54 protein-coding genes, 2 tRNA genes and 2 pseudogenes (1 of these 58 running past the window's edge) are annotated in these 57,671 nt (G+C 51.1%); 33 read left to right on the top strand and 25 right to left on the bottom strand.

All coding sequences use genetic code 11. From position 1 onward, the window contains the following. The 15 genes from EDD53_RS06820 to EDD53_RS06750 form a co-directional block, all read left to right on the top strand. On the top strand, window positions 1-366 hold the 3' end of the coding sequence (locus EDD53_RS06820; RefSeq protein WP_246002280.1) for an ABC transporter ATP-binding protein. It extends 657 nt beyond the left edge of the window; only the last 366 of its 1,023 coding nucleotides appear in the window; its start codon lies off the left edge, out of view; its stop codon occupies window positions 364-366. Next, window positions 366-1,286, top strand: a complete 921-nt coding sequence (locus tag EDD53_RS06815) for an ABC transporter permease (protein WP_211331597.1) — start codon at window positions 366-368, stop codon at window positions 1,284-1,286. Before EDD53_RS06820 ends, EDD53_RS06815 begins: the two co-directional genes overlap by 1 nt. Before the next feature lie 3 nt (window positions 1,287-1,289). After that, complete coding sequence (locus EDD53_RS06810; protein WP_123792476.1) at window positions 1,290-2,135, top strand: ABC transporter permease; 846 nt, start codon at window positions 1,290-1,292, stop codon at window positions 2,133-2,135. Further along, window positions 2,132-2,860, top strand: a complete 729-nt coding sequence (locus EDD53_RS06805) for an SDR family NAD(P)-dependent oxidoreductase (protein WP_123792475.1) — start codon at window positions 2,132-2,134, stop codon at window positions 2,858-2,860. Before EDD53_RS06810 ends, EDD53_RS06805 begins: the two co-directional genes overlap by 4 nt. A 27-nt stretch (window positions 2,861-2,887) precedes the next feature. Then, window positions 2,888-3,640 carry an SDR family NAD(P)-dependent oxidoreductase gene (locus EDD53_RS06800; protein WP_123792474.1) on the top strand — a complete coding sequence of 251 codons (753 nt, stop codon included), beginning with the start codon at window positions 2,888-2,890 and terminating at the stop codon, window positions 3,638-3,640. A gap of 68 nt (window positions 3,641-3,708) precedes the next feature. Continuing rightward, window positions 3,709-4,932, top strand: a complete 1,224-nt coding sequence (locus EDD53_RS06795; RefSeq protein WP_123792473.1) for an ABC transporter substrate-binding protein — start codon at window positions 3,709-3,711, stop codon at window positions 4,930-4,932. Window positions 4,933-5,010: 78 nt separating this feature from the next. Next, window positions 5,011-6,081, top strand: a complete 1,071-nt coding sequence (locus tag EDD53_RS06790) for an ABC transporter ATP-binding protein (protein ID WP_123792472.1) — start codon at window positions 5,011-5,013, stop codon at window positions 6,079-6,081. Between the two features lie 24 nt (window positions 6,082-6,105). Beyond that, the gene (locus tag EDD53_RS06785; RefSeq protein ID WP_123792471.1) at window positions 6,106-6,984 is read left to right on the top strand and encodes a polysaccharide deacetylase family protein; all 879 of its coding nucleotides are present in this window, start codon (window positions 6,106-6,108) and stop codon (window positions 6,982-6,984) included. 110 nt (window positions 6,985-7,094) lie between these two features. After that, window positions 7,095-7,427 (top strand): hypothetical protein, encoded by a 333-nt coding sequence (locus tag EDD53_RS06780; protein ID WP_123792470.1) that lies wholly within the window; start codon window positions 7,095-7,097, stop codon window positions 7,425-7,427. Continuing rightward, window positions 7,424-8,476: a CobW family GTP-binding protein gene (locus EDD53_RS06775; RefSeq protein ID WP_123792469.1), complete on the top strand. Its 1,053-nt coding sequence runs from the start codon at window positions 7,424-7,426 to the stop codon at window positions 8,474-8,476. The genes EDD53_RS06780 and EDD53_RS06775 overlap by 4 nt, the downstream gene beginning before the upstream one ends. After that, window positions 8,476-9,669 carry an ABC transporter substrate-binding protein gene (locus EDD53_RS06770; protein ID WP_123792468.1) on the top strand — a complete coding sequence of 398 codons (1,194 nt, stop codon included), beginning with the start codon at window positions 8,476-8,478 and terminating at the stop codon, window positions 9,667-9,669. The genes EDD53_RS06775 and EDD53_RS06770 overlap by 1 nt, the downstream gene beginning before the upstream one ends. 11 nt (window positions 9,670-9,680) lie before the next feature. Next, window positions 9,681-10,661, top strand: a complete 981-nt coding sequence (locus tag EDD53_RS06765) for an asparaginase (RefSeq protein ID WP_123792467.1) — start codon at window positions 9,681-9,683, stop codon at window positions 10,659-10,661. A 553-nt stretch (window positions 10,662-11,214) separates the two neighbouring features. Then, a complete protein-coding gene (locus tag EDD53_RS06760) occupies window positions 11,215-12,591 on the top strand; it encodes an NAD-dependent succinate-semialdehyde dehydrogenase (RefSeq protein ID WP_123792466.1) in 1,377 nt (458 codons plus the stop codon). After that, window positions 12,588-13,202 (top strand): glutathione S-transferase family protein, encoded by a 615-nt coding sequence (locus EDD53_RS06755; RefSeq protein WP_123792465.1) that lies wholly within the window; start codon window positions 12,588-12,590, stop codon window positions 13,200-13,202. The genes EDD53_RS06760 and EDD53_RS06755 overlap by 4 nt, the downstream gene beginning before the upstream one ends. 17 nt (window positions 13,203-13,219) lie before the next feature. Beyond that, entirely contained in the window at window positions 13,220-13,849 is a 630-nt protein-coding gene (locus EDD53_RS06750; protein WP_123792464.1) for an SDR family oxidoreductase, read from the top strand. A gap of 72 nt (window positions 13,850-13,921) precedes the next feature. On the opposite strand, the gene EDD53_RS06745 is transcribed toward EDD53_RS06750, so the two are convergent. Further along, window positions 13,922-14,923 carry a helix-turn-helix domain-containing protein gene (locus EDD53_RS06745; RefSeq protein ID WP_123792463.1) on the bottom strand — a complete coding sequence of 334 codons (1,002 nt, stop codon included), beginning with the start codon at window positions 14,921-14,923 and terminating at the stop codon, window positions 13,922-13,924. 1,461 nt (window positions 14,924-16,384) lie between these two features. Here EDD53_RS06745 and EDD53_RS06740 point away from each other — a divergent pair. The 5 genes from EDD53_RS06740 to EDD53_RS06720 all read left to right on the top strand — a co-directional run bounded on the left by EDD53_RS06740 (window position 16,385) and on the right by EDD53_RS06720 (window position 22,831). Next, window positions 16,385-18,460, top strand: coding sequence for a Hint domain-containing protein (locus EDD53_RS06740; protein ID WP_123792462.1), 2,076 nt, complete (start codon window positions 16,385-16,387; stop codon window positions 18,458-18,460). A 468-nt stretch (window positions 18,461-18,928) separates the two neighbouring features. Then, complete coding sequence (locus EDD53_RS06735; protein WP_123792461.1) at window positions 18,929-19,156, top strand: Arm DNA-binding domain-containing protein; 228 nt, start codon at window positions 18,929-18,931, stop codon at window positions 19,154-19,156. Window positions 19,157-19,180: 24 nt separating this feature from the next. Next, on the top strand, window positions 19,181-20,284 hold the full coding sequence (locus tag EDD53_RS06730) for a tyrosine-type recombinase/integrase (protein WP_170162709.1): 1,104 nt from the start codon (window positions 19,181-19,183) through the stop codon (window positions 20,282-20,284). A gap of 915 nt (window positions 20,285-21,199) precedes the next feature. Further along, complete coding sequence (locus tag EDD53_RS06725; protein ID WP_170162708.1) at window positions 21,200-21,532, top strand: hypothetical protein; 333 nt, start codon at window positions 21,200-21,202, stop codon at window positions 21,530-21,532. Between the two features lie 207 nt (window positions 21,533-21,739). Further along, entirely contained in the window at window positions 21,740-22,831 is a 1,092-nt protein-coding gene (locus EDD53_RS06720) for a LuxR C-terminal-related transcriptional regulator (RefSeq protein WP_123792458.1), read from the top strand. A 178-nt stretch (window positions 22,832-23,009) separates the two neighbouring features. Here EDD53_RS06720 and EDD53_RS06715 read toward each other — a convergent pair whose 3' ends face one another. The 4 genes from EDD53_RS06715 to EDD53_RS14820 form a co-directional block, all read right to left on the bottom strand. Then, on the bottom strand, window positions 23,010-23,537 hold the full coding sequence (locus EDD53_RS06715) for a helix-turn-helix transcriptional regulator (RefSeq protein WP_170162707.1): 528 nt from the start codon (window positions 23,535-23,537) through the stop codon (window positions 23,010-23,012). A 414-nt stretch (window positions 23,538-23,951) separates the two neighbouring features. Then, window positions 23,952-25,136 (bottom strand): surface lipoprotein assembly modifier, encoded by a 1,185-nt coding sequence (locus EDD53_RS06710; RefSeq protein WP_170162706.1) that lies wholly within the window; start codon window positions 25,134-25,136, stop codon window positions 23,952-23,954. Between the two features lie 138 nt (window positions 25,137-25,274). After that, a complete protein-coding gene (locus tag EDD53_RS06705; RefSeq protein ID WP_123792455.1) occupies window positions 25,275-25,823 on the bottom strand; it encodes a hypothetical protein in 549 nt (182 codons plus the stop codon). A 388-nt stretch (window positions 25,824-26,211) separates the two neighbouring features. Next, window positions 26,212-26,379, bottom strand: a complete 168-nt coding sequence (locus tag EDD53_RS14820; protein ID WP_170162705.1) for a hypothetical protein — start codon at window positions 26,377-26,379, stop codon at window positions 26,212-26,214. Between the two features lie 278 nt (window positions 26,380-26,657). Between EDD53_RS14820 and EDD53_RS06700 the strand changes: the two genes are divergently transcribed. Further along, window positions 26,658-27,434, top strand: coding sequence for a hypothetical protein (locus EDD53_RS06700; RefSeq protein ID WP_123792454.1), 777 nt, complete (start codon window positions 26,658-26,660; stop codon window positions 27,432-27,434). Between the two features lie 438 nt (window positions 27,435-27,872). Next, a complete protein-coding gene (locus EDD53_RS06695) occupies window positions 27,873-28,496 on the top strand; it encodes an SOS response-associated peptidase (RefSeq protein WP_123792453.1) in 624 nt (207 codons plus the stop codon). Window positions 28,497-28,688: 192 nt separating this feature from the next. Here the strand turns inward: EDD53_RS06695 and EDD53_RS06690 are convergent, their stop codons facing one another. From EDD53_RS06690 to EDD53_RS06680, 3 genes are all read right to left on the bottom strand, one after another. Then, the gene (locus EDD53_RS06690) at window positions 28,689-28,871 is read right to left on the bottom strand and encodes a hypothetical protein (RefSeq protein ID WP_123792452.1); all 183 of its coding nucleotides are present in this window, start codon (window positions 28,869-28,871) and stop codon (window positions 28,689-28,691) included. A 127-nt stretch (window positions 28,872-28,998) separates the two neighbouring features. Continuing rightward, window positions 28,999-29,730, bottom strand: coding sequence for a universal stress protein (locus EDD53_RS06685; protein ID WP_123792451.1), 732 nt, complete (start codon window positions 29,728-29,730; stop codon window positions 28,999-29,001). Between the two features lie 572 nt (window positions 29,731-30,302). Continuing rightward, window positions 30,303-32,894 (bottom strand): sensor domain-containing phosphodiesterase, encoded by a 2,592-nt coding sequence (locus EDD53_RS06680; protein ID WP_170162704.1) that lies wholly within the window; start codon window positions 32,892-32,894, stop codon window positions 30,303-30,305. 1,215 nt (window positions 32,895-34,109) lie between these two features. Here EDD53_RS06680 and EDD53_RS06675 point away from each other — a divergent pair. Together EDD53_RS06675 and EDD53_RS06670 are read left to right on the top strand one after the other, a co-directional pair. Next, the gene (locus EDD53_RS06675) at window positions 34,110-34,463 is read left to right on the top strand and encodes a helix-turn-helix domain-containing protein (protein WP_123792449.1); all 354 of its coding nucleotides are present in this window, start codon (window positions 34,110-34,112) and stop codon (window positions 34,461-34,463) included. Window positions 34,464-34,633: 170 nt separating this feature from the next. Beyond that, window positions 34,634-35,548: pseudogene (locus tag EDD53_RS06670) on the top strand (type II toxin-antitoxin system HipA family toxin); the annotation flags it as partial. A gap of 473 nt (window positions 35,549-36,021) precedes the next feature. Here EDD53_RS06670 and EDD53_RS15125 read toward each other — a convergent pair. The 12 genes and pseudogenes from EDD53_RS15125 to EDD53_RS14815 form a co-directional block, all read right to left on the bottom strand. Beyond that, window positions 36,022-36,423: a recombinase family protein gene (locus EDD53_RS15125; RefSeq protein ID WP_170162703.1), complete on the bottom strand. Its 402-nt coding sequence runs from the start codon at window positions 36,421-36,423 to the stop codon at window positions 36,022-36,024. 664 nt (window positions 36,424-37,087) lie between these two features. Beyond that, a tRNA-Phe gene (locus EDD53_RS06650) sits at window positions 37,088-37,162 on the bottom strand. 217 nt (window positions 37,163-37,379) lie between these two features. Continuing rightward, window positions 37,380-37,460: pseudogene (yacG, locus tag EDD53_RS15120) on the bottom strand (DNA gyrase inhibitor YacG); the annotation flags it as partial. Continuing rightward, a complete protein-coding gene (locus EDD53_RS06640) occupies window positions 37,457-38,500 on the bottom strand; it encodes a ribonuclease E/G (protein WP_123792445.1) in 1,044 nt (347 codons plus the stop codon). The gene EDD53_RS06640 and the pseudogene yacG, both read right to left, overlap by 4 nt. Further along, window positions 38,497-39,075 (bottom strand): Maf family protein, encoded by a 579-nt coding sequence (locus tag EDD53_RS06635; protein WP_123792444.1) that lies wholly within the window; start codon window positions 39,073-39,075, stop codon window positions 38,497-38,499. Before EDD53_RS06635 ends, EDD53_RS06640 begins: the two co-directional genes overlap by 4 nt. Before the next feature lie 18 nt (window positions 39,076-39,093). Continuing rightward, complete coding sequence (gene infA, locus EDD53_RS06630) at window positions 39,094-39,312, bottom strand: translation initiation factor IF-1 (RefSeq protein ID WP_009573923.1); 219 nt, start codon at window positions 39,310-39,312, stop codon at window positions 39,094-39,096. A gap of 178 nt (window positions 39,313-39,490) precedes the next feature. After that, complete coding sequence (locus tag EDD53_RS06625) at window positions 39,491-39,952, bottom strand: arsenate-mycothiol transferase ArsC (protein ID WP_211331605.1); 462 nt, start codon at window positions 39,950-39,952, stop codon at window positions 39,491-39,493. Then, window positions 39,949-40,428 (bottom strand): UPF0262 family protein, encoded by a 480-nt coding sequence (locus tag EDD53_RS06620; protein WP_123792442.1) that lies wholly within the window; start codon window positions 40,426-40,428, stop codon window positions 39,949-39,951. Before EDD53_RS06620 ends, EDD53_RS06625 begins: the two co-directional genes overlap by 4 nt. Further along, window positions 40,421-41,734 carry a histidinol dehydrogenase gene (hisD, locus tag EDD53_RS06615; RefSeq protein ID WP_123792441.1) on the bottom strand — a complete coding sequence of 438 codons (1,314 nt, stop codon included), beginning with the start codon at window positions 41,732-41,734 and terminating at the stop codon, window positions 40,421-40,423. Before hisD ends, EDD53_RS06620 begins: the two co-directional genes overlap by 8 nt. A gap of 111 nt (window positions 41,735-41,845) precedes the next feature. Then, complete coding sequence (locus EDD53_RS06610; protein ID WP_123792440.1) at window positions 41,846-42,325, bottom strand: DUF2948 family protein; 480 nt, start codon at window positions 42,323-42,325, stop codon at window positions 41,846-41,848. A 3-nt stretch (window positions 42,326-42,328) separates the two neighbouring features. Continuing rightward, the gene (gene murA, locus EDD53_RS06605) at window positions 42,329-43,594 is read right to left on the bottom strand and encodes a UDP-N-acetylglucosamine 1-carboxyvinyltransferase (protein ID WP_123792439.1); all 1,266 of its coding nucleotides are present in this window, start codon (window positions 43,592-43,594) and stop codon (window positions 42,329-42,331) included. A gap of 10 nt (window positions 43,595-43,604) precedes the next feature. Further along, the gene (locus EDD53_RS14815) at window positions 43,605-43,760 is read right to left on the bottom strand and encodes a hypothetical protein (RefSeq protein ID WP_170162702.1); all 156 of its coding nucleotides are present in this window, start codon (window positions 43,758-43,760) and stop codon (window positions 43,605-43,607) included. 206 nt (window positions 43,761-43,966) lie between these two features. On the opposite strand from EDD53_RS14815, the gene EDD53_RS06600 reads away from it, so the two are divergent. Both EDD53_RS06600 and EDD53_RS06595 read left to right on the top strand, forming a co-directional pair. Further along, window positions 43,967-44,041, top strand: a tRNA-Thr gene (locus EDD53_RS06600). Between the two features lie 201 nt (window positions 44,042-44,242). After that, window positions 44,243-44,908: a L,D-transpeptidase gene (locus tag EDD53_RS06595; protein WP_123792438.1), complete on the top strand. Its 666-nt coding sequence runs from the start codon at window positions 44,243-44,245 to the stop codon at window positions 44,906-44,908. 73 nt (window positions 44,909-44,981) lie between these two features. Here EDD53_RS06595 and EDD53_RS06590 read toward each other — a convergent pair whose 3' ends face one another. The 3 genes from EDD53_RS06590 to EDD53_RS06580 all read right to left on the bottom strand — a co-directional run bounded on the left by EDD53_RS06590 (window position 44,982) and on the right by EDD53_RS06580 (window position 47,670). Further along, window positions 44,982-45,263, bottom strand: a complete 282-nt coding sequence (locus EDD53_RS06590) for a hypothetical protein (protein ID WP_123792437.1) — start codon at window positions 45,261-45,263, stop codon at window positions 44,982-44,984. Window positions 45,264-45,387: 124 nt separating this feature from the next. Continuing rightward, window positions 45,388-45,594, bottom strand: coding sequence for a hypothetical protein (locus EDD53_RS06585; RefSeq protein ID WP_123792436.1), 207 nt, complete (start codon window positions 45,592-45,594; stop codon window positions 45,388-45,390). Between the two features lie 141 nt (window positions 45,595-45,735). Next, complete coding sequence (locus tag EDD53_RS06580; RefSeq protein ID WP_123792435.1) at window positions 45,736-47,670, bottom strand: acyl-CoA synthetase; 1,935 nt, start codon at window positions 47,668-47,670, stop codon at window positions 45,736-45,738. Between the two features lie 241 nt (window positions 47,671-47,911). On the opposite strand from EDD53_RS06580, the gene EDD53_RS06575 reads away from it, so the two are divergent. Continuing rightward, window positions 47,912-49,030, top strand: coding sequence for a beta-ketoacyl-ACP synthase III (locus EDD53_RS06575; RefSeq protein WP_123792434.1), 1,119 nt, complete (start codon window positions 47,912-47,914; stop codon window positions 49,028-49,030). 54 nt (window positions 49,031-49,084) lie between these two features. Here EDD53_RS06575 and lysM read toward each other — a convergent pair whose 3' ends face one another. Both lysM and EDD53_RS06565 read right to left on the bottom strand, forming a co-directional pair. Next, a complete protein-coding gene (lysM, locus tag EDD53_RS06570; RefSeq protein ID WP_123792433.1) occupies window positions 49,085-49,513 on the bottom strand; it encodes a peptidoglycan-binding protein LysM in 429 nt (142 codons plus the stop codon). Between the two features lie 90 nt (window positions 49,514-49,603). After that, window positions 49,604-51,388: an ABC transporter transmembrane domain-containing protein gene (locus EDD53_RS06565; protein WP_123792432.1), complete on the bottom strand. Its 1,785-nt coding sequence runs from the start codon at window positions 51,386-51,388 to the stop codon at window positions 49,604-49,606. A gap of 369 nt (window positions 51,389-51,757) precedes the next feature. On the opposite strand from EDD53_RS06565, the gene EDD53_RS06560 reads away from it, so the two are divergent. From EDD53_RS06560 to EDD53_RS06535, 6 genes are all read left to right on the top strand, one after another. Next, window positions 51,758-52,765 (top strand): glycine betaine ABC transporter substrate-binding protein, encoded by a 1,008-nt coding sequence (locus EDD53_RS06560; RefSeq protein WP_123792431.1) that lies wholly within the window; start codon window positions 51,758-51,760, stop codon window positions 52,763-52,765. 83 nt (window positions 52,766-52,848) lie between these two features. Next, complete coding sequence (locus EDD53_RS06555; RefSeq protein WP_123792430.1) at window positions 52,849-53,736, top strand: ABC transporter permease; 888 nt, start codon at window positions 52,849-52,851, stop codon at window positions 53,734-53,736. Then, window positions 53,729-54,814, top strand: coding sequence for a quaternary amine ABC transporter ATP-binding protein (locus EDD53_RS06550; RefSeq protein WP_211331595.1), 1,086 nt, complete (start codon window positions 53,729-53,731; stop codon window positions 54,812-54,814). The genes EDD53_RS06555 and EDD53_RS06550 overlap by 8 nt, the downstream gene beginning before the upstream one ends. Before the next feature lie 244 nt (window positions 54,815-55,058). Next, a complete protein-coding gene (locus tag EDD53_RS06545) occupies window positions 55,059-55,859 on the top strand; it encodes a DUF4394 domain-containing protein (RefSeq protein ID WP_123792429.1) in 801 nt (266 codons plus the stop codon). Window positions 55,860-56,079: 220 nt separating this feature from the next. Then, window positions 56,080-56,643 carry a sigma-70 family RNA polymerase sigma factor gene (locus tag EDD53_RS06540; RefSeq protein ID WP_246002276.1) on the top strand — a complete coding sequence of 188 codons (564 nt, stop codon included), beginning with the start codon at window positions 56,080-56,082 and terminating at the stop codon, window positions 56,641-56,643. Continuing rightward, window positions 56,640-57,362, top strand: coding sequence for an anti-sigma factor (locus EDD53_RS06535; RefSeq protein WP_123792428.1), 723 nt, complete (start codon window positions 56,640-56,642; stop codon window positions 57,360-57,362). The genes EDD53_RS06540 and EDD53_RS06535 overlap by 4 nt, the downstream gene beginning before the upstream one ends. The last annotated feature ends 309 nt before the right edge of the window (window positions 57,363-57,671 follow it).

Below are 57,671 nucleotides of genomic sequence, written 5' to 3'. Positions count from 1 at the left end.
CCTGACACGTTATTTAGCCAACCGCGCACAGCCGAAGCCGCGCGTCACATGAATGCATGGAACACCTTTGATGGCGGACTTTGCGGAGATGCTCTTTCCAATCAAGAAATTGCCGTGCGCTTTGATCAAATGGAAGTCTGTGCTCCGGGCACTGCGCCGCAAGATCACCTAAGCTTGAAGGCGCAATACCTGACAGGCGAATTCAACGGCCCCACGGCTTTGTCATTCTTTAGGGCGTCTGACGGATCGCTTTTGCAAATCATTGATCACCTAAGTCAACCACGTCTGCCCGACCTCATCGAAGGGCAGGACTACGATCTGCACTTTTCCTCCAATGCCTTACGTCAATTTCACGGAGCTGCCTGATGTCCGCCATTTCGACAGACCCCCGCGCCACCTCAGCACAGACCGCTGAATCGCCCGCGTTGATACGCGAACGCAAAGATCGCCGCCGTGCCCTTGGATTGCTGACACCTGGTTTGATCTGGATGGCCTTGTTCATGGTCTTGCCCATGGTCATGGTCATTTATGTGTCATTCTGGACGCAAACGACTTTTGCGGTGAATTCTGATCTGACGACTGCAAGCTGGGAACGTTTCTTGAGTTCCTCGACCTATCTCACCGCGATTTGGACAACGCTGCGAATTTGGTTGATCGTTCTCGTTTCGACCATCGTCGTGGGCTATCCCGTTGCTTTGTTTATCGGACTTTTCGTGCGCAACAAAACGCTGCAAACCGCGCTTTTGGTCGCCTGCGTCATTCCATTTTGGACCTCGTTTTTGATCCGCGTTATCGCATGGCGTCCGATGCTGGGCACAGAAGGCGCGATCAATACGATCTTGCTGAAGCTTGGCGTAATTTCTGAACCGCTGACCTTTTTGCTGTTCTCTGAATTCTCGGTGCTTGTGGGGATGACCCAGATTTACTGTGTATTCATGGTGGGGCCGATCACCTTTATGTTGGGTCGGATCGACATCTCAGTCATCGAAGCTGCACGGGATCTGGGTGCCTCATTCGGCACAGTCTTCCGCCGCATCATCCTGCCACTTTCATTGCCAGGCGTCATGGTTGGGTCGATCTTTGTTTCTGTCATGGTGCTGGGCGAATTTGCCACTGCCGCGTCTTTGTCAGGGCGAAAAGTCAACCTGTTGGGCAATATCATCGTGAGCCAAGTGGGTTCGCTGAAATGGGCCTTTGCCGCTGTCGCAGGGGTCGTCTTGACCATCATCATCACCGCTGTGATCGCCTTGGCTTTGCGCCTTGTTGATTTGCGAAAGGAAATGTGAGCCATGCAATCTGGTATCTTACGCCCCGCTCTAGCAACATATACTGCCCTGTTCCTATTGTTTCTTTACGGCCCGATGATCGTTCTTGCGATCTTGTCATTCCAAAGCATCGACGGTGGGCCGCAATTCCCTATTCGTGACTGGTCTACTTATTGGTATCAACACCTGTTGGGCTTGGCTGAAAGTTCCCGCGTGTCACAACTGCCAGTGGGTGAAAGCCTCGTGCGGTCGATCCTGTTGGCCTTTATGACAACGGTTGTTTCAACAATCTTGGGTGTGATGAGCGCTGAGGCGTTTCGCACAAAATTCAAAGGATCAGGTCCCGCCTTTTACCTGATCATCCTTGGCATGATGGTGCCGGGCGTTCTGGTGGGCCTCGGAATGGCGCTTTTGTCGAATACGCTTGGCATTGGCCGCGCATGGTGGAGCACATCGTTTGTATTGCACGTGGTCTACACCTACCCATTTGCCTTTCTCATCATGCTTGCGATTTTCAACCGTTTTGATCGCACAGTCGAAGAAGCATCCTTTTCCCTCGGCGTTCCACCCGCGCAGACCTTTCGCCGTGTGACCTTTCCGATCATCTTTCCAGGCGTTCTATCTGCCATGCTGTTTAGCTTTACGCTGAGCTACGATGAATTCGCCCGTACGCTATTTACGGCTGGGCGTGATCTGACTTTGCCCTTGTCGATCTACGGAACGTTTTCGGTTGAAATCTATCCGAACATCTTTGCCTTTGGCGTTTTGACAACCCTGTTCAGCTTTACGCTTTTGGTCATCTACGGTCTTTTGATGAAGCGTTTTACAGCCAAAGCATCGCGCTTTAGCGGGCAGGAGGACGCAGCATGATTGCTCTTGTCACAGGCGCAGGATCTGGCATCGGTGCCGCAATCGCGATGCGCCTTGCCAAAGATGGCCACAGTGTTGCGGTCAATGATTTAACGCTGGCAAGCGCGCAAGCAACCGTTGAACAAATCAAAGCAGCAGGCGGCGATGCACGCGCCTATGCAGCAGATGTAAGTGATGCTGATGCCGTCGCCCAGATGGCTGCAAGCGTCACGCAAGATTTGGGTGCGCCCGACATTCTCGTGAACAACGCGGGCTTTGGTCATCAGGCTTTGTTTGGTGATATCTCACTTGAGATGTTTGATAAAATATTTGCGGTGCATGTGCGCGGTAACTTCTTGTGTACGCAGGCATTTTTGCCCGCGATGCTTGAAAAAAAGCGCGGCCATATCATCAATATTGCCTCGCAGCTTGGCCAAGTCGGTGGCATCGAGCTGACCCATTATGCGGGCGCAAAAGCTGCTGTGATCGGCATGACAAAATCCTTGGCCCGCGAAGTGTCAACAAAAGGGGTGCGCGTCAATGCCGTAGCCCCGGGACCGATCAACACGCCACTGGTCGAAGCACTGTCTGAGGACTGGAAAAAAGCCAAACAAGCCGAGCTGCCCTTGGGGCGCTTTGGGATGCCATCCGATGTGGGCGGGGCGGTTTCTTTTCTTATTTCTGATGATGCCGCGCTGTTTGTTGGTCAAACGCTTGGGCCCAATTCTGGCGATGTGATGTTGTGATGCATGCGCCAAACAAAGGACAAAAAGATGGATAAAAGAGTTGTACTGATCACAGGCGCAGGGATCGGCATTGGCCGCGCAAGTGCTTTGTGTTTTGCCAGCCTTGGCGACCACATTATCGTGACTGATGTTTTGGAAGTTGAGGGCAAAGCTGTCGTTGCTGAAATCGAAGCCCAAGGCGGCAGTGCTGAATTTCATCCCCTAGATGTACGTTCAACCGAGCAAGCTGATGCGCTTGTTGCTGATCTAAATGCACGCTTTGGCGGGCTTGATGTGATCATTGCAAACGCGGGCGTTGCCTTGCGGGTGCCGATGTCTGAGATGACCGATGAGAAATGGCACAGCACCATTGATATTGATCTTTACGGTATGATGCGCGTTATTCGCCCTGCCTTGCCCGCCATGAAGGACGGGGCGTCGATTGTGTGCCTCAGTTCAATTATGGGATCGCATTACGGCTGGGACGAACATGTGCACTATTCGACAGCCAAAGCTGGTGCCATTGGTTTTGTGCGGGCTCTTGCGGTTGAATATGCGCAAAAAGGTATTCGCGTAAACGGTGTCGCACCGGGTTATATCCGCACCGCGCAGTTACTGAATCCTGGTCATAGCCTTGGGCCAGAGGCGGCAGATATTGCCTCGCCTTACATCCCGATGCAGCGCCTTGGCGATCCATCTGAAATTGCCAATGTCATCAAATTCCTCGCCTCTACGGATGCGTCTTACCTGACAGGACAAGTTGTCACTGTCGATGGCGGACTGACGCCCGGACGCTACTAGGTCTCTTATAAAAAGAGGCGGTCAACGCCCTTTCACTTTCATCACGTTCCAAAACAGGGAAAACAACCATGACACATACTGCTAATCGTCGAAGCTTTTTGAAATATGGGGCCGCTGCTGCGGGTGCGACTGCACTTGGATCAGGGCTACACCCATGGGCACGTATGGCCTATGCCGCCAATTTGTCAGACCAAGAATTGCGTACCACAGGTCTGTCGACAACTGTTCAAGATCGCATTCTTGAGATGTTTAAATCCGCCACAGGCGTTGGCGCGACATCTGGCACACCGTCCACTTACCCTGATGCGCAAACCAAAATCCTGTCTGGGTCTTCTGATTACGACGTTTGGGAAATCATTGCCGAACGCCTGCCTGCTTTGATCGCGACCGACAATGTTGAAACCATTCCTGCCAGCGAAATTTCCAATTGGGCGAGCATTCGCGATACTTTCACAAAGATTGATCCTAAATGGGCGCCAAGCGCACAGATCTCTGGTCAAATCTGGGCAGATGATGCGCAAACCGAACTTTACATGGTGCCTGCCGTCTATAACTTTGACTCTATCGGCTACAATCCTGAAGTTTTGAGCGAAGAAGAAGCCAACACTTGGACCGCGCTTTTCGATGACAAATGGAAAGGCAAATCTGGCCTCAACGTTGATCCATTGATCGCGATTGGCCAAGCTGTTTTGGCGATGAATTCCTTGGGTTTGTTGGAAGCTGAAAACCCTGGCAATCCGACAATGGCGGAAATTGATGAAGCTGCGAAATTCTTGATCTCTAAGAAAAAAGCGGGTCAGTTCCGCGCGCTTTGGGGTGACTTTGGCGAGCTTGTGAACCTGATGGCATCTGGCGAAATGGTTGTCTGTGATGCATGGCAGCCTGCGGTTATGGCGGTCAAAGCACAGGGCAAACCTGCGAAATACGCCAACCCGAAAGAGGGCTACCGTGGCTGGGCGATTGGTCCGTCAATGCTGAAAGGCACACCAAACCGCGAAGCAGTGATCGCATATGCTGATTTCTGGCTGTCAGGTGAACCTGGCATCGCAGTGACCGAGCAGGGCTATTACTCACCATCCAAAAACATCAAAGACGTTATGGATCCTGAAAAATACGCCTTCTGGTACGAAGGTGCGCCTTGGACGGGCCCAGCAGAGCGCGGCATCAATCCTGGTGATCTGCGTGATGGTGGCTCATTGGCTGAACGGTCTTCCAACGTCGCTTATTGGCACCAGTGGCCTGATGAATACGATCACCTGATCCAGCGTTGGGATGAATTCTTAAACGCATAAAACAAACAGGAGGCGCGCGGATGATCCTCCCCGCCGCGCGCCTCTTACATGTCACTTTTTAAATGAAAGCTGATCGTTATGGTCTATGATCTCGAGCTGAATTCTGTCGGTAAAACATATCCTGATGGCACTGTTGCCGTCTCTGATTTCGATCTACAGGTCGAAAAGGGGGAATTCGTTGCCTTTTTGGGCCCAAGTGGCTGTGGCAAATCCACAACCCTGCGCATGATCGCGGGTTTCGAGGATATCACCAACGGTGAGGTCATGATGATGGGGCAAAACGTAACCCATCTGCCGCCTGAAAAACGCCCGACGTCAATGATTTTTCAGAACTACGCTCTGTTTCCGCATATGTCAGTGCGCGACAACGTCGCCTTCGGGCTTGATGTTAAAGGCACACCAAAAGCTGAAAAGAACCAAAAGGTAGACCGTATCCTTGATATGTTCGACCTTGAAAAATTCGCAGATCGCAAGGCCGATATGCTTTCAGGCGGGCAACGTCAGCGCATCGCTTTGGCGCGCGGACTTGTTGTTGAACCAGAAATCCTCTTGTTGGATGAACCGCTTGGGGCACTCGACGCCAACCTGCGCCGTATCATTCAAAACGAACTAAAGCTGCTGCAACGCGAACTTGGGATCACCTTTATTTTTGTGACCCATGCGCAATCAGAAGCGCTTGGCCTGTCGGACCGTGTGGTTGTGATGTCCAATGGTGTTGTGGAGCAAGTGTCCTCACCAAAAGATCTATACCGTCGTCCGAACACGCCGTTTGTAGCCGATTTCATTGGCTCAAACACACTTATTCAAGGCACACCCAAAGGCGCATCCAGCGCAGGCTTTGGCCTGATCGATACGCCTTACGGTGTTCTAAAAGGGGTTGGCAAAGGCGATGAGAGCATGGCTGTTGTGCCAGCAGAAGCTTTTCGGATTGCGCCCCAAGGCACGCCTGATGAAATTTGTCTCAGCGGTACACTTAGCAGCCGTCAATTGATCGGCTCAGTCGGCCATCTCAAAGTGCGCCTAGATCAAGGTGGCGATGATGTGTCCATCGAAATCAGCGCGGACCGTGATGATGTGCGCGCATTGGTGCCTGGGGCGCCTGTGACCCTTGGGGTCGATCCGACCTCTATCACTCTTATTCACACATAATGACTTAAAAAGGAGGCTGTTAAAATGGCTAAAGAAATTCTCGTTGGTTTCGGGGTTGATGTTGATGCTGTCGCTGGCTGGCTCGGCTCATACGGCGGCGAAGATAGCCCCGATGATATTTCACGTGGCATGTTCGCAGGTGAAGTCGGTTCAATGCGTTTGCTCGATCTGTTTGACAAAATGGGTATCAAAACCACTTGGTTCATTCCAGGTCACTCGGCAGAAACATTTCCTGAGCAAATGAGCGAAGTCGCCAAGCGCGGCCATGAAATTGGTATTCACGGCTATAGCCACGAAAACCCAATCGCCATGACCCCAGAGCAAGAAGAAGCAGTTCTTGATAAATGTATCGACTTGATCACCAACCTATCTGGCAAACGCCCAACAGGTTATGTGGCACCTTGGTGGGAATTTTCAAACGTTACCAATGAGTTGCTTTTGAAAAAGGGTATCAAATACGACCACTCTTTGATGCATAAAGACTTTGAACCTTACCGCGTGCGTGTGGGCGATAAATGGACCAAAATCGATTATGCAGGCAAGCCAGAAGACTGGATGCAACCGCTAGAGCGCGGCGAGGAAACTGATTTGATCGAAATCCCAGCCAACTGGTATCTCGATGACCTGCCGCCCATGATGTTCATCAAAAAATCGCCAAACTCACATGGTTTTGTGAACCCACGCGACATCGAACAAATGTGGAAAGATCAATTTGATTGGGTCTACGAAAACATGGATTACGCTGTGTTCCCGATCACCATTCACCCCGATGTGTCTGGTCGCCCACAGGTATTGTTGATGCTGGAACGCTTGTTCAAACACATCGCATCACATGAAGGCGTTAAATTCGTCACCATGGATGAGATGGCGGATAACTACGATAAAAAGTTTCCCCGTGGCTAACTGCCACTAAAGCCCGAGGTGGGCAGTGCGCTGCCCACTTCACCTTTATTTTACAGGGCCCATTCTTAACGTGGTCCGATCTTTGTGCAGTTCGGGTGAAAGGACAAATCATGTGTTCTCTGTGTGGTATTTTAGGCTGTGATGATCATTGGACAAACGCTGTCGCACGGCCAGGTGTTTACACCCGCAACCATGACACTTTGGCGCGGCGCACCGAAACCGCGCGCCGTTTGAAATCTGCCAATGCTGTTTTGTCGTTTCGCCGCCTCAAGCTTGATGTCTGGCAAGGGCGATCCTATGTGGTCAGCTCGCCAACTGGGGCCTCCAGTGTATTCGAAGCGCTCTCGCATCTTTGGCCCGAAGCCGAAACGCTCGCAGGGCGCGAATTTGACCCGTTAGACGATAATTTCATCGAATGGATGGAAGGGCAGGCGCTGTCATGATCCCCGTTATTTTGCTTACTGGCTTTCTAGGGTCTGGAAAAACAACCCTGCTTCAACGCCTTTTGCGCCACCCTTCGATGGAGGGCACTGCGGTGCTGGTGAATGAATTTGGCGAAGTCGGGCTGGACCATCACTTGCTGGATCAGATTGATGAAAATGTAGTGCTGCTCAAGTCGGGGTGCATTTGTTGTACGGTGCGCGGCGAAGTCGCCGATGCGCTTGCCAATTTGCATTCGATGCGCGCGCGTGGCGAGATCAGTTTTGATCGTGTGGTGATTGAAACCACGGGCTTGGCCGATCCATATCCTGTGTTGCAAACGCTGACCGCGCATCCTGTGCTGCGCTCGCATTTTTGCAATGGCGGTGTTTTGACCACAGTTGATACCGTCAACGCTGACATTCAAGTCACCCATCGCGCCGAAGCTGTGCGTCAGATTTCTGCGGCGGACCGTATCGTTCTCACGAAAACCGATCTGGCGACACCAGAACAAGAAACAGCTCTGCGTAAGCGTCTGTTGCACGTAAACCCAGCAGCGAATTTCATCACAAGCTTTGCCTCGGCCGAGACAATTCTGGATGGCTTTGGACCCTTGTCTTTTTTCACCACAGCCAAAGCGGAGTCCCATGATCACATCTGCGGGCCAGCCTGCAATCATGACGCGCCATCACAGGTCACTCAGCTGACCGACCAACACCGCCACCACGATGAAACCCTTGGTGTCACAAGTTTTTCCCTTGAGGTGGAGGGGGATATAGATTGGACAATGTTCGGCACATGGCTTACGCTCTTGCTCCATAAATATGGGGATAGGATTTTTCGAGTGAAGGGCATTTTAGCCATCGAAGGCGAAGCATTACCGATCGCTATTCATGGGGTTCAACATTTAGTACACGCGCCAACGCATATGGATCACTGGCCAAAAGGAATGGATCAAAGCGGGTCGAAAAGCTCGCGCCTAATTTTTATTTTGGAAGATATTGATCCTGAAAAAATTCGTCGGTCTTTCCGCGCATTTATGAATGTTGATGCTGTTCGGGCTGCGGCTTGATGACTGAACCCCTTCGTATTTTAACCACCGAAATTCAGCCTTGGCGGTATCTCAAAGATCGCGCTGAGGCGGATTTGGGCTTTCCTTTGGAATTCATTGAAAAAGATTTCAACAGCGCTCAGCGGACTGCGGCGTTTGAGCCAGCCAGCTTTGACGTCTATGACCAGTGTTTTCACAATCTAGATATCGTTTGGTATTGGCGTGCGGTGCAGGCCATTGATACCGCGCGCATCGAACATTGGGATCGTATGGATGACTTGGCGGGGGTCTTTCCTGCACAGGGCACCAATGCGCTTGGCGATGTGCCCGCGTCGCGATTGTTTGTGCAACATGATATGACGCTGTCAGACAAACAAACCGAGCGCATTTCCATGCTGCCCACGTTTTATAATTTCGACAGTTTTGGCGTTGAAACCACAGGTTTGTCTTCCGTCGACGATATCCAAAGCTGGTCGGCCCTTGTTGATCCGCAATGGGCGGGGCAGGTTGCCTTGGTTGATGAGCCCGCGATCGGCCTTTTCGATCTGGCGATGGCGTTTTCGTCAGCAGGTATCATGACATTTCAAGATATGGGCAATATGACTGTTCCGGAAATCGATCTATTGATTGACGAGGCCAAAAAACTGGTCGCCTCTGGTCATTTTCGCCCCTTTTGGTTGCGCGCAGATGAGCCCGTTGAACGGTTCAAAAATGGCGAACTCAAAGTTGCCTCCATGTGGTCCCCCACGATTGTCGAAATGCGCCGCCAAGGCATACAAGCGCGCCAAGTGCGTCCAAAAGAAGGGTATCGCGCATGGCATGGCGGCATGTGTTTATCGCGCCAATTGCACGGGGCTGCCCTTGATCGCGCCTATGCTTGGTTGAACTGGTATCTTGATGGCTATGCGGGGGCTGTTGTGGCCAAACAGGGCTATTACATGTCCGTGCCCGAGCGTGTGAAAGACCATATGTCAACCGCAGCATGGGACTATTGGTACAAAGGTCTGCCCGCAGCGCAGGATCTTGAAGATGTCGCAGGCAAATTGGCTGTCAAAACAGGACAGGTGCGATCTGGCGGGTCTTGGCGCGAGCGCGGTCAGCATATCGCGATCTGGAATTCGACAATGGATGAGCACAATTACGTTGTGCGCCGTTGGAATGAATTGGTGGCGTTTGCCTCACAAAAATATCGCTCAACACGACGCGCCAGCTAAAAGGTTACATCATGAAACAGATCACGCTTCTCGCAACAGGCGGGACGATTGCCTCTGCAGAAAATAAAACTTCGGCGGGTGTCACCGCAGGGATCAAGGCCGAAACCTTGCTGCAAAGTTTGCACTCTATGCCCGATGGGATCGAAGTGCAGGTTGAAAACTTTGAAGCAGCGGGAAGTTACGCACTTGATCTTGCGACCATATTTCGACTGACCGCACGTATTGATGCGGTGCTGGCTGACCCCAAGATCGATGGCGTTGTTGTCACGCATGGCACGGACACAATGGAAGAAAGTGCGTTTTTGGCGTGGTTGATGCTGCGCACAGATAAGCCTGTGGTCTTCACTGGCGCGCAACGTCACGCGGGGCAGCCCGACACCGATGGTCCTCGCAATATCGCCGATGCGTTAAGTGCGGCTGCAAGCGATGCTTTGATCGGCATTGGCCCCGTCGTTATGTTCGAAGGCGATATTCATGGCGCGCGCTATGTGTGCAAAGCGCATACGTCACGGGTCGATGCTTTTCGGTCTGTTGGACATGGCAAACTGGGCGAGGTCGATTACGGCGACGTGCATATTTATCAACGTCCAGCACATATGCGTCCCCAAATCAAAGCCAGCGCAGTTGATCCAAATGTGGAACTGATTGCAATCGGTATGGGCACGCGGCCGCATTTAATGGCGCTTGCGGGTGAACATGGGGCAAGCGGGATCGTTTTGTCCGCCTTTGGTCGTGGCAACGCCCCTGACGGATTCGCAGCCGAAACGCAGCGCTTAACGCAAAAAGGCATTCCCGTTGTGGTGGCATCGCGCTGTCACGAGGGACGCACACGTGCGGTTTACGGCAATGACAGTGGCGGGGTTTCACTTGTGGCCAAAGGGGGGATTTTGGCGGGTGATCTTTCTGCCGTGAAAGCGCGCCTTATGCTTGCGACCTGCCTTGGCGCTGGGTGTGATCTTGCTGAGATAAAACGGCTTTTTGCCAACGCGTAAAAGCGCCCCTGCGGCATACACGTGTGAATAGACCTGCCGATACCACAGGTGTCGAGCAGGGCGCAGTTTGTACGCTGTTTTTGTTCTTTTCTGGCAATCGCGTGCCACTGTCGTGACTTTATGCCTGCTAAGGTATCTTTTCATCGGCGCTACGGGGACAGCAGTCAGTTTTAGGCCGTAACATGTCGCGGCACTGTCAGTTGTTTTGGCAGGCATTTGTGCAACGCATTTGCCTTTGGAATAGATCACGTTTTTAACATCGACCTCGCCAAGCCGTTTGGCGATGTCTTTGGGGTGATCGACGCTGCCTCGATCCTAATCAAAACCAGATGGACTGTGGGGCTGCGATCTGCACGTCTTCCTTTCGTTTGCGATAGTCTTTTGCTCCGACGGCTGGAGCTATGATGCGTTTGAGTTCCATCCAAGCCTGCCGTTCTGTTTGCGCGAAACGGTCACGTTTCAGTGAGACGCGCGGCCTATCTGGGTCACGGATGGAACCAAAAGCTGATTTCGACGTTGGTCCTACAACAATCGAACGCTTGAAGGAGACATCATGTCGACGATCACGACAACGAACCCTGCGACCAACGAAGTGATAGAAACCTATCCGATGATGACGCAAGAAGACGCAGTTCAAAAGCTCGAGGCCGCCCATAACGCCTTTTTGGACTGGCGTGAGAAAACGCATGCGGAACGTGGTGAATATCTCACGAAAATCGCAAAGGTGCTGCGCGAGAAGGCAGACGAACTGGCCCAGCTTATGACCCGTGAAACGGGTAAGTTGCTCAAAGACGGCCATACCGAAGTCGAAATCTGTGCCGCTATTCTTGATTACACGGCACAAAACGGCCCCGATGTATTGGCGGACGAAGAGCGTACACATGGCCCCGATGGGGCACGCGGGATCGTCAGTCATCAGCCGATCGGTGTAATCTATTCGATCCAGCCGTGGAATTTTCCACTGTATCAGCCCGTTCGTGTTTTGGCCGCCAACCTGATGGCAGGCAACGCCTGTGTGCTGAAACATGCCAGCATTTGCACAGGTTCTGGCTTGCGGCTGCGCGAACTTTGCATAGAGGCTGGTCTGCCAAAAGATCTGTTTCAGGTGCTTTTGATCGACCATGACACCAGCGATACGCTTATCGAACATCCTTTGGTGCGCGGCGTGACCATGACTGGCAGCGATGGCGCTGGGCGTCACATCGGCAGTGTTGCGGCCAAGGCCCTGAAAAAGACGGTTCTAGAACTAGGCTCAAACGATGCCTATCTGGTTTTGGAAGACGCGGATATCGAAACTGCGGTCAAATTTTCCGTCATGGGGCGCCTATACAACAACGGCGAAACCTGTGTTTCGGCGAAACGTTTCGTCGTGACGGACAGGGTGTATGATGCTTTTGTTTCGGCCTTTGTTGCGCAAATGAAAGCCATCACCTTGGGCGACCCTACGGATGACGACACGCAACTTGGGCCGCTCTCCTCGACCGATCAGTTTGATACGGTGAAAGGTCAAGTCGATGACAGTGTGGCCAAAGGGGCCAAACTGCTTTGCGGTGGCCATGCGCCTGATCGCACGGGGGCCTATTACCCCGCTACGGTTCTGTCCGAAGTTCAGCCTGGCATGCCCGCTTACGATGATGAAATCTTTGGACCTGTTGCAGCCGTGATCCGTGCCAAGGATGATGAAGACGCGATGCGCATCGCCAATGACAGCCGATATGGTTTGGGCGGCGGTATCTTCAGCGAGGATGAAGATCGTGCGGTGAAACTCGCCCGTGATCATTTCGACACAGGCATGGTGCACATCAATTCATTCGGTGCAGCCGATCCAAACATGCCCTTTGGTGGCGTGAAAGACTCGGGCTATGGGCGCGAACATGGCGGCTTTGGCATGAAAGAATTCACAAACGCAAAGGCGATTTTCTTACCATGATTACAGTGCACGCATTACAATATTCCCGCGCGACCCGTGTGTTGTGGCTCTTGGCCGACCTTGGCCAACCCTGCAATCGCATCGATTATGATCGCACCGAAAGCTTTGGTGCGCCTGATGCCTTGAAGCAGGTCCACCCTTTGGGAAAATCCCCAGTCATCGAGGACGAAGGCGAAATGGTCGCGGAATCCGCGACAATCCTACGCTATCTCGCAGCAAAATACGGTGATGACAGCCACACACCGCCCAAAGATACGCTTGCCTATTGGCAGCATGAGGCAATGTTTGATTATGTCGAAGCCTCATTCGCTGAAGTGGCGACACAGGCCATCTTGCCAGCCTTTTCTGGCGATCCTGTCCCCGATGCTGCGCGCACGGCTTTGAATCGGCATCTGGATTACATCGCAGACTTTATTGGCAAAGGGCCGCTCTTGTTCGGCCAAGACGCAATGCTGGCGGATATTCAGTTGTCATACATCGTCGCTCTTTTGGCGCGATTGAATTTACTGGGGGATCATCCCGCAATCTCAAACTACTGGGACGCGCTGCAACAGCAGTCTGGCTATATCGCCGCAACCCAAGCCGCAGGCCCAATGGCGCCGCCTGCTTAAGTTAGAAAGGAAACACCATGACTAAGAACATTCTGATCGCTGGAGCCACAGGCAAAACTGGCCGCATCTTAACCCAACAGCTGATTGATCAAGGGCAGACTGTGACCGCACTGGTGCGCGAAAGCTCTGACACCAGCCAACTTCCAGAAGCGACAAGCCTGCGCCAAGCAGATTTGACCAACTTGCAATCAGACGACTGCGATGGCGCAGATGTCGTGGTCTTTGCTGCGGGATCTGGCGGCACCACAGGCCCAGATATGACCGATAAAGTCGACCGCGACGGCGCAATGCGTTTGATTGATCTTGCCAAAGAGGCAGGCGTCGAACGTTTCGTGATGCTCAGCTCAATCGGGGCAGATCAAAGCAACCCTTCGGGCGAAATGGCGCATTACTTGCAAGCAAAGCACGATGCGGATGAGCATTTGAAGGCCTCTGGCCTGACCTACGCGATCATCCGACCTGTTGCTTTGAATGATGACGGGCGTTCCGAAAAGATGGTTTTGGGCAGCGAAGTGGATATCGCTGCGCAAGCCAGTCGTGCGGATGTGGCACAGGTTCTTGCCAGCGCAGCCATAACGGGTCAATTCGATGGCAAAGCACTCAATATGCAATCCTCAGGCGAGGCGCTGAGTGCGGTCCTCAGCTGATTGAGGACACCAGTATAGCTTAGGCTAAACGATATGGTGAGGGCGCACCAGTTTTTGTGCACCCTCGCCATATCAGTGAGACCGTTTCAACGTATCCGATGGCCTTTCGCCAAAACGTTCGCGATAGGCCTTGGCGAATTCTCCCATATGGATATAGCTCAAACTCGCGGCAATCTGGCCTACAGTTCGGCCTTGGCCGCCTGCGCGCAATTCGCGTCGTGCGGCTTGCAACCTTTGCTCCTTGAGGAACTGACCCAATGTGCAGCCGCGGAACTTTTTGAAGTTCATGGACAGATTGCGTACGCTGATGCCGAGTGTATTTGCCACTTCGGCGAGTGTGGGCGCATCTGCTGCGTGTTCAATGATGTATTCTTCGGCCTGTCTGACCATATGCGGGACAACAAGGTGATGGTCTGCATTTAGGTCTACGCCAGCCTGTGCCGCCCAGCTTCCCAGCAGGTTCGCGGCGAGAGTTTCTTCGATATGCCGTATATTGCGGCTCGACATCGGTTGCGGCGATTCAGCGATAAGCCGCGTGACGTAATCCAAGCAAGAATGCCAGCTTGACCCTGAACCGCCAAAGCTCGTTTTAAATTGCCATGTTTTGCGGTGAGGCGCATTGCCAAACCAGCTTTGGCTGACCTCATCAAGCAATCTTGGACAAAACGAAAGCTGCAATTGCACATTATCCTTGCTCAATTGGCTTCGGTGGTCTCGATCAGACAGGTCAAATACAAAACTGTTGCCTGTTGGATTTAGGCGGGCTTCCTTCCCATCTAATTCGGGAATTGTATGTCCGCATAGGTTGGTGGTTGCCACCACAGGCGCAGCAGAATTTCCCTCGACATGTATCAGTAGTGGTTGACCATACTTGGTGCATGTGAAGCCGATGCGACCGACTTTCATAGAGTTAAGGACCCCATGGGGTTCATGTGATCTGCTCAGCGGGATGAGATCAATAGGGGCCACGTGTTCTTTCGCCCATTCTTTGACCTCGTCCCATTCGTTGAAACGGATTTCCTGCCCTGAACGTTTTTTGGTATCCACGGCATTGAAAAAAGATGAGCTTGTCATGCCGTTTTGCCTTGAATGGCAAGCAACGCAAGAGAGGTGATATTGAAATTAATCATGCTTTTTACCGCAGCATACAGGTGCCGCGCTCCCTTAAACAGTTACGGAATCTCTCAAAGTTGAAAATGTGTCGTGTTACTATGATGATCAATTCAAAGGTGTTCATCATAACGAATTCAACCCTGAGGTGTTGATAAGTTTACGTTTTTTCTCCTTTTTGATGCGCGTTTTCAGAATCATGTGGCGCATATATCTGATTTTGTTAGATAAGTTTGTCTTTTTTGTGACCGCCCGCAGGTGGTGCTTTACAACCTAGCGTAGATCGTGCGTGTGCTGGTACCCTGTGCAGGAATAAAATTTGAAGCGACCCTCACTTAGGTGCGCCACGCCTGCGAATGACAAAGGAAGACAATAAACGATCTGAGGGCGAGAACATTCAGCATCACAGTGTGGATCAATTCTGTGAGTGCTGCCTAAACGCGGATTAGGGCAGGTCAGTCTTTTGTGATGGCATCATATAGTGTCGCTGGGATGTCATTTTGATCGGGCGGTGGCGTTAAGTCGTCAGGTTCTTCTCCACACTACTCTATGTACGCGAGCTGCGGGTGATTGTTAAAGCCAAGCTTGGCGAGACCTCTGATCGTACCGCGACCTGTCTGGCTTCCTCTTTTTTTGGGGGGCTAAAGACCCCATGGGCCCGATGGGTATGGCGCTTCACTTGGCCCTTTTTATGTGGGCCAAGTCGATTGCCTGACTGTATTTACACCTTCCTTGTATCGCGTGTCGAAACGCGATCTGCTGAGAGAGGTCTGTGCAGTGCCAATCCCTTCGGGCGTTAATCATGTTTTTATGCTCGGGAAGGGTAACACACTTTATAAGTGTATTTCTACACATGATATTATCAGCGTTTTTCAGTGGTTTTCGGGCGTTATCTGGGCTGTTTTATCGGTCTCGACAGCATGGATCATCATCATGATTCTCTCTGAAAATGGCGATTTACCTAAATTTGTGCTTAGATATTAATAATTTGGACGCTCTGAATATCGGAAAACTGCCACGGGTATCGGATTCAGGAAACTAAAAATGTCATCTCGCTCAAATTGCCTTTTTTGACAAGACAGATCACTTTGATTGCGCCAAAGTTTCTATGCGGACACAACTATAAGGATATGTGGCACCCCACCCCATTTTCCCAAAATGTGCCGTGGCGTGCGTGAGTGAAGTTACAGAATCGACAATGACAGTCAGTTTTTTAGCTTTTCTTCGGCCGCCTAAGTTTCAAAAGACACCTTTGGCTCGGCTGCTCCAGTCCCCGCCAAACCCAGGTCTTTTGAACACTCTCCGCTCTGTCTGAAACGTACGGACAGAGCGGGGCCATCCCGAGGCACCACACCCGTGGCGCGCGTCGAAATTCGGACCGTAGCACCTGTTTTAGGGGCTTAGTGTTAACAAAGGATTGATTCTATGCCTGTAACCGCAAATTTTACTGACCAATTGTACTCTTACTCGGGCGACCTTGTGTCTTTGCTGAATGTTTCGGTTTTACCAAATTTTTCAGGGGTCGCAGGGGGAAACATCTCTCTGACAGATAACGACGGCGTATTGACCCCGAATGAGGCCAGCACGATTGTTATCGACGGATCGCCCGAGAACGTCACCTATGTGGGTGTCGCAACGTTTAACGGCTCTGATGGCGGGCTCATCGGCGGCGTGCTGGGCGGGTTACTTGGCTCAACCGAGGCCGCAATTTTCGAAACCGCGTCAGGTGAGCTATACCTCTATGCCCCAGATGGCTTCCCTGCGCTGGCTGGCGTTGCTGTTGGGATCACTGTTGATCAGGGCGCATCCTACAGCCTTTCAGCCACCACGCCTGGTATAGTCGATGGCACGGACGATGGCGAAGTCATGAATGTCGGATACACCGATGCCGATGGTGACGAAATTACCAACTACAATGCAGGTGGTCTTTTTGGTGGATATCAATCCGGAGACGATGTGATCTATGGCAATGGCGGCGATGACACCATCAATGCGGGAAGCGGGAACGATGTTATTTCTGGTGGTGAAGGCAACGATACGATTGATGGCCAAGCTGGTAATGACACGATTTCTGGCGATGCTGGTGATGACACAATCTATGGCGGTGCAGGCAATGACGTAATCGGCGGCGGTGAAGGCAACGACATCATTTTTGGGGGGGCTGGGAATGACACCATCTATGGTGGTGCTGGCAACGATATAATCACCGGTGGCGATGGGGCTGACATAGTATATGGCGGCGACGGCAATGACGTTTGGCTTAGCGATGGGGAAACCTCCACGTCAAGCTCAGCCTCTGATGAAGTCTATCTTGAGGGCGGTGATGACTACGCCCAAATCGGGTACTTCACTGTCGGTACACCGGATATTTTGGACGGCGGTGAGGGGAACGACACCGTCGCCCTCGATAATGCGCTCGTCAACACTCTCGACACAGGTATCACGCTGAATGACGACGGCACCAGCACGACAATTAATTTCGGCACGATTGTAAACAACTTTGAAAACGTGCGTGGTAGCGCTGGTGAAAACGCAATCACAGGCAACAATCTCGACAACATCATCTGGGGTCTGGGGGGAAATGACACGCTTGATGGTGGTGGCGGTAATGACACGATCGAAGGTGGTGCGGGCGCTGATAACATGTCGGGAGGCGACGGCAACGATAGGTTCATCATTGGCTCTGCGGCAGATGCGAATGGCGATGTTATCGTCGGTGGATCTGGCGTGGACGATACCACGGATATTGATGTCATTGATCTCAGCGCGATCGATAGAAGCACCTATACCATTACGGCAAGCGTTGACCCGAACGACAGTGGTGCAAAGACAGGGACAGTCAACTTCGACACAGGCGAGACCCTTAGCTTTAGTGGGATCGAACTCATTTGCTTTGCGCGTGGATCTGAAATCATCACGTCGAACGGACCCGTGAATGTTGAGGATCTAGAGGTCGGCTGCATGGTTTTGACCATGGACAACGGCATGCAGCCCTTGCGTTGGATAGGAAGCACGAAACTTGACAGTCACGCTTTGGCTGCGCGTCCAAAATTCAAGCCGATCAAAATTTCGGCTGGTGCGCTTGGCAATGGCACTCCGATGACAGATCTCATGGTATCGCGTCAGCACAGAATTCTGGTGCGTTCCGCGATTGCTGAACGTATGTTTGGGGTTCCTGAAATATTGGTCGCTGCGATCAAACTGGTCGAGTTGCCTGGAATCGAGATCGTCGAAGACGCGGAGAATGTCGAATACTTCCACATACTGTTTGACGAACATGAAATTGTTTTTTCCAACGGAGCTGCGACAGAAAGCCTGTTTACTGGGCCTGAAGCACTCAAAGCGGTCACAGAAGATGCACGTGCGGAAATTATTGAACTTTTCCCTGATATTGAAACGCAAACAGCCCTGATTTCTGCGCGCTATATTCCACCCAAAGGGAGCGTGGTAAAACGCTTCGTCGAGCGTCATGCGAAAAACAATAAGGCGTTGATGTGCTAAATTTTTTACCCATGTAAACCCAAGCACATTAAAAGTGGGGTTGAAATCAGACTTAAGATCAAGGGCTTACAGGCCCTTGATTTCTTTAGCGACAGTGATTGAAAACGCTACACACTCAATCCAGACCTCATTTTCACTGCGATGTCGCAGTACAGGGCCGCATCCAAACGCAAACTGGCCTAAACGAACACTTGGGTGGCACAAAAACGTGGCAGGTCCACGTCAAAATCACCCGCTTGGTTCGCCTATGCGGAGATACTCATCGATAATTTGCGCCAGCATTACAGGTTTGAGCCATATGTCAGTGACGATGAAACTACCCCATCAGACTTGGATGTTCTCTTATTATTATTACTTTTTTTCAGTAGCTTGATGCTTTTTCGATAGTCGCATAGAGGCGCGGCTGATGTCATCTAATATGACTGAAAGTCGCTGATTGTGTAGCCCCAGTGTAGCCCCAGAGTGGGAATGACAAAGACTGCATTAACAGACGTTCAACTTCGTAAGTTGAAGCCTACTGGCAAGAGAGAAGAATATTCCGATGCGACGACCACAGGCCTGCCTGCGCGCATGTCAGTCTCTGGAGAGATTTCATTCGCTCTAAAAGCGCGTGGCGTAGATGGTAAGTTGCATACAATTACTCTGGGTCGTTATCCAGATATGTCGTTGAAGCAAGCGCGCGCCGAAGCAACGTGAAAACGCATTGCTCTTAAGTCTGGTGTGGACATCAACGGTGAGAAACGCAGTAAGCGTACTGCTGTGGCCGAGGCAAGCGATGCGCCAACATTATTTGAGCTGCTAGGGGAGTATGCAGCGGTATTCGGTGCAACGAAAAAGATCTGGGCACCAGCAGGTCCAAGGACGAAGCGCACCCAAGCTGGTCGTGTCATCGAAAGGGTCTTTAAAGCTCTTCTGGACCGACCTGTGAGTTCTATTTCAGTCGAAGAGTTCGCAAAGTGTGTGAATGGATATGAAGCTGTCAAAAGACTGGGGGCAAAGAATACCGCAAATGGTCAAGCGTCCAAAGCGCGGCTATATCTTTCCCCTGTACTCGATTGGGCGGCAGGTCGAAATACATATTCAAAACTAGGTTCATCACGTCTACCTTTATTAAAGGTTGTCGGCTTGGAGAATATCCATGATCCCGCGAGCAATGACCCACAGATTTCTGGCAAGCGCGACCGAGTTCTCAAGCAAGAGGAACTTCAAGCGATATTGCCGTTTCTAAAGTACCCAGCCCCTCAAATTGGCAAGTTGAGAGTGGATGCAAAAGCTGACTTTCGACCTATCGCGATGCGGTTCATGCTGTTCACAGCTGCGCGCCGCGAAGAGGTCGTTGAAATGCGGTGGCGAGACCTTGATCGGACAAACAATGTCTGGCGAAAGCCTCATGTGAAATCTACAAAAGGGGGTGCTAGATCGCAGGACCTACCGTTGTCTCAGTCTGCCGTCGACATTCTTAAGGTATTGCCGGGTTGGACCTCGATGCAGCCCAATGAGCTCGTTTTCCCTAACAGTAACGGCACTGGAAAGCTGGGAAATTGGCAACGTTTTCAAAACGCATTGTATGAGGCGACTGGAACTGAAGGTTGGCACAGGCATGATCTTAGACGAACAGCGGCGACATTGATGCGCAGTATCAAAGTGCCGGCATCTGTTATCGAACAGGTGCTCGCTCACACAGACCCATTCAAAAGTGAAGGTCTAGGTGGGGCGGCAACGAATTACATCAAGTTGACACGCATCATGAATAACACCCGAGATCCTCAAGAAGAGGCCTTATCACGGTTGGCGGAGGCTTTAATTTACATTGAGACGCTGTAGCCGCTAGATACATCTTGTTGCACGTGTGTGGGTTCCCAACCCCTTTTTCAAAAAGCCATCCCTCAAGAGTGGCTCTCGGCCCATTGCGGTAATTGGCTGGCCGATTTAAAGCTGCAATGCAGCTTCCCGAATGCTGACATTGTTGGTTTTCCCAGAACTTTCTGGAAATTAGGTCTAGCGTAGTGGCGGTGCGGCGTTACAAATTTTCGAAAACGGCGGCTTATTCCCATTTCAGGGAATGTTACATGTCATAAGAGCTTTTTGACAGGTGATTGACTGACTACAAGGGCGTGCGAACCTATCAGAAATCATAGGTTCCGGACCCGCACCCGCCTCATCAGGATATTGAGGCAAAACTTTCAGGAGATGCACCGCAATGCGCTTTTGAATTATGATTTCTCTTTCGGCATGCTTGATGGCAACTGAGGCCTCGGCGTTCACTTTGGACCACAGCAAGGGTGTGGTTGTGCTTTATAAGGCACGCAGCGGCAACTGGCTGGGCTGTGGCCCAGTTCAATGCCTACAGGTCGCGGAGGAGACCGATGAACGAGTGGCAGATCTTGTGACGCCCGACGCACTCGGAGATCCTTATTACGTCGGGCGCATAGGACGCTGCGAATTTTTCCAGACGCCTAACTCCTTTCGGTCTTATGACCACAGCGTCAAATGGGTCATCGATCGTGTCTCGAGCAAATGTTGAGTCCTACTACGCCACCTAGAGACGCAAACTTCAGACAAGCCCTGTAGGCGGTCGAAATCACTTCTAACATCGTGTTTGCGCCGTTCTTGCGGCGCAGATTACCGCTTTGTAAATAAACCTTCGGCACCGTGATGCCAAGAATATAGGCCAGTTGTTCACATCTGCGGAAACGTCTCAGCCCGTGCAAAAAATTCCGCTCAATAGGCATAAGATGAATGCTGTCGCGCGGCTTGTCGAAGGCGGCTGAAATGCCTTCGATTATTATCTTTACAGCAGTGCCAAATTTCGATTCGGATATGCGCAAGCTTAGCTTGAAGGGCTCCGCATGGATCTCTCTCAGCTCTAGAAAACGATGCAAAGATATTGATACCCCGACGATCGTTGGTGAACTCCATCAAGAACGTTCAGCGAGCTTTGGCTTGAGTGTGGCGTTGCGAAAGATGAAAACCACGCGGCGATCGCCGAAGATCAGTTGCACCACGCACCCGCTCGAATATCGCGCTTTATACAACCAATTCCGTCGATTGCGCTCTGCCACTAAAGCTTGATTTTTGACGGGAATCGGGCATTTTAGCAACAGCTTAACAAGTTTCATTTGTCCAGTTTCACCGCATCCCCGACGATCTACTGTCGGACGTATTAATCGACCGGCTAGAAGATTTGGCTTTGGTTTCGAAACGGTCTTCCTATCGGAACAAGGCGATTTACCGAGCCAACGCTTAGCCAGAAATCGTGCAACAGAGTAGATTCATCTAGTGCCTGAATCCCTATCGCATCACGACATTTACGAAGCAGCTCTGGATGACGAGTTGTTCAACACTCTGCCCAATCGACTGGCGCGCGAAATCGACGTGCCTTCGACGATATTCATATGGCTCCATCCGGGGGATTATCGCGAAATCGCAGCCGGAACTCAGGCGGAAGCCAATCTCGATTACAATTCATTTGAAGGGCATGATCCCTGGTTAGCGCATGGCACGGATGACAAGATCGGAATGGGCGCGTTTCGGCTGTCGAACTATGTCTCCCCGCAAGAACTCGAAAAAAGCGAAATGTATAGCGAGTTCATTCAGAAAAACCGGCTTGATCGGTATTGGTGCCTCGGCCTAATGCAAAGCACGCGCGACGGTCGGGTCGCTACGGCCTTTCACAAAGGCAAGACTGCCGGTGATTTCACGGATACCGAAATCGGCTTGATAAATCGCCATGTCGAAGATCTGGGACGGCTCCATGAAATCCGGCGCGAATTGCACCGCGCCAGCATTCGTAAAATTGCAGCAGTGGATCGCAGCTTGCTTGATGATGCACCGATCTTCGAACTTGATCGGCAGGGTCGCCTTCTTCGGATGAATGGGAAAGCTGAACGACTCTTCAAGCTGCATCCGCTTCTTGCCATCGATTCCAAGCGCACGCTCAAGGTTCGTGGCACCGGAAAAAACGCCTTTCACTTTGCCGCAGCAAAAGCCACAGGGGCCCGCAAAAGTGAGGGCAGCGCGATGGACCTTGCTCAGACGCGCGCGACTGACGGGCGCATCATTCCGAAACTGCGGCTCAATTTCCTGCCAAGAACCGAGGGCGGGCGTAAGGTGCTGGTTATTGCAACGACCGAATGCGCCGATGGACTGCAGAATTTTTTTGACTCTCCGCAAGAAAAAATACTGCTTACGCCTCGTGAGCGCGATGTCCTACATGGCTTTATCCGGGGGCTCAGGCGCGACCAGTTGGGCCACGACCTCAATCTGGCGATGCCGACGATTGATTTGCACAGTGCGAACCTACGAAGAAAGCTGGGAGCGCGAACCATCGCGGAGGCAGTTGCCATCGCCTTAAAGCACGGCCTCGTCTGATGCCAAAGGGGCCGTGGAGCGCTGGGCAAAGGCGATAACTGTGCTTGCGCTCTGCTCGATGCTGCGAACGGCTCAGAGTCGACACTCGCGCTTTGCAGTTTCAAGGCCGTTTTAGGCAATGACTGCAGCTTTCATACTCGGGTCCACTGAATATAAGTGGCGGCGACTGCTTCTCAATTCAGGTTTGAAGAATCTGCATATTGCCGGCAATTTCAACCGCTTCGGGTGTCGTTCGCGCCCACAGCTTTCGGCGCAGGTTACGGCTGTGCATATCGACTGTCGGCAGCGAAATGTTCAGTTCATGTGCAACTCTATCTCGTCGCAAGCCTGCGGCAAACAGGTTTAGAGCAGCGCGTTCTCGAACAGAAAGTTCGGGAGCTGAGATATCAAGCATTTCAATATTCGCGCGCATCCAGAACAAAACGATACGCACCAAACCGGGGAGAAGCGGCAGAACATTGAGTTGGAGAACCGAAGGCTTAGCCTCTTCGTATGATATGAGTATGAGTATCGTAGAAACAGGGCGAAAACGGTCACATGTGGCACGCAAGGCATCGGTAAAGGATTGAGCCGGATTTACGTGAAAAAACTCTGCGCCGTCAGCTCTGACATATTGAAGGTTCATGTTCAAAAATTGTGTTGCCACACCATTGCGAGAAATGATCCGCCTTTCAACATCGAGATCGAAATAGGCGCGATCAGCCACGTTCCTGTTCTGGCCCCAAAGGGGTTGCTGCATATGTACCGGAAATCTGTGGCAGAGACGGCCAGTCTGGATATTCTTTTCAAAAACAACATCTGTTGGAGTGGCTACGCCTGATCGCGAACCATGCCACCCTTGTCTCGGTTGACGAGCTCACCAATCTGCAACGCAACTAGCTTGGCGATCTTAAGAAGATAACCTGTCAGGTAACGTTCATTCATGGCATAGAAGACCAGATCAGTCCTATTCATGACATTGAGACGATTGCGCACACCTTACCGGATGCCAGTTTTCATGCGATTGAAAACGCTGGACATCTGGTTTCGACGCAGCATTTCAAGCCCTTGATCAAACAAGTAACCAACACCGACGACTTGAGTCACATGGCATCGTAACCCTTAGCCCTTGAACAGTTTTTCAGAATTGATAGGACCATCCTATCCTGCAGTCGGTCGACGTCGACTGGTAGAGCGAAATGTTTGAATTCTGGATTTTGTAGCCACAGGACAGTTTCGGTGTCCCTCCCATGATTTTGATCCGACTATAGGACACGGAAAAGCCAAGCCGATAGATTTCATCGTGACGCGGATAATCTACTGCGGCGAAATCAGTATCATACCACCTCACTGCTGCACTTAGGTTTAAACCGGCGCGCAACGTGTCGGTGATATCTGTTTCATAGCCCCCCCGCAAAGTGCCCCCCCAATACCCGTGATAGTCTAAAGAGGGCTTCGAGCGCTCAACGGTGCCACCAAGGTGAATTGTAGCACCTGTTTCAAGTCTTTTGTTCCACCCCAAATGCAACGAGGCAAAAGGGCCAGACAGGCTGTCTTTGTCCAAATAATCGCGATACTCTGCGACGCCGCTAAAGGTGAACTGAGTATTCCCAGTGAAAGACCGAGACCACTGCCCATGCAGGCCCGTTGCAATGCGATCAGAGCTATTGCCCTCAGCCTCAGCATAATAGGTGCGATCAAAATGCAGGCCGCCGAGGATACTGCCATGAGCATCGACTTTTTTGACATCTGTTGTCACACGTCCGCGCCAATATCTCAGTTCGGATGCGTCATACCATATTCGGTTGAAGGTTGTTCCTATTTCAAAAGTCAGACCATCGGCAATCGGATGACGATAGCTGCCATGCAGACCCACTTCGAGCCCAATGCCAGATGTTTCTTCGCCTCCGTCATCGATTTCAAAACGCCCAATGAGCGTATCAAAAACGGTCTGTGATGAAGTGTTCCTGATATTCGTGCTTGGCAAGGCTGCAAAACTGGCCGAGGCAACCAAAGGATATCGGGCCTGAAGTTTTGCCAACGCCGCCAAATACTGTGTTTCATACCGACCATATTCAGGGCGCTTGAGCAGATACTGCACAAAGGCTTCAGCTCTGCGGACCTGACCGCTGCGTGCAAAGGCTTCGGCCAAAGACAGTTGCGCACGCAAATCTGAAGGGGCGATCCTGTGGGCTTTGGAAAAATAAACGATCGCCTCTTTCGGTGCATCCTTGCTCAGTGCCACCTGCCCAAGTTGCATAAGTGTAACATAGGCCTCACGGGGAGAGAGCGTACTCTCTGCCTGCGCGCCGCTTGCGATGCTCATGTAAAGCAATATCGCGGCACATATCTGCCGTAAGTGAAAAGGATGCCTCATAGGCCACATCGCTCTCATGTTACACAGGAGTGTGCTGCGAGTTTCCCCGCAGCACCTTGAACACATTCACTTGTTACACAGGGCTTACTATTCGATCGCAGCAAAGCCGCCCTCGACGTATTCGTCGTCGATCAAACCCTCAACGTCACCAACAACGGCAAGTGCGCCATCAGCATCATAAAAAGTGCCATCCATGGTCAAGGCAACATCATGGTCCTCGTTATCAGTCAAAGTGCCCTCAAGATCAGCCGTCATCGAAGTGCCAGAAATGTCACCCTCGACATCCAATGATCCCGTCAGCGAAGCCTCAACTTCAGATGAGTCTTCTTCATAGAGTGCAAAATTATCTGCTGTCCCAATCACTTCATCGGTTGTGAAATTTGCGGTCAGGGTCAACTCGCCAATCGCTTCCAGATCTTCATCCTCTCCGAGATCAGAAATAGCGATTGCGCCGGAAAGAGTAGCGGTCCCGCTCATCAGTTCTTCGGACGCTTCTTCAAGTTCTTCGTTCTCTACGGCCTCATACAGCGAAATCGCTTCTTCATAGTTATCCGGAAGTTCAGTGTCTCCGCTTCCCAGACAGGCGGCCAGTGGCAATGTAGCCGCAGCCAAGGTTGCCATAGTGTAAAGTTTCATGACTGTGTCTCCTAATTTATACTGTTCGAATCACAAACGGGGTCGTTCAAGATTGGAAAAACTCTCTACGATCTCGAAATTTGAACAACCTATAGGAACTTGTAGGTTTACAGTTCGCTCAAACCCACGACAGACCGAAGCAACATCAGTTCCCCGGTATTTTACGTTACATTTCAGTTGAGACGGGTGAGCAAAAGCCAGTTCTTTGACGGTCTGTGATTGGATTTTGTCACACACAATCTCATAGCCGCCGTGGTAGACGTCGCAGCGAATGCAGCTTCCCGAGAGCAGACATTCATGCCATGTGCGGCAATTCTACCCCTCGAGGTCGGCAGTGTGGACAAGTTTTCCGTTCTATTCGCACACTTTGTAGTTAGCTTTATGTTTGCTAGCCCTCATTCAATTGTGGTAAATGATTGCCAAACACTAGGCTTTGGCATAATTCTGCATCTCTTTTACTGACAGTGAAATACATCGGCTTTTGAGAAGGGTCGGCAGTGAGTTGAGGTTGCTTGTCCCCTTGTTCATCTTTCCACCTTATAACAAAATCTTTCATAAATATGTTTCGAGCAAACAGTCAGATGTTAGCTTGGGCGAAATCAGTGCGTCCGACTTGCTTGGGGCCCGAAAAGATACTGATAGGGAGCAATCTCGCCTATACCGCGCGTTGGCTCGGCGTATCCAGCGATATGGGGTGAGCGGACTACAGTCCGAAGGCCGTCTAAACATTGAGATTCAGCGATATCACGCAAAACACAGTGGAGACCACAACAAGAACGCGAATTAAGAACGCGCCTTTGTGCGGAAGCCGAACGGGGTTACATCGCAACAAGTGTGGGCCTGTTATTGCAGAGGGATGAGGGGGACGCCCCTCACCAGAATATCGAAGGAACGTTAGACCTCATAGATCACGCAGAAGAAATTGCGATTAAGGCACGGCAGAGCAAAGCGACAAATGATGATCTTTTCCGGATGCCGTGGGTGCACCTCGGGCTGCGAGCTTTGCGTCAACGTGATGAGTCAAAGGAAGCACGGGTTGAACGCCTTGTGTCTTGCGATGTTGTTTTGTTTCTCTGGGTGCTTGCACTGATTGCGAGCCAAAGCGGTTGGAGACTTGCGGACATTGGTCACTACATTCCAAATAGTTATGAGGATCTTGGAAAAGTTTGGTTTCAGGAACTCAATAGGTTTGCAAAATCAATGCACACCGTGGAAGAAACACAATTGGGTCAGTTGGCAACGTATAAGGCCGTCGCAGCCTTCCTTGTAAGCGGTGAACCCGATGGCGGCCCGTTGGAGGCGCTGTCCGAAGAACTGAGTGCAATTGTAAGGGGAAAAAAGAGGCTTACCAACCGCGTTGTTGAGCGCCACACAAGATATTTTACTGAGACTCTAAAGTGCCACTGGAATGATCAGCCTAATAAACATACCTTAGCAGAAGACTTTGGCTCCATATTACTTGTGCATGGCCAAATTCTAGGTCTGTTGCAATATGCTCGCGCAGTAGCTTTATCGGATATTCGGCAAAAGTACCCTTCAGCAGATATTGATGCCGCATTTGATGCCGGGTTGGCATGTTGGCCCAAATTGGCCGAATGGGCATGCATTTAAGAAACGGCGACCAATTTCCAGTCGCCGTTTCTATTTTCTATAGCTGGTTTGAACTACTTCCCTTTTCCTCCGGAACCGCCGTTAGAACGACCGCCGCCGCTTGGATTACCTGTTGTGCTGGGCCAACCGCCACCGTTTCCTTGTCCTTTTGACATCTTTAAATCCTTTTCGAGTTCAGTGACGTAGGTGTACCAGATACTCGCGTACTCACGTCCGGACGAGTTGGGACAAAATCGAACTCACCGCACCAAGGTCCGCTTGGGGCAATTGGTGGCGCGCCCTTTACACCCGCAGCTAAGGTCCGGTTTCCGCGCTATATGACTGCCCGTAATTCTCGCTCTTATGCAAGTCAAAGACGAGCCAAGAGAAGAAAGGTTTGCTTCGAACTGGTCTCGATGTAACCCTGTGCGGATAGTGTAATTCTCTAAGGGGCTTAAAATGTGTGGACGTTTCGTTGATCCCAATCTGCGAAATACGGAGATTGATATGTCGCAGATTAAGATCGATCCGATCCCGAGGCGCTTCAACGTAAAGCCTACCAACCCCATTTTGATATTCGCCGATCAGCCGTTGGAAGGTGTCGCAGCGCGTTGGGGGCTCATCCCGACTTGGTTCAAAGGAAATGATCCCAAGGAATGGAAAGCAACCACGTTCAATGCTCGGATCGAAGAGGCGCGTGATAAGCCGACCTTCCGCGCTGCATGGCGATATGGACGGTGTTTGATCCCCGCTGGTGGGTTCTATGAATGGACAGGCCCCAAAGGAAATCGTAGGCCCAACTTTTTTGCTCCGGCGGGCAACGATGCCAATTTCTATTTTGCTGGGCTGTTCTCAATTTGGAATGATATGCGGACCTGCACCATTATGACCCGCGCGGCAACGGATGCGATGGCTGGGATTCACAATCGAATGCCTGTGATCCTGAATTCGGAAGAGCGTGAGGCATGGCTAGAGGGTTCGGCGGACTTGGATATCGGGATCGAGGCAGCCCTAAAGACATGGCCCGTTGAGCGATTTGGATTGATGGATGAAGGGACTGGCCTCATTGAAACCGCTGAATAACCATGCCCAAATTTTACCTGTCTACGAAATGAGCAGGCCAAGTTTTATTTTGTGATGCTCATATCATGGGAAATCTACCATCCTTATGATGATGTTTTGTGAAAAAGCGGACACAGAAACATATTGCAGCTAACGGCAGGTTAGAGCCCATTGTTCCATTTGCTGCGCAGTCCACGAATGTCAGCTTTTGAGCTACGTGTCTGATGTGTCAGCCTCACTTTCAAACCGGGCTTTGCGCAGGCGAGCTGTCTTCTGATGTCGTACTTCTGCCTCGTCTTCAGTAATGCGTCGCACAATGCGCGTGGTCTTATCAAGGGGTGTCTCTTTCGGCGTAGTGCCGGACGTAAAGACGGTCGTTTTAGCCAGATTGGCCATGAGTGGTCTCCTTAAATATTCGTGGAGCGATGTTGAGATGTGGCCAACCGGTAAGTCATCGCTCTGGCCGCAAAACCTGACGGCTTTTGCGGCTAAGAGCTTTTGACGGATGAGTTGAGAGGAGCGGTTATGCCGGTTCAGGTACGACCAGAACCGAACAAAGTGCCGATCTCGTCACCTTGCGGGCGACCGAGGTGTCGAGAAACGCTTCAAGCCAAGATCGGTTTGGGGACCCGACGACGATAAGATCGGCGTCAAACGCTTCGGCATACACGCCGATAACGTCTTCGATCTGGCCCCTACGCACCTCGATTTCGGTTTCAATGCTTGATCCGCAGGCTATCTTCAAGTCTTCGAGCTGATCGTGGCGGTCTTCGATGATTTGCGCATCGTCAGTCGCGACAAGGGGAACTGCGGTGAGCATTGGTCCTGTCGCCGCCAGTCCCGCCCCCTCAAAGGCTGACGGTACAACACTGAGCAAGCTGACCTTGCCGCCCGTGCTCTCGGCCATGTCATAGGCAACGCCTGCAACTTCGCGATTGAGATACTGATCTACGGTTGTGACGACCATAATACGTTGAAAGCGCGCTGTTTGGGTGTCTGTAGTCTCTGCGCCCTCAACATCTTTGACGTTTTCGAGATGGACCAAAGCAGACTGTAGGTCTTCCGCATTGTAGGCTGACGTTGATCCGGCCATGCCCTCGGACGTCGCTTCCAGCTTTTGATCCGCATCGACCGCCATCGACTTTAATATTTTCACCTTGTCAGCGTGGCCGAGTTTGACATCGCTCAGAACGTGTTCCGGCGTTTCAAAGTAGCGCACGGGGTTTGATACTCTTGCTTGTGCATAGTTGTTCATGGTTATCTTTCTTCACTGCGATTGAAACCAATCGGCAGTAAATATCAGGATGATGTGGATTGCAGTCACCCAATTCGGAGTGAACTATTTGGACCTTGCGGGCAGCTTGGACATCATATTCCAGCACGCGCTTCAGATCTGGCATCGCGCCGATCTTCTTGATCCGTCTCCTTATCAATACATGAAACAAAAGGAAAAATCAACGTCGGTGGACGACGGCACTGGTTTTTAGCGCGATACCAATTGCGCATGCAACAATCCCCGTTCATTAAAATGGTACAGGATCAGCATGGTAGAAGCATCATTTACTGAAAGCAGCCGCCTATATCATCAGCGGCAATGTCGGCTCCGTCCGCATTGCAGAACTTGATATAGTCCAAAGCGAAAGTTCGGTTTCCTGCCCGAAGGGTCGATCGACACAAACGGCCTAAGCGGCCATTGGTCGTTCGTTTCGCCGCTGCATTGCAGCTTCCTCAAAGCAGACATTGACCCGTTAGCGCAGCATTTTGACGTGCTGGATGGCGGCTACGCGGACAATTCAGTCATTCGTCACTTAACTTTGAACGTCTGGTTCAAGCAATAGGCCTGAGTACAGGTGTCGATTTGGGAGAGCTGTCGATAGTCGACGGGCGCGCAAGATAAAACCCCTGTCCATATGTACAGCCCATACTTTGTACTCTCGCCAATTGCTCATGCGTCTCGATGCCTTCCGCAGTGGTCTCAACCGAGAGTTCGTTTGCTAAAGATGTCACTGAGCGTACTATGGCAAGAGAAAGCGCGTCGTCCGATGAAGCTGAGACAAAAGATCGGTCGATCTTTATGCGGTCGAAAGGAAAATTCTGGAGATAGCTCAGCGATGCAAATCCTGTCCCAAAGTCGTCTAGGGCAATCTTAACTCCCAACGACTTCAACTTGAAAAGCTCAACCACAGCTTCATTTTCGCCAGTCAAAGGAACATTTTCTGTGATTTCTAGCTCAAGCCTACTTGGATCGACACCAAATTCATTCAAAGTCCAGACGACTTGATCGAATGTACTTCCACTGCCCAGCTGGCGGGGCGAGACATTTACAGCAACACGTTGATCTTCATCTAGAAAGCGTAGTGATTTGATGCTCTCCCAGATTACCCATTGGCCAATTTCGGATATCGTGCCTTGCTCTTCTGAAATACGGATGATTTCCTCCGGCGAGAGAGCTTGTGCATCTGTCCCACGCCACCGCAACAAAGCCTCCACTCCGACGCAAGAGCCATTGTTCAAAGAAAATATTGGCTGAAAATCAAGGCCAAGTACATTGCAACGAACGGCAGATCGTACTGCCGATGCATTTTCCTTTTTAGCCTTGTTTTCAAACATGAGGCCGGTGTCATGAACATGATATCCACCTCGACAACACTCTTTGACTTTGTAAAGGGCCTCGTCCGCATTTCGCGTTAAACTGTCAATTGAGAATTCCCGCGTCGAAGCTACAGAAATGCCAACACTACCTCCAATCGATATTGGCTTGCCAAGTATCTCAAAAGGTCGGCGGAGCTCAGTGTTGACCATGCTCGCAATGTCCTCAGCGACTTGGATCGCATCGGCAGTCTTACAAACGATTACGCAAGCAAACTCGTCCCCACCCAATCGTGCGACCATGTCGTCTTTGCGCATACAGCCTTGTAAGCGGGTAGCTGTCTCCGTCAGCAAAGCGTCACCTGCCTGGTGCCCGTTGGTATCATTCACTTCCTTAAAGCGGTCCAAGTCCACAAAAAGCAATGCGATTGACTCGTCGTCGGCTGCTTTCTCTTCGATTTCTTCAAGTTTAGAATTGAAGGCCAGTCTATTAGGAAGCCCAGTAAGTGCATCATGAAAGGAAGCGTACTTATGGACCTCCGCAGCCATCACTTGTTCCGTGATATCATTGTGAGTGCCGACCCAACCGCCGCCCGGTAAGGGTGCATTCATTGAGCTAATAGATTTACCATTTGCTGATTGGAACTGGTAAGCGGCAGTCTCGCCGCGTTGAAGTTTGTGCGTCAAGTCTTCAATATGCCTATCGATATCTCCGTGGAATTCATCGCGAGACTGTTCCATTTCTAGGAGAGAACGGAATGCGACACCTGTTCTGACCTCATTCGTAGGTTTGCCAAATATCTCAAGATAGCGGGCGTTCCAAATCACCAAACGACCATTGGCATCGAAGACACTGACCCCTTCATCCATGTTATCCAGGATTGCCAGCAAACTTGCTGTTTTCTCCCGAGCAATTTTCTCTGAACTGCGTATCCGTTCCTCTACGCGCTTTTGCTCTGAAATGTCTTGAAAAGCTCCGATCAAGCTTGTCATCGTACCGTTTTTGTAGACCGGAGCTCCGGCAGCGCGCACGCAAATGCGATTGCCTTTTGCAGTGTCGAGCGGCAACTCGAGGTCCCACGGGATACCCTCGTTCAAGGCGCTTTCAACCGCGCCCTGAATAATCGAACGCGCCTCTGGAGCGTAGAAGTCTATAGCAGTCTCAAGTTGCGGCAGATAATCCTCAGAAACTTCGTGAATACGTTTCGTTTCGTCAGTCCAAGTCAGGGACAACGGGTCAAGCTCTAGTTCCCAACCGCCAACACCCGTCAGCTTTTTGATCTGCTCAAGAAAGGAAGTTGATCGTTCAAGGGCATCCGTTTTGCTCTTCAATTCGCGCTGAATTTGTAGTGCCTTAATTTGTGCCTCGACGATTTTAGCGAGGTTCCGCAATAGGCCGATTTGAGTATCGTTAAGCTCACGAGGCTTGCTATCAATGACACAAAGGGTGCCTAAGTTATGATTTCGTCCGAGACTGAGTGGAACGCCTGCGTAGAAAACGATATTTGGCTCACCCAAAACCAAAGGGTTGTTTTTGAACCGATCATCACTTCGCGCGTCAGGCACAATCAGCGGCACATCATCCATTATCGTGTGGGTGCAAAACGCCAGTTCTCTGGGTGTTCCCGCCACGCTCAAGCCGACGTTCGACTTGAACCATTGTTCATCCTTCGCAACAATGGAAATCAGCGCGATTGGGCAGTCAAGAATGTCGGCAGCAATGCGTGTCACTGCATCGAATTCGGGTGAAGTGCCCGAATTCAGTATACCAAGTTCACTAATCGCAGCGGTGCGTTCTGCGTCGTTATTGGGAGCTGGGAATGTGGTCAACTTGGATTCCTGCCGAAGGGTTACGTTGGCAAGCACTGTCATTTACATAGATTAACAACCTATTAACAGATGACTTCCCGCGCTTCGACAGTGCTCCGTAGCTTGTTCGATTGTTCTTGGTAGCTCCAAAGCCGACATTGGTGTGCTCTCCCAAAATCGGTACTTTGGGCTCACTGCCGCCGTTAGCTGTGTCTGCACATCGAAAAAACTGATCGCGCCCCCGAGTGTCCGCTTTCATCATGTTGCCCAATTGGGTTTGCAGGCGCAGCGAAAGTTCGGTTCCCGCCCGAAGTGTCGATTGACGTGAATGGCGTTAGCATTCCGTTTCAAATAAGATTCCTCAACCATCATATAGGTCAACCTTCGCCTTGATGCTGTGGTGGAAAGTTCGCATGGGACGCCTAGCGGTTTTAGAAATGAGTTTGAGCAATCGTCTACTCCACCTTTGCGATTATAAATATTTAAAATGCATTTGATAATTTCATATTAGACCATGCACCTGAACCTGAACAAAAGCACCCATACCCATGTCATCCTCCTTCTTAGCATGCCGGAGGAGGGGGGCTCTATTTAGCTGTTTGCCTGCTTAGCTGTATACCTATCTATGCGATCATCTAATCAGAGGCGCTCTGAGGCAGCTTTTAAATGCGTTTGACGGTGTTTCGCTTGCACATGTACAACAAAGCTGTGTGGGTGCATCCTCGCGCGTATCTGTGCGCATATTTGCCATGGTGCGCCAAAGGTCTTTACCACGTTGGTTGGTCTGAATGTCACATGTCGTAATTGAATTCACCGGATGAGAATCCATCGATCTTGCCAGCACTGCCTCTCAAAATAGCACTCTAATATATCTTCCATTGTAGCTTTGATTTCGATTGGATTTGGATGATTTCGTGTCCGCTCTGATGCTCTCTTTCGATGCCTCTATGTCGGATCGTAATTCTCAAAAAAGCTAAAAAGGTCGATTTATGTCAACTTAAGGTAAACCTTGGGCGCGCAAAACCAACTATACTTGGGTTTGAACGTTTACATTGTATTAGTGCTTGATGCTAAAATGCGGGCGAATGTAAACGTTTTTGGGGTGTTTTAGGTACCGGACGTTTACATTTTTCGCAGAATGGAAACGTCCGAGCCGCAAAATGTAAACGTCTGTCAACATATTTGGCACCGCGGCACCGTTGGTAATGGATCAAATATGGTCTATTAGTTTGTAATATGGGATCTAAGGGATCGCATTATGGCTATTTGGTTGAGGCGTGTGTGATCGAAATCGAAACGGCACTAGATGTTCAAGATCGCGTTCGCAATGCTGCGCGCCAACGTCGTTTGGCGCTGGACATGACCCAACTTGTTCTTGCGCAAAAGTCAGGGGTGCCACTGGGCACATTGAAACAATTTGAGCGGACCGGAGAGATCTCATTGGCAAACTTACTTGTCTTGGCGGAAGCGCTTGATGCCTTAGATGGCTTCAAGGGGCTGTTCCCTGCTGCGGAGGCGTTGACGCTTGATGAACTGGAGGCGCATGACAGACTAAGGCAGCGCGCTAGTTCGAGAGGGCGTAAAGTATGAACAATCGTTTAGATGTGTCGCTCGCGTTTAGTCCTTCAACTCGTGATGTTTCTGTTGGTCAAATCGGCTGGGATGCCTCACGGAGCGAAGCCGTTGCAGAATGGAGTCCAGACTTGGAACAAGCTCATCGGAATATCAGTCCGTTGTTGGTAAAGTCCTAGACTGGACTTTTGCGCTCAAAAGGGCGCGCATTTGGTGAATTACCTGGCTTATTTGGGGATAGCCTTCCGGACGGATGGGGGTGCCTACTTATTGATCGCACCTTGATGTCTCGTGGGCGCTCTCGTGCTGAGATCACTGATTTAACACGTCTTGCCATGGTTGGATCGCACGGTATGGGGGCGTTATCTTATCGGCCGGCAGATGATTACCCGCTTGAAAAAGATGTGGATCTCGATTGGTTTGATGGTCTTGTGCCAAAGGTCGGGAATGACTTGGTTTCTGAAGACCTTGAGCGTCTTCGTGGGATGGCGGGCGGTTCACAAGGTGCACGTCCAAAGTTCGTTGCAATTATTGATAGAGACAACTCTCAATTGTTGGATCACCGGAGCACACCTGCTGAAGGATGGCGTCATGTGCTCATCAAGAGGCGCGCGCAGTGCGACGCAGAGTGCGCTGTGGAGGCTGAGGCGGCGTATAGTGATGTAGGTGCGGCTGCGGGTGTTGAAGTGAGTCCTTTGACCGTTCTGCGCGCCTCTAAAGGGGAGGCTTATTTCGTTACAGACCGGTTTGATCGCAATGGAGCTGAGCGTGTTCATATGCAGACAGTGGCGGCACTCTTAGATGTCGATTTTCGCCAAGCGCAAGTGGACTACAGTGAACTTTTGAAAGTCGTAAGACTCGTGACGCGTGACCATAGAGCGGTGGAGCAAATGTAGCGTCGGATGGTCTTCAATGCACGCATGATGAACCGCGATGATCATTTGAAAAGCCACGCATTTCTTATGGATCAGTTTGGGGTGTGGAAGTTGGCTCCAGCCTATGATGTTAGTTTTAGCCTTGGTCCTGGTGGTGAACATACTCTACTCATCGCCGGAGAGGGACGTCAGCCTGGAAAACGACACTTTTTGGCAGTCGCGAAGCAGGTGGGGATCAAGGACAAGCGTGCGAATGAGATCGTGGGTAAGGTCGATGATGCTGTAAGGGAACGTCAGGTTTTGTTGAGGCGAGGAATGTACCAAAGCGTCTTGCTAAAGAGATACTGGGGGCAACGACCGAGGCATTGGCATGGTAAGTCAGGAGCCTCGGTCGTTGCCGCGCTGACGCAGAAAACCAAACATCAGTCCGTAAAAGAGGCAGGTTGGCGTCTCGTTAGAATAGGCCGTAGGTTGGGTTTCGTTCCAATTCAGCTTGTTCAGCGAGCTCTTCTTCGGTTTTCAAAGCGACTTCATTATCTTTCAAGCTTTTTGGGCTCAGTGAGGTGGTTGCCGCAGCTTCTTCTGCATCTAGCTCAGCTTCGAGTTGATCTCGCTCCTGTAGGAACTCCTTAGCGGCTTTTCGCTTTCTTAAAACTGTGTCTCTTGTCCAGTGATGTCCATGCCCAGTCAAAATGTTGCGCCTATTCAAGAGGTCCGCGAATGCTCGGTTGGATGGAAAAGACCTTTTTAGGGAGGTTGTTGAGAAAGTCGACAGCCGCAGTAAGGTTTCGAAAGAGGCGAGTAGGGTCTGAGGCGACTAAAATCGCATGTTCTCTCAAAGCTTGTTTGTGCGCGTCTTGAAGTCCGGTTCGTCTTTTGTAGCTATGATCACCGACAGCTGATGCAATGTCTTCGTGAATAGTTAGAAGTTGGATGCCTTTCTTCTTGCACCACTCACGAATTTTCTCTGCTTGCTTTTCTAATCCTTCTCCTGTCGCTGACCATGAAAAGCAGTGGCTCGATGAGATTCGAGATGCATCTGATGAAGCCGATCCGCGCCTTACAGCGCGCTCAAGAGCAACTCTTCGAGGGATTTTTGGCAAATGACACAATCAGTTATTAAACTTCCTCAGTCTCCTCTTGGTGAGTGGGAGCAGCTTACAACAAACGAACAAGCATGGATCGAGTGCATTCGTGTGATTTCTAGCGGTGCAGACCCACGTCCCACACCAGATCGAGTCCGCAAGTTGCAAGACTTGCTCGATATGGGATGAGGCGTGTGTTCAAATATCTAGCCATTCCTAATTTACGGACCGTGATTTGGCGTCATTATCCTTCTCGCGATCGTATGGGGACGGGAAGGCGGTAATGCAGCAATCTCGGATATTGGCTTCGTAATCTATAAGATCTACGAGCTTCCAGCGCGTGCAATTTGGGCTAAGTCTATATGGCTTTGGAAACTGTGGGTTTGCATTGCACCACCTCCACACGGTGGGTTTGGAGATATTGTATCTCTGGGCGACCTGATCAACGGTTTAAAATTCGTGTTCTCGTTTTGTGGCATGCGGCATAGGCAATCCTTTCTCTTGATTACTTATATCCAGAGCATTGCTATTTGTCGCAGGGAATGCCTAAAAACTTCGAATGTGTTTATACTCGTCAAATAATCGAAGCTTGTACCGAGGTTGAAATGTAGCCCCAGAGCAGGTGCTGCAAGTCTCGCGACTTTCGATCTTTAATAAAATCATTATGTATAAGGTGTTTAAATGGTGCCCAGGGGCGGAATCGAACCACCGACACGAGGATTTTCAATCCACTGCTCTACCCCTGAGCTACCCGGGCACCGGATGAACGTTTGCACGTTCTGGGTTTGCGTTGTTTAGTCTCCAGCTCTGATGGTGTCCAGAGCTAAAATGCGCATTTAGTGAGGTTTTTTTCTTAAGCTGTCCTGAGCTTCGTTTTGAGCTGTGCGCAGGGTTTCTTCAAAGGCCTTTGCGACCTCGTCTTCATCTTCTTCACGCATGCTTGGCACCGCGTAGGTGCCATTTAGCCAGCGCGATAAGTCAACATCTGCGCAGCGCTTTGAGCAGAAGGGACGATATTTTAGAACAGGGTCTTTTTCACAGATCGGACAACTCATTTAAGAATGTCTTTCAAAGGCACACGCTCGCGTTTCTTTTGGATTTCGAAATGGCCCAGCGGGGTAAACCCAGCCAAGACAACTTCTGATCCATCGGCTTTAAAAGCTGCGCGCAGTGACTGTTCAAACACGCGATGTTCTTTTTTCGGCATTGGGGCAAGGTCAATGGTGATTTGCCCAGCAAGACCACGCAAGCGCAATTGGCGCGGCAGGTCGCGTGCGACCGACAAGTTGGCTTTGAACCCCGCAGCGGTAGAAAATTCGCCGCCTGTGTTCACATCAACGGCCACCAAGGCGCGGGTCGGTTCGATATAGGCGTGACCGCCTGTTTTCAAGGAAACGCGCGGGGATAAAACATCGTCGATCATCTCGTAGACGCCGTGATTGTCAAAGGCTTGTTCAGAATCGTCGAACACGTCAGGGGTGTCCCAATCCCGCCAAGCCGCATCCCAAGCATCAGGCCCATCAACAAGGAGTTCAGGCGCACCGGAGACGTCAGCCGTCACAGCTTCCGCAAGGCCGCGCATATTGGCGATGTCATCGGCGATCTCATCGGATTTTGCATCTGCGCAGGCCGATCGTAAAATCAATCCAAGTGTTTCATCAGCGTCATCCATACCCGCATTTGCAAGATCATGCAGGCGCAGCAATTCTTCTTCGTCGCGGATGGTACGCGAAATATTCAAACCTGGCGCATCGGGTGTGATGATCGCATATTTCGATTTGAATATCAGGCGTGTGGTGACAGGCACAGCCTTGCCATCCTCGGACATATGCGTGACCTGCACCAGCATTGGCGCGCCTGGTTTAAGGCCCTTGTTGCCTTTTAAATAAGCGCTGTTGCCGTCAGGCAAATCGAGCATGGCACCGCCCATGCCTTTCAGCATACGGCCACCTTTGGCGCGGTAAATAGCGCCAATAGCGGCGGGCGTGTTGTCGTCTGCAGGGTCGACGATCAGATCTTCCAAGCGGCCGTTCTTGATAAATGCGGCCGCTTTCTGGCCTTTGATCATGCCGAGTGCGATGACTGTGCCAATCATGTTTGATCTCCGTAAACGGGGTAGCCAGCTGCGGTCAGCAGATTGGCGGTTTCAGCGACAGGCAGGCCCATAACCGCAGAATAGCTGCCTTGGATCCACGGGATAAAAGCGCCCGCAGGCCCTTGAATGCCGTATCCACCAGCCTTGCCTTGCCAGTCATTTGACGCGAGATAGCTGTTCAATTCAACATCTGAGAGGCGCTTCATCTTCACCACAGTCACAACATCGGCCTCATAGACCAAATCACCGTGAACGACGGCCACAGCTGTGATGACTTTGTGTCGCCGCCCTGACATGGCCAGCAAAAATTCTGCGGCTTCTTTTTCGTCTTGGGGCTTGCCCATGATGCGCCGCCCTAGGGCCACAGTCGTATCCGCGCAAAGCACGATTTCATCATCTGCACGGGGGACAGCCTGCGCTTTTTCACGCGCCATCCGCGCACAATAGGGGCGCGGCAGTTCGCCTTTTAGCGGCGTTTCGTCGATGTCTGGAGAACGGATGTCATCGGGGGTAAGGCCGATCTGCGCCAGAAGTTCCTTCCGGCGCGGGCTGCCTGAACCGAGGATCAGTTTCATATAGACCGCATCATCCGATTAACGGAAACGGTAGTTGATCCGACCCTTGGTCAGATCGTATGGGGTCATTTCGACCTGCACTTTGTCGCCTGCGAGAACGCGAATACGGTTCTTACGCATTTTGCCTGCCGTGTGAGCGATGATCGTATGGCCGTTTTCCAGCTCGACCAGGAATGTCGCGTTCGGCAAGAGTTCCTTAACGACACCGGGAAATTCGAGCATTTCTTCCTTGGCCATGTTCACTCCTGTAAAATTCACCCACCATAGTGTGGGCGTGCAGTAAATGCGCCTTTGCCTCAGATTTTTCAAGCGGCATTTCACCGAGAGGTGTGTTTTTCCAACGGTTTTTGAATTTTTTCCCGCTCTCATCGGGCTAAACTGTGAAATTTGAGAGCAAATAGCCCGTCAAGTGCCGTTATGCGCAGGGCTCACCAAAGCGTTCAATCATGCGGCGTTTTATATCATCGCGGGCAATTCGGTAAGATTCGAGCTTTTGATCGCGTTTCTCACTGCCACCTGTTGGGTCTGCAATTGGCCAATATTCTACATCGATATGAAAAACTTTGGTGAGGTTGCGGGCCTTGTGATGCGACGCGGGAGACAGGGCGATAATCAAATCATAAGATGACATGTGATCGCCAATTTCTTGTAGCTCTTGAAAGGATCGTGCTTTGTGACGGGACAGTTCTACGCCGATTTCTTCACAAACTGCGACTGCAAACCCATCAATCTCCATGTCGCTCATGACGCCAGCTGATTGCACATAGGCTTGGGTGCCATAGAGCTGTTTCATCAAAGCTTCTGCCATGGGGGATCGTACAGCGTTGTGATCGCAGCAAAACAAGATTGAACTGGGAATTTTTGTCGTCAAACTTATGCTCCCCAATGCAGTACACAGATCAGTGTAAACAAACGCCGCGCAGTGTCTAGGTCAACCTCTGCTTTGCCTTCTAGGCGCTCTTGCAAGACGCGTGCACCTTCGTTGTGAATGCCGCGACGTGCCATGTCGATGGCTTCAATCTGGCCTGGCGCCATTTTTTTAACGGCTTCAAAATAGCTTTCGCAGATTTGAAAATAGTCTTTCACAACTTGGCGAAACGGCCCTAGTGACAAGTGAAATTCAGCCTGTGCTTGGTCGGACTCGTTGGACAAATCGAACACAAGCCTGCGTTCTTTGATGCATAAAAGCAGTTTGAATGGACCTTTTGGAACATCGCGGTCATCGCGTTGTGGCAAAGCAAAGCTGTTGCTCTCAAGTAAATCTGAGATAGCGACTTTGCGCTCCTGCGCAATCTCGGGCGTGGGTGCGGTATGTCCTTGGTCTTCGATATCTATGGCGATGATTTTACTCATCGGGGGCTCCGTTCAACCGATCAAGACGTACACGCACGGCCAAACCATGGGCTTGCAGGCTTTCTGATTTGGCAAGCCGTTCTGCCGCGGGACCAATAGCTTCCAAGGCAGAGGGTGTCATTTTCGCCAATGTGGTACGTTTCATGAAATCCAAAACCGATAGACCTGATGAGAAGCGCGCAGAGCGCGCTGTCGGCAACACATGGTTCGGGCCGCCCACATAGTCGCCAATCGCTTCGGGCGTATAAGCCCCAAGGAAAATCGCGCCTGCGTGGTTGATTTGCAATGACAGTGCATCTGGGTCATCCACGCAAAGCTCTAGGTGTTCAGGGGCAAAACGGTCTGACAATTGCGCAGCTTCGTCTAAGTCTTTAGCCACAATCACAGCGCCAAAATCGGCCCATGATTTGCCCGCAACAACACGGCGTTCAAGCGTTTCAAGGCGTGTTTCAATGGCCTTGGTCACAGCTTTGCCAAAGTCCGCATCCGTGGTGATCAAGATCGATTGAGCGCTTTCATCGTGTTCAGCTTGCGATAAAAGATCCACCGCAATCCAATCAGGATCATTGTTCTTATCGGCGATCACCAAGATTTCCGAAGGCCCAGCGATCATATCAATGCCGACCTTGCCAAAAACACGGCGCTTGGCTGCGGCGACAAAGGCATTTCCTGGCCCTGTGATCTTGTCGACAGGGGGGATGGTTTCGGTCCCGTAAGCCAAAGCGGCAATCGCTTGCGCGCCGCCAATGCGGTATATTTCATCCACGCCTGCGATTTTTGCTGCCATCAAAACCAATGGATTCACATCTCCATTCGGAGTGGGGACAGTAATGGCCAGACGTTTGACGCCAGCCACTTTGGCTGGGATCGCATTCATCAAAACTGAACTAGGGTAGGTGGCAATACCACCCGGCACATAAAGGCCCGCGGCTGCGACAGGGGTCCAGCGCCAACCCAATGTTGCGCCATCCATGTCTGTCCACATTTTATCTTCTGGGATTTGGCGCAGGTGATAATCACGGATGCGCGTCGCGGCCAATTCTAGGGCTGAACGATCTTCAGGCGACACTTGCGCGCAATACTGTTTGATTTCGTCATTGGTAAAGCGCAGCGTTTCAGCTGTTAGATCTAAGCGATCGAATTTGGATGTGAGTTCCAATACTGCGGCATCTCCGCGCTTGCGCACGTCGTCGATAATGCCAGCCACGATGTGGTCCACGTCAGGGCTGTCTTCGCGTTTCATCGAGAGCAGCTCTACAAAGCGGGCTTCGAAATCAGTGTCAGTGGTGTTCAAAAAATGTGGCATCGTGGTCTCCTTGCATCTCACATAGCGCGGGAGTTCGGTTTGCTCAAGCGACACAGGGGGGCGGATTTCTAGATTTTGTCTGTCCCAGTCAAACCACAGGGGTCTTAGGCACTAGGCCTTATGCGTTGGCTGTTTTTTCGAAGGCGCCACATAGGGTCGTGTGACATCTTTCAACGTGATATCCAAAGCCTCAAGAGCAAGATGAATTTCGCCATCCCCCGCCAATGTGATCAGGGCTGTACCTGTGCCATCTGGCCCTGCCGTAAAGGTGATGGATAAAATTGAAATCACTGTTTCTTTGTCTTTGGCCGAAACACCGCTGGATTTTGCGGTTAGCACATCATCGAACAGCAACACAGATTGCACCCGTTCAACGCTGCGTTTGTGTTTGGTGGCGCGATCCACATCCTCCCAACGGAAGCGATTGAGCAGCATCGCAAAGCGGCGCTGCTCGGTGTTGTACGAAATTTCACCGACAGGCACGATTGCATCTTGGCACAGGGCAGATAGGATCGTTAGATCATCCGTGTCATGGGCTTTCAGCATAAGTGGCGTGTCACCACCATCTTCAAAACGTGCGTCCGTTGTCATGTGTTACCCTTTGATCCGTTCGATATGTGCGCCGATGCCTGACAGTTTCTTTTCAACAAACTCATACCCGCGATCCAAGTGATAAACGCGGCTCACAACGGTTTCACCCTCGGCAGCTAAACCCGCCAAGATCAGCGAAACAGAAGCCCGCAGGTCGGTGGCCATGACTTGCGCGCCTTTCAGGCGCTCGACACCATGAACAATAGCTTTACCGCCGTGGACTTCGATATTTGCGCCCATGCGCGTCAATTCTGGGGCATGCATAAAGCGGTTTTCAAAGATGGTTTCTTCCAAGTTTGATGTGCCTTCTGCTGTGCACAACAGAGCCATCATCTGGGCTTGCAAATCAGTTGGGAAACCAGGAAAGGGTTCTGTTTTAACATCGACAGCTTGAACGCGGTCACCTTTGCGCGAAACTGTGAGGCCTCGCGCGTTTTCGACAACAGAAATCCCTGCCACATCTAGTTTTTCCGCAAAGCTTTCAACCAATGACATTTTGCCACCCAAACACGTGACTTCGCCGCCACAAATCGCTGGGGCCAGCATGAATGTGCCCAATTCGATACGGTCGGTGACAACAGGGTGGGTCGCGCCGTGCAAGCGGTCAACGCCTTGGATTTCGATGCGGGATGTGCCTTCGCCTTCGATCTGTGCGCCCATCTTTTTCAAGCAGGCGACAAGATCAACGATCTCAGGTTCACGCGCGGCATTTTCCAAAACGGACGTGCCTTTGGCCAAAGTCGCAGCCATGACAAAGTTTTCAGTCGCGCCAACAGAAGCAAAGCGCATTTTGTGCACATTGCCTTTTAGGCCACCTTGGGTTTTGGCGTGTAGATAGCCATCGCGCAGTTCGATTTCAGCGCCCAGTGCAGTCAGCGCATCAACGTGCAAATCCATCGGCCGCGCCCCAATCGCACAGCCACCAGGCAAAGATACAACCGCATGGCCAAGGCGGGCCAAAAGCGGGCCCAGAACCAAGTTTGACGCGCGCATTTTGCGTACGATTTCGTAGTCGGCAATGGGGTTCAGGTCGCCGTGGCAAGACATGGTTTGCACTTTGCCATCTTGCAGCGAATTGATTTCAGCGCCCAAAGATTCCAGCAAGGCCGTCATTGTTTTGATGTCTGACAGGCGCGGAGCATTGGTCAATGTGAGCGGCTCATCCGACAACAGCGTTGCTGGCATCAGTGTTAAACAGGCATTTTTCGCACCCGCGATCTCGATGTCTCCACTTAGCGGACCGCCGCCTTTTACCAAAATCGAATCCATACCCTATGCCCTACTCGCTTTGTGTATCTGTCTTATCGGCCGCAGCTTTTGCGCGGCTCAATTGCTTGCGCCGACCTAAATTCGCCTTGAGAGCCGCTTTAAGACGGGCATCGCGGGCTGAAACGGCAGGTTTGGCGGGCTTTGATGTGACAGATTTCTTTTCCATAAAATGACGTGTAGCGGCTGGCTGCAATCGCGTCCAGTGCTCGAATTTGCATTTTATAGGGGGAATTTGCCGACAAATGCGCCTCCTTCAACTTTGCGGGATCAAAACATTCGCGATCAAAGATGATAAAAACGCGCAAAGCCCGCGATTTTCACGAAAAGGTTCTTGCGCCGCACCGCTATCAAAGCTAATTAGCCGCCCACGGCGCTGCTGTAGCTCAGAGGTAGAGCACTCCCTTGGTAAGGGAGAGGTCGGGAGTTCAATTCTCCCCAGCAGCACCATTTTCCCATTAATGTTAAAGCGTTTAGTCACGTTGATATGTGCTAGGCATTTGTTTGCGTTTTGGGGCTTTGCGTTGCAAAGACGTGACGTCGCGCATTTGAATCGGCGTTATTACGGTCATATGACTCGCCCTTTACCTGTTCTCACCCTACATCTTGGGCAACATCGCGAAAGCGAAGAGAGAATAGGAGCGTGTTTTCATGCTGACAAAACGTCATTTTATTATATCGGGAGCGGCGCTGTTTTCGACGCCACTTTCGATGCGTGCAGCATCGGCTGCCACAACCGACAGTTCGAAATGGGCCACTTGGGATGCTCAGGTTACGCCCGCGAATTTTGACTTGGCTACTTCGAATCCTTGGGGCGTTCCCTCGCGGTTCTTGCCACAAGTTGTTGAAGCCAACCCGAGCTTAAAGGCGGGCGATATCCACGTAGATGCTGTCGCGCGCTATTTGTACTTGATCCGCGAGGATGGCACGGCCATGCGTTACGGCGTGGCCATCGCGCGCGGGAATCTTTACGAGCCAGGCACTTACACAATCAAACGCAAAGCAAAATGGCCGACTTGGACACCGACACCTGCGATGATCAAGCGCGACCCACATTTGTATGAACAGCATGCCGAGGGCATGGATGGCGGTCCGAACAATCCTTTGGGGTCGCGCGCGCTATATCTGTATACGGGCAATCGGGATACCTATTTGCGCATCCACGGATCACCAAGTCCGCGGTCTATCGGTGGGCGCGCGAGTTCTGGCTGTGTGCGTATGATCATGCCGCATATTATTGATCTCTACGATCAAGTGGCAAAGGGGGCGACAGCCACGCTGTATCCACCAGAGGATATGATTTCGTCTAGCACTTAAGAAATTGATACTATGAAAAAGGCGCTGCTCCAGATGGATGCAGCGCCTTTTGCGTTTCGTGTTCGCTAGTGATTTATGCGGGTGCGGCGTCAGGCGCACGGCTGCAGATTGGCGCATCATTCGCTGTGCGCAGGGGTAAGAAAGTCGTCTCGACTGGACCGACGTGACGGTAGACATAGCAGCCGTCCACGGGATCAATGCGCACCGATGCCAAATCTTGGTTCGGCGCCGCGAGAGCGCGCACATCTTCTGGCACCTCTTTTAGAAATCCCGTTTCAGGGTCGCTCACATAGCCTTGTGTACAAGCTGCGAGCATCAAGGCGGAACCGCCTAGAATCCAAGCCCTAGTTTTCATGTTTGATATCTCCAAAATAGTCTTACATCTTGGGTAAGCCATTCTACGCCAAAAGTAAAACCCGCATCCTTGCCATGAATATGGGTGTCTTGGAGATATGTGCTATCTGCCTGCGCTGTCGGCGTTAAGCGTGGGCTTCATGCGTTTTGTGGCGCGGGGCGGCATGTGCTGCGGAGCTTGCCACAATGTAAAATGCGATGATAAACAGACCAGCTGCGCCAATAACAGAATAGATGACCAAGGCAAGCCAGATAGGTGCGCCAAGGGCGACCGCTGTCACGGCGGCTGCCAAAGCTGAGGTAAAAGCCAAGGCCATGAGAGCTATAATCATTCTAGGTCTCCTTTAAGTGCGGGCGCTTATAATACAAAGTGGCGCGGGGTGTTGTTCAAGTATTCAAGGGGCGAACTGAGGCATAAACGTGGCATCTATCTGTCAATATTCAGTGAATTCATCGAATATTACGACAAATTTTTAAGGATCAAGGCTGTCATTGGAGGGTGCTTTTTCCCAATCCCAGCGGGTTGAGAACTGACCTAAACAACGCTCAGTGGCATCCGTATCTTTGGCATTTTGTGGCGAAATATATGCCACAAGGCCAAGCTTTTTATCATCTTCAACATGGGTTACCCGCTGCGTTAGTCCCGCATCTTTCAAAGCCTTATCGAACACACGTGTGATTGCGCGTTTGCGTAGATCTGGTTTGAATACTTTTCCAACCGCCGTTTTTGGCAGCTCATCAAGAATTTCGATATATTTGGGCATAGCTGCGCGTTCGTGAATGTGATCGCGCGCATAGTTGAGCAAATCATCCACGGTTGGGCGTGTCACACCGTCTTTGTCATCGACCAATTCGACATAGGCACAGGGCAATTCACCCGAGTAGGCACAGGGTTGTCCGATGGCACCGACGAAGGCCACCTGCGGATGCCCAGCAAGGGCTTCTTCGATTTCGGCGGGGTCAATATTGTGGCCCCCACGGATAATCAGATCCTTTGCACGCCCTGTGATCCAAAGATAACCGTCTTCATCGATGCGCCCCAAATCGCCTGTGCGCAGATAGGTTTCATGGTGAAAGAGCTTATGATTTTTATCGGATTCAGTATAGGTTGAGCCTGCAAAAACACCAGGACTGTCGATGCAGATTTCGCCGACCAAATCCGTTTCGCATTCAACGGGGCCCGTGTCGGTTTGGGTAAGGATTTTGACATCGGTATGTGGAAACGGAATGCCGACTGATCCGACTTTTTTGACGCCACCGATCGGATTACAAGCGACCAGACATGTGGCCTCGGTCAACCCGTAACCTTCGATGATTTCGATCCCAGTCGCGGTTTCAAATTTTTTGTACAGTTCGATCGGCAGGGGGGATGATCCTGAAAAGGCTTTTTTTACACAAGAAATATCCGCATCAATGGGCCGCTGCATCAAAGCCGACATTGCCGTTGGAACCGTGATGATAAACGTGACATTCCAGCGTTCGATGAGCTTCCAAAACTTGTCAAAAACCCCATCACCGCGATAGCCCGCAGGCGTCGGGAAAACCCCGTGCGCGCCAGAGGTAAGCATCGACATAATCGTCACATGGCAGGCGAACACGTGGAACATGGGCAAAGGACACATAATGGTATCGTATTCATCAAATAAGAGACGCGCGCCCAGCCAGCCGTTATACAACATGCCCGACATTTGGTGTTGTGCGACCTTAGGCATGCCTGTGGTGCCACCTGTATGAAAATATGCGGCAACGCGATCTTTTGGAGTGTCCGTAAAGGTTAAGGTTGTGGGGTGTTTTGCGATCTCATCCGTAAAGCTCAACACTTTTGCGTTGTGATGTTGGGCTGCGGGATTCTTTGGACGGATAAGCGGCACGATCCAGCTTTTGGGCGGTGATAAATAGCGCAGTAAATCGATTTCGAGCACTGTGGTAACGCTTGGCACATCGCGCAGCGCTTCGGCGACCTTTTGCGCGATATCCGTTTTGGGAAAAGCGCGCAGAGTCACCACGACTTTTGCTTTGGAATCTTTAAGGAGTGATGCGATCTGTGAGGCATCCAGCAGTGGATTGATTGGGGCGACTTTACCTGCAACCATGCCCCCTAAAAAGGTGATCGCTGTTTCATTTGTGTTGGGTAAAACATAGGCAATGACATCATCTTCCATCACACCAAGGGCGCGAAACATATTGGCCGCTTGCGTAACTTGGGTATGGGTTTGAGACCACGTAAGCGTTTCAGCACGATCTTTGGGTCCAGATGTAATTTGATATGAAAAGGCAGGGCGAGTGCCAAAGGCATCCTTGGTGCGTGTCAAACGCTCATAAATGGTCGTGCAAACATCACGATCCTCATAGGGCATTTCCGCATCAATAAGATCACGCGCGGCTGGCGATGTGAAGCCTGTTGCCATGGTGCTGTCCTCCCTTGGTTTGTCCCCTTTTGGGGGCAAAATCTCCCTTTCCATATGATGGTCATAAAACTGTTTTGTTACAAGTCATCGCGATGTTTGTGGCGATCCCTTTTGCGTGATCAAGGGATTCTAACGCCGCGTAAGAGCTGGCCAAGACGCTGGACCCAAACCTCGCCAAACCTTAGGGTAAGGCGGAAATCGAGCCAGTGTCGCAGGGAAATTGGCTTTCACAGGGGGTGCTATGACCGATGTCGTACTGAGCGGAACAGGGGTTTTTACGCCGCCTCACCAAATTAGCAATCAAGAGCTCGTGGACAGCTTTAACGCCTATGTGGCGCTATATAATCAAGATCACGTTGATGAAATCGCAGCAGGAACCTGTGATGCCAAAACACCGTCTTCTGCAGGTTTCATCACTGCTGCCTCAGGCATTGAGCAGCGCTATGTTATGGAAAAGGACGGCATTTTAGATCCTCGTCGCATGGGGCCGAAATTTGCTTTGCGCGACGATTCCGACCCTTCGATGATGGCCGAAATTGGTGTTGCGGCGGCACGAGCGGCTTTGGCACAGGCGAATTGCGCAGCTTCAGATATCGATTTGGTGATCTGCGCGGCTTCGAACCATGCGCGCGCCTATCCTGCTATTGCTGTCGAAATCCAAGATATTTTGGGGGCAGGGGGCTTTGCATTCGATATGAATGTGGCCTGTTCATCTGCCACCTTTGGGGTGCAGGCAGCATCGGATATGATCCGTTCAGGCAGTGTCCAACGGGCTTTGATTGTCTCGCCTGAAATCACTTCGGCCCATCTGGAATGGCGTGACCGTGATTGCCATTTCATCTTTGGCGATGTTGCCACAGCAGTCGTTTTAGAGGCCGCCGATCTGGCCAATGCCCCACGGTTCAAAGTGTTATCTACCAAATGTGAAACTCAGTTTTCCAACAATATCCGCAATAACAACGGGTTTATGCGTCGTGCAGAAGACCGTATGGGCGACCACCGCGATATGTTGTTTATGCAAAATGGGCGCAAGGTGTTCAAAGAAGTTCTGCCCTTGGTCAGCCAGCATATTTCGGATCATTTGACGCATGCTGGGCTTCGCGCGCAGGATCTAAAACGTCTTTGGCTACATCAAGCGAATAAGACGATGAACGACTATATCGGCAAAAAGGTATTGGGACGCGTACCTGAACCCGATGAACAACCCAATATTTTGCAAGACTACGCCAATACATCATCGGCGGGTTCAATTATCGCGCTGTCCAAACATTCTGATGGGTTGGAAACGGGCGATAGGGGGCTGTTGTGTTCCTTTGGTGCAGGGTATTCCGTGGGATCTGTACTATTGGAACAGGTTTAGCACATAAAAAAGGCGCCCATATAGGCGCCTTTCATACTTCAAAATTCGAACAGCTTATGCTTCGATATCTTGCGGGATGCGCAGGTTTTGACCTGGATAGATTTTGTCTGGGTGTGACAGCATAGGCTTGTTGGCGTCAAAGATTTCCATGTAACGGTTGCCATTGCCAAGTGTGTCTTTGGCGATACCCCAAAGTGTTTCGCCTTTTTTCACTTCGTGAAATACAGGATCAGCGCCCGCGATGCTGTCTTCAACAGATGCGATGCCTTCGACATTGCCGACAGCCAAGATGACTTTTTCCTTCATCTCTTGTGAAGCTGTGCCTGCCACTTTCACTTTGTCGCCTTCAACAGAGACGTCAAGACCTTCAGCTTCCAAACCCAGCGCTGCAATTTCAGCCAATAGATCGTCTTTATTTGGTTCTGCGTCTTTTTTCTTGAATACGGATTTGCCCGCGCCTTTTACAAAATTCCAAATACCCATAGTGCTGTGCGTCCTTAATCTAAATTACGTCATTTGCTTTGATGAATCAAAGCTGCTTTCTTGTCGCTTGAATAGGGGAGCTGGGCAAGTTTATTCCCCGTCGGTGAACTGTAATCGGGCCAATCGCGCGTAAAGCCCATCTTGCGCCACCAAAGCATCATGGGTGCCCATTGCCGCGATTTTACCATCTTCGAATACAAAAATGCGATCTGCCTTTTTGACGGTCGCCAAACGGTGCGCCACGATCAATGTGGTGCGGGTTTTGGCCATATCTTCCACGGCTTCTTGGACCAATTTTTCGCTTTCAGAATCCAATGCTGATGTGGCTTCATCGAGTAGCAAAATAGGCGCATCTCGCAAGATCGCGCGCGCAATGGCGACCCGCTGCTTTTGCCCGCCCGACAACATAATGCCACGTTCGCCCAAATAACTGTCATAGCCTTCGGGCAGGGCAGATAGAAATGTATCTGCTGCGGCCGCTTTTGCGGCGGCAATAACTTCATCGTCGCTGGCCTCGGGACGACCAAAACGAATGTTTTCCAGCGCGGATGTCCCAAAGATAACAGGGTCTTGCGGCACCAGCGCGATATGCGACCGAAAGCTTGCACGCGTCATGTCTTGTATCCGAACACCATCAATGGTGATCTCGCCTGACTGGGGGTCATAAAAGCGTTGCAGCAACTGAATGATTGTTGACTTTCCAGCCCCAGATGGCCCCACAAGAGCAATGGTTTCACCTGCTTTTACTGTAAATGAGACATCAGAGAGCGCAGAGGTATGTGGCCGCGCAGGATATGCAAATTTCACGCCATCAAAGGCAATTTCACCGCGCACAGGCAGCGCCAGCGCTTTGGGGTGTTTGGGATCGGTCACGGGATCATCGGCACTGAGGAGATCGACCAGACGTTCTGTCGCACCAGCAGCGCGTTGCAATTCACCCCATATTTCCGACAGGGCTCCTGATGCGCCCGCAACCATGATGGCATAAATCACGAATTGCACCAATTCGCCGATAGACATCGTGCCTGTACGCACGTCTCGCGCGCCGATCCACAACACCCCGACAACACCGAAAAAAATCAGCGTGATCACGATGACCGTCATCATCGCGCGGGTCTTGATGCGACTGTGTGCCGAGGTAAAGCTTTTCTCGGTGACATAGCTGAACTGCTCTGAATGGGCGACTTCACCCGTGAAGGCTTGGATTGTTTGGGCTGAGAGTAAGGCCTCTGATGCGCTGCCCGAACTTGATGCAATCCAGTCTTGGTTTTCGCGTGACAACTTGCGCAAACGGCGCCCCAAAACAACGATTGGAATGATAACAATCGGCACCAGCAACAACACGAGGCTGGTGAGTTTTGCAGATGTGAACAGCAGCAAAATCATACCGCCAAACAAGATCATGATGTTACGCAGAGCCACTGAAATAGAGGATCCAATCACGGATAGAATCAGCGTTGTGTCGGTGGTGATGCGCGATAAAACTTCACCTGTCATGATCTTTTCAAAGAACGCAGGCGACATGCGGATCATGCGATCAAAAACCGCCTTACGGATATCCGCGACAACCCGTTCGCCAAGCCGCGTCACCAAATAATACCGCAATCCTGTTCCGATGGCTAAAGCGAGTGCGATTAAAAGCGCGGCTGTGAAGTAACCATCCAGTAACATCGCGCTTGAGGTTTGAAACCCGTCAACGACGCGGCGCACAGCCAAAGGCAATATCAGCGATATACAGGCTGTCAAAACCAGCGCAGCAATAGCCGCAGACATCATAACGCGATAGGGAGCGAGAAATGGCCAAAGCTGCGTTAAAGCACCGATCTTTTTTGATTTTGCGCGCTCGGTGGCATCTTGGAGTATACGATCAGCCATGTCTTCTTCCTAAAAACCTTTCGGCACAGATACGCAGCGCAGGCCGAGAGAGCAAGCTTTGAGACCACGTGAAGGACAGAATGACACCATGCCGCAGCATGGCGCGAATTTAGGCGACTTAAAAGTTAACCTTAGGTAAGGTACCGCAGTGATGCGAAGGACTTGCAATTCAGGGCGCAATATGGTGCGTTATGCCCATGCTCCGCCGTATCGGCCTCTTTTAAGGGGCGCCCGATTATGGGCCGCGAACGGCACTTGCGGAGAAATCGCCCAATTCGGGGTGGTGACTGGTCGAAGAGACAAAGCAGCCACGTGGTTGTTTCAGGTCTGACCAGCGAACACACGAAGAAAAAGCGGGAGCTTCCCATAATGAAATTTAACACCCTTGTCGCGACGAGTGCTTTTGGCCTGATCGCATCTGCTGGCGCTGCCTTTGCATCTGACTGTGGATCTATCTCTATTGCCGAAATGAACTGGGCCTCAGCCGAGTTGATGGCCAACGTTGATGCGATCATCCTTGAAGAAGGTTACGACTGTGATGTCGAATTGATTGCTGGCGCTACTCAGACAACATTCGCATCCATGAGCGAAAAATCTGAACCAGACGTGGCTCCAGAACTGTGGATCAACGCTGTTGCGACACCTTTGGCGGCAGCCAAAGAAGAAGGCACGCTTGTTGCGTTGAACGATGGCCCTATTACAGGTCTTGGTGAAGGCTGGTGGGTGACTGAAAAATTCACGCAAGATCACCCTGAACTCGATACGGTTGAAAAGGTGCTCGCACACCCAGAGCTGTTCCCCTATGTCGAAGACGAATCCAAAGGCGCCTTCATGGGCTGTCCTGCTGGTTGGGGTTGCCAACTGATCAACGCGAACTTGTTCCGTGCATACGACATGGAAGAAAAAGGTTGGACATTGGTTGATCCAGGTTCTGCAGCGGGTCTTGACGGTTCGATCGCCAAAGCGGCCGACCGCGACGAACCATGGTTCGGTTACTACTGGAGCCCAACATCACTTGTTGGCAAATACGGCCTGAAAATGTTGCCATTCGAAGCGGAATACGCGGGCGATGACAACTGGAACAACTGCGTTGCTTTGGCCGAACAAGACTGTGCTGATCCACAAGTGACAGCTTGGGTTGAATCCGAAGTTGAATCTGTCGTCACAGCTGAATTTGCTGAAAAAGCAGGTGTGGCAACGGAGTACTTAAAGGCACGTGTTTACCCAGGTGAAGTTATGAATGCGATGCTCGTATACATGACTGAAAACCAAGCGACAGGTGAAGATGCAGCTTATGAGTTCTTGGAAACCCATGCTGATCTTTGGACTCAGTGGGTTCCTGCTGATGTCGCAGAAAAAGTCAAAGCAGGACTCTAATTCTGTAAATTGACAGTCTGGGGTTCATGATCTGGTACGCTAGATCGTGGACCCCTTTTTGTACCTAGAATAAGGAACACTTGATGGAATTTCTAAGTGAATTTCCCGCCTTGGGCAGAAAAGATCTGGCCAGTTTAAAACAAGGGATTGACGAAAGCTTTCGCTCTTTTTCACGCGCTTACGGCCCAGAAATCGAAGCTTTTTTCAATCCTCTGCTGAAATTTTTGATTTGGTTTGAAAAGCTACTTTTGGGCACCCCGTGGCCTATTGTTATCATCGTGATTGCCGCGCTGACGTGGCTCGGTGCGCGATCTGTGAAAGTCACCATCGGCTCAGTCATCGCTTTTTTGATCATCGGCTTTTTGGGCATGTGGGAAGATACGATGGCGACTTTGGCCATTGTTTCGGTGTGTACGGTCCTATGTATTGCAATCGGTATTCCGATTGGCATTTTGATGGCGCGGTCTGATCGCACGCAAGCGATCATCACACCGATCTTGGATGTGATGCAGACGATCCCCGTTTTTGTTTACCTGCTGCCGGTTGTGATGCTTTTGGGTATCGGCAAAGTGCCTGGCCTTTTGGCGGTGTGTATCTATGCGGCGCCCCCCATCGTGCGTTTGACCAATCTTGGTATTCGTTTGGTGGACCGCGATGTGATGGAGGCGGCTGAATCCTTTGGTGCATCCAGCCGTGAAAAATTGTTCGGGGTGCAAATCCCGCTTGCCTTGCCGAATATTTTCGCAGGCGTGAACCAAACGATTATGATGGCTTTGTCCATGGTTGTGATCGCCTCAATGATCGGGGTGAAAGGTCTTGGCGGACCTGTGTTGCGCTCAATTTCAAATCAGTATCTTGCGCTTGGCTTGATGAATGGTTTGGCCATTGTCGCCCTTGCAATTATTTTTGACCGCGTCAGCCAAAGCTATGGCAAGCGTCTGCAAGCTTACAGGGAGACGGGACATGGTTAAGCATGAAATCCAACCTCTAGACGACAGTATTGATGAACCAAAAGTCAGTATCCAAAAGCTCTACAAAATTTTCGGCGATACGCCTGAGGCGATGTTGGATCGGGTTCGAGGCGGTATGGGCAAACCTGAGTTGATGGACCAAACGGGTCACGCTTTAGGGCTGAATAACATCAATCTGGATATTCCTGCCCGCAAAATCCAAGTGATCATGGGTTTGTCTGGGTCAGGAAAATCGACCTTGATCCGTCACCTAAATCGTTTGATTGAGCCAACCGATGGAGAGATTTGGGTCGATGGCGAAGACGTGATGAAAATGGATGCCAAAGAGCTGCGTGACCTGCGCCGCTTTAAGATGTCCATGGTCTTCCAAAAGTTCGGTCTTTTGCCGCATCGTACTGTGTTGGAAAACGCAATGTACGGGCTGGAAATCCAAGGTGTATCTACCAAGGAAGCTCAGCAACGCGCTGTCAAATGGTTGGACCGTGTGGGGCTTGCTGGGTTCGAGGAGCAATACCCATCGCAGCTTTCTGGTGGTCAGCAGCAACGTGTCGGTTTGGCCCGTGCTCTGGCGACAGATGCAGAAATTTTGCTGATGGATGAGGCCTTTTCTGCGCTTGATCCGCTGATCCGCACCGATATGCAGTCTATTCTATTGGAACTGCAAGAGGAGCTGCACAAAACCATCATCTTTATCACCCATGATTTGGATGAGGCTTTGAACATCGGTGATAACATTGCGATTTTGCGCGATGGCGAGATCATTCAATCTGGCGATCCGCAGGACATAATCATGAACCCTGCTGACGATTACATCACCGACTTTATCCGTGACATCAATCGGGCTAAGGTCGTGCGCTTGCGCTCTATCGTGAAAAAAGGTGCCACAGGGGCGGGTGAAACCCTACGTGGTGGTATGTCTTTGGAAGAAGCTTTGCCGAAATTGCATAAATCCGTCGATGGATCCTGTCCCGTTGTAGACAAAAAAGGCAACCCCTTGGGGGCTGTGACTTTGGATGGCTTGATTGATGCATTGAAAGCGCCTGAAACAGAGGCCGACGACGAGGTGCGCTATTCTTAAGGCGTCAGTCGAGCGTTGAACTGCGAAAGGCCCCCGCTTGAATGTGGGGGCTTTTTCATTTTTAGGGCTGTTTGCACAGAGATGCAGAAAGAATTTAATTTTAAAATTCATTAAAATCAGTGACTTGAATTATTTTTGAAAAATAAAATCATTCTGCTGCATCCAAATAGGCCCCCCGCAGAGTCTTACCAGTATACAGCGAACGGATATCCCGTTCGTATAGGACACTGAAAAGGACTTTCTTATGCGTACTCTTTCAAAGATCATGACAACAGCCGCGATTATCACTGCACCTGTGTTGGCTCAGGCTGATGACCACATGGGTTTGCACGCGGTTGCTTTGACGGGCGACAAAACATTGTCCATCATTGATAGCGCGACAGCGACATCCACCATGTCTATGGAAGTGACTGGTGTTGATAAATTGCTCGGCATCGATTTGCGCCCTGCGACAGGCCAATTGATCGGCGTGTCGGACACATTCGAAATCGTTGAAATCAATGTTGAGACAGGCGAAGCTTCTGTGATCTCTACAATGGATACAGAATTGCCAATCGAAGATGGCGCGGCTGTGATCGTTGATTTCAACCCAAAAGCCAACAAATTGCGCTTCATGTCTGGCACAACCAACCACCGCGTTGACATTGAATCAGGTGCTGTAACCGTTGACGGCAGCTTGGCTTACGAAGATGCAGATATGCACGCAGGCGAAGAGCCAGCGATCTGGGCGGCGGCTTACATCAACTCATTCGGCATGCCTGAAACCACAGCTATGTTTGACATCGACGCGACAATCGTTGCTTTGATCCAGCAAACATCACCAAACGATGGTACTTTGGCAGCTATCGGTAAACTCGGCATCGATGCCGCACCTGTCTACGCTTTCGATATCGCAACTGACGCAGAGGGCACAAATACAGCTTGGTTGGCCGCTGGCGGCAGCTTGCACACCGTGTCTTTGGATACAGGTGCTGTGACCGAAAGCTGGGAATTGTCTGGCGTTGAAGGCGACGTACGCGACATCACATTCTTGACCGCAAAATAAGAGCGGCCAAGGTGCTGCGCATCTGCAAGGGTGCGCAGCCCGTTAACGAGTAGCTTCATATGGTATGTAGAAATGGGTGACGTGCCAAAAGCATTTGACCCGACTTGTTTTTCTGAGTGACTTTGCGCGACCGTGTTGGCCCTCGGCATGGTCGCGCTTTTTGTTTGTTGACCGCTCCGATGTGCCTGCTAACACTATCCGAAATAATTCGGAGGCATCAGTGACACATCGCGATACTGACCAAATGGCACAGTCCCAAGATCACGCGGCTTTGCTGCAAGCCTGCGCAAAGGGCGACAAATCGGCTTTGAAAGCCTTGATGGCTTTGGAAGGGGGCGCTCTTTATGGCGTGGCCTACCGTATGTTGGGGCGCAGGGATTTAGCTGAAGACGCCGTGCAGGATGCTTTTGTCAAAATCTGGCGTAAAGCGCATCAATACGATCCGATGCGCGGCGCGGCCAAAGGCTGGGTCTTTACGGTTCTCAGAAATCGCTGCCTCACGATGTTGCGCAGCGAAAAATGGGAAGTCGCAACACAAGGGGATGTGTTAGAACGCCGCCTCGAAGATGAAATCGTCGAAGATGCCTATGCGCGTCTCGACAGTGCCAGTGATTTGCGCCGATGTTTGCAAGCGCTGGACCCCGCAAAACGATCCGCCGTTTTGATGTCTTATGTGCTGGGATATTCCCACGGAGAGATCTCAGGTCGGATGAAATCCCCCCTCGGCTCGGTCAAAGCATGGACCCGCCGCGGCCTGTCTCAACTTCGGGAGTGCCTGTCATGACTGTTCAACGTGATTTGCTCGAACGTATCGACGAAGTCGTCATCGGTTTGGCCGACCCGTCAGAGGTTGCGGCGATTGAACTTTTGGCAAGTGAAGATCCCAAAGTCGCGGCCCTTCTAGAGCGCGCTCGTGTGCGTTTTGGCGAACTCGACGCCACAGCCGATCCGCAAGAGCTGCCCGCCACAATGTGGTCTCGTGTTGAAACTGCCATCGATAGCAATACCACTTTGCTGGACGATGATTACATCGCGCCGATGCCGACCAAGCCTAATGCGCCTGCCAATACAAATGCGCGCCCCACTTTGTGGACCACTCTGACCGCAGTTGCTGCATCTATTATAGTGGGGATCGCGATTGGATGGACCATGCTGCCAAAACCCGATCCGACAGTGATTGCAGTTCTGCTTGGGGATAACGGATTGCCCGTGGCTTTGGTTGAGGGTGCAAAAGACAATACAACGCGCGTGACCATGTTAGATGCCGCAAACGTGCCTCAAGGCAAGGTGATGCAGGTTTGGACAAAACCCGATGCAGATGGTTTGCCAGTCTCCTTGGGGGTTTTGGATGCACCTGTGCAGGCAGCGCTCAAAATCGATGGTTTGCCCGAGCCAGAGGTGCAGCAGCTTTATGAAATCACCTTTGAACAACAGGGTGGATCGCCCACAGGTCTTCCAACTGGGCCTATATATGGCAAAGGTTTGGCGCAGCAGCCTTTGTAGTCACATCGCTGCCCCGACTCGCAAGGCGGGATTCTCCTGCGAGTCGGGGCGATTCACAAGCTTCTGTGCGTTGTCTCTGTGGATAACTGCCTTCACCGATATTTCTGTGCGATAGTGTGCTGACCATAGCAGGGGCTCAGTCTCCGAACGGAAAAATATCTTCACCTAAGTCCCAGATTTTGTTGTGTAAATTCCGTCTCCTCAATTTTTTCATGAAACTGTTAAAAAAGGGGTTGCGGGTATTGGGTGTTGGGCTTAGAACCCCCTCTACCGGCAGCGAGAGATTGATTGTTGGTTTGAGCGGACTGG

It is taken from the genome of Pacificibacter maritimus, assembly GCF_003814915.1.
Taxonomy (GTDB): Bacteria; Pseudomonadota; Alphaproteobacteria; order Rhodobacterales; family Rhodobacteraceae; genus Celeribacter; species Celeribacter maritimus.
Note: the sequence above shows the minus strand (reverse complement) of the source record. Positions and strands in the feature narration are given on the sequence as shown.

Excerpts from the sequence above, each read along its gene's own strand:
- EDD53_RS06690 (WP_123792452.1), bottom strand. The coding sequence starts at position 28,871 with ATGGCCAATCTGGCTAAAACGACCGTCTTTACGTCCGGCACTACGCCG.
- EDD53_RS06535 (WP_123792428.1), top strand. The coding sequence starts at position 56,640 with ATGACTGTTCAACGTGATTTGCTCGAACGTATCGACGAAGTCGTCATC.
- EDD53_RS06545 (WP_123792429.1), top strand. The coding sequence starts at position 55,059 with ATGCGTACTCTTTCAAAGATCATGACAACAGCCGCGATTATCACTGCA.
- EDD53_RS06585 (WP_123792436.1), bottom strand. The coding sequence starts at position 45,594 with ATGATTATAGCTCTCATGGCCTTGGCTTTTACCTCAGCTTTGGCAGCC.
- EDD53_RS06640 (WP_123792445.1), bottom strand. The coding sequence starts at position 38,500 with ATGATTGGCACAGTCATCGCACTCGGCATGATCAAAGGCCAGAAAGCG.
- EDD53_RS06635 (WP_123792444.1), bottom strand. The coding sequence starts at position 39,075 with ATGAAACTGATCCTCGGTTCAGGCAGCCCGCGCCGGAAGGAACTTCTG.
- hisD (WP_123792441.1), bottom strand. The coding sequence starts at position 41,734 with ATGCCACATTTTTTGAACACCACTGACACTGATTTCGAAGCCCGCTTT.
- EDD53_RS06790 (WP_123792472.1), top strand. The coding sequence starts at position 5,011 with ATGGTCTATGATCTCGAGCTGAATTCTGTCGGTAAAACATATCCTGAT.
- EDD53_RS06780 (WP_123792470.1), top strand. The coding sequence starts at position 7,095 with ATGTGTTCTCTGTGTGGTATTTTAGGCTGTGATGATCATTGGACAAAC.
- EDD53_RS06795 (WP_123792473.1), top strand. The coding sequence starts at position 3,709 with ATGACACATACTGCTAATCGTCGAAGCTTTTTGAAATATGGGGCCGCT.
- EDD53_RS06705 (WP_123792455.1), bottom strand. The coding sequence starts at position 25,823 with ATGAAACTTTACACTATGGCAACCTTGGCTGCGGCTACATTGCCACTG.
- EDD53_RS06575 (WP_123792434.1), top strand. The coding sequence starts at position 47,912 with ATGACCGATGTCGTACTGAGCGGAACAGGGGTTTTTACGCCGCCTCAC.
- EDD53_RS06565 (WP_123792432.1), bottom strand. The coding sequence starts at position 51,388 with ATGGCTGATCGTATACTCCAAGATGCCACCGAGCGCGCAAAATCAAAA.
- EDD53_RS14815 (WP_170162702.1), bottom strand. The coding sequence starts at position 43,760 with ATGGAAAAGAAATCTGTCACATCAAAGCCCGCCAAACCTGCCGTTTCA.
- EDD53_RS06620 (WP_123792442.1), bottom strand. The coding sequence starts at position 40,428 with ATGAGTAAAATCATCGCCATAGATATCGAAGACCAAGGACATACCGCA.
- EDD53_RS14820 (WP_170162705.1), bottom strand. The coding sequence starts at position 26,379 with ATGAAAGATTTTGTTATAAGGTGGAAAGATGAACAAGGGGACAAGCAA.
- EDD53_RS06590 (WP_123792437.1), bottom strand. The coding sequence starts at position 45,263 with ATGAAAACTAGGGCTTGGATTCTAGGCGGTTCCGCCTTGATGCTCGCA.
- murA (WP_123792439.1), bottom strand. The coding sequence starts at position 43,594 with ATGGATTCGATTTTGGTAAAAGGCGGCGGTCCGCTAAGTGGAGACATC.
- EDD53_RS06750 (WP_123792464.1), top strand. The coding sequence starts at position 13,220 with ATGACTAAGAACATTCTGATCGCTGGAGCCACAGGCAAAACTGGCCGC.
- lysM (WP_123792433.1), bottom strand. The coding sequence starts at position 49,513 with ATGGGTATTTGGAATTTTGTAAAAGGCGCGGGCAAATCCGTATTCAAG.
- EDD53_RS06610 (WP_123792440.1), bottom strand. The coding sequence starts at position 42,325 with ATGACAACGGACGCACGTTTTGAAGATGGTGGTGACACGCCACTTATG.
- EDD53_RS06805 (WP_123792475.1), top strand. The coding sequence starts at position 2,132 with ATGATTGCTCTTGTCACAGGCGCAGGATCTGGCATCGGTGCCGCAATC.
- EDD53_RS06735 (WP_123792461.1), top strand. The coding sequence starts at position 18,929 with ATGACAAAGACTGCATTAACAGACGTTCAACTTCGTAAGTTGAAGCCT.
- EDD53_RS06810 (WP_123792476.1), top strand. The coding sequence starts at position 1,290 with ATGCAATCTGGTATCTTACGCCCCGCTCTAGCAACATATACTGCCCTG.
- EDD53_RS06710 (WP_170162706.1), bottom strand. The coding sequence starts at position 25,136 with ATGAGCATCGCAAGCGGCGCGCAGGCAGAGAGTACGCTCTCTCCCCGT.
- EDD53_RS06685 (WP_123792451.1), bottom strand. The coding sequence starts at position 29,730 with ATGAACAACTATGCACAAGCAAGAGTATCAAACCCCGTGCGCTACTTT.
- EDD53_RS06560 (WP_123792431.1), top strand. The coding sequence starts at position 51,758 with ATGAAATTTAACACCCTTGTCGCGACGAGTGCTTTTGGCCTGATCGCA.
- EDD53_RS06580 (WP_123792435.1), bottom strand. The coding sequence starts at position 47,670 with ATGGCAACAGGCTTCACATCGCCAGCCGCGCGTGATCTTATTGATGCG.
- EDD53_RS06675 (WP_123792449.1), top strand. The coding sequence starts at position 34,110 with ATGGGATCTAAGGGATCGCATTATGGCTATTTGGTTGAGGCGTGTGTG.
- EDD53_RS06740 (WP_123792462.1), top strand. The coding sequence starts at position 16,385 with ATGCCTGTAACCGCAAATTTTACTGACCAATTGTACTCTTACTCGGGC.
- EDD53_RS06745 (WP_123792463.1), bottom strand. The coding sequence starts at position 14,923 with ATGACAAGCTCATCTTTTTTCAATGCCGTGGATACCAAAAAACGTTCA.
- EDD53_RS06800 (WP_123792474.1), top strand. The coding sequence starts at position 2,888 with ATGGATAAAAGAGTTGTACTGATCACAGGCGCAGGGATCGGCATTGGC.
- EDD53_RS06765 (WP_123792467.1), top strand. The coding sequence starts at position 9,681 with ATGAAACAGATCACGCTTCTCGCAACAGGCGGGACGATTGCCTCTGCA.
- EDD53_RS06815 (WP_211331597.1), top strand. The coding sequence starts at position 366 with ATGTCCGCCATTTCGACAGACCCCCGCGCCACCTCAGCACAGACCGCT.
- EDD53_RS06595 (WP_123792438.1), top strand. The coding sequence starts at position 44,243 with ATGCTGACAAAACGTCATTTTATTATATCGGGAGCGGCGCTGTTTTCG.
- EDD53_RS06760 (WP_123792466.1), top strand. The coding sequence starts at position 11,215 with ATGTCGACGATCACGACAACGAACCCTGCGACCAACGAAGTGATAGAA.
- EDD53_RS06775 (WP_123792469.1), top strand. The coding sequence starts at position 7,424 with ATGATCCCCGTTATTTTGCTTACTGGCTTTCTAGGGTCTGGAAAAACA.
- EDD53_RS06755 (WP_123792465.1), top strand. The coding sequence starts at position 12,588 with ATGATTACAGTGCACGCATTACAATATTCCCGCGCGACCCGTGTGTTG.
- EDD53_RS06555 (WP_123792430.1), top strand. The coding sequence starts at position 52,849 with ATGGAATTTCTAAGTGAATTTCCCGCCTTGGGCAGAAAAGATCTGGCC.
- EDD53_RS06770 (WP_123792468.1), top strand. The coding sequence starts at position 8,476 with ATGACTGAACCCCTTCGTATTTTAACCACCGAAATTCAGCCTTGGCGG.
- EDD53_RS06785 (WP_123792471.1), top strand. The coding sequence starts at position 6,106 with ATGGCTAAAGAAATTCTCGTTGGTTTCGGGGTTGATGTTGATGCTGTC.
- infA (WP_009573923.1), bottom strand. The coding sequence starts at position 39,312 with ATGGCCAAGGAAGAAATGCTCGAATTTCCCGGTGTCGTTAAGGAACTC.
- EDD53_RS06550 (WP_211331595.1), top strand. The coding sequence starts at position 53,729 with ATGGTTAAGCATGAAATCCAACCTCTAGACGACAGTATTGATGAACCA.
- EDD53_RS06695 (WP_123792453.1), top strand. The coding sequence starts at position 27,873 with ATGTGTGGACGTTTCGTTGATCCCAATCTGCGAAATACGGAGATTGAT.
- EDD53_RS06725 (WP_170162708.1), top strand. The coding sequence starts at position 21,200 with ATGCTGTCGCGCGGCTTGTCGAAGGCGGCTGAAATGCCTTCGATTATT.